The sequence below is a fragment of the Streptomyces sp. NPDC048419 genome (assembly GCF_043200415.1).
GTDB lineage: Bacteria > Actinomycetota > Actinomycetes > Streptomycetales > Streptomycetaceae > Streptomyces.
Genome location: NZ_JBICXT010000002.1, coordinates 383,552 through 441,222 on the forward strand (window position 1 = coordinate 383,552; position 57,671 = coordinate 441,222).

45 protein-coding genes and 1 pseudogene (2 of these 46 running past the window's edge) are annotated in these 57,671 nt (G+C 71.3%); 24 read left to right on the forward strand and 22 right to left on the reverse strand.

The genetic code is table 11. The features are described 5' to 3' along the window. Positions 1 to 249, reverse strand: partial view of an endonuclease I family protein gene (locus ACGFYN_RS05725; protein WP_393864477.1) — the beginning only. The gene continues 555 nt to the left of window position 1, outside the view; the window shows 249 of its 804 coding nt (coding positions 1-249); the start codon lies at positions 247 to 249; its stop codon lies off the left edge, out of view. 139 nt (positions 250 to 388) lie between these two features. After that, complete coding sequence (locus ACGFYN_RS05730; protein ID WP_393864478.1) at positions 389 to 2,575, reverse strand: glycosyltransferase family 39 protein; 2,187 nt, start codon at positions 2,573 to 2,575, stop codon at positions 389 to 391. 156 nt (positions 2,576 to 2,731) lie between these two features. On the opposite strand from ACGFYN_RS05730, the gene ACGFYN_RS05735 reads away from it, so the two are divergent. The 5 genes from ACGFYN_RS05735 (at position 2,732) to ACGFYN_RS05755 (ending at position 10,513) form a co-directional block, all read left to right on the forward strand. Then, positions 2,732 to 3,583 carry a serine hydrolase gene (locus ACGFYN_RS05735; RefSeq protein WP_393864479.1) on the forward strand — a complete coding sequence of 284 codons (852 nt, stop codon included), beginning with the start codon at positions 2,732 to 2,734 and terminating at the stop codon, positions 3,581 to 3,583. Between the two features lie 53 nt (positions 3,584 to 3,636). After that, complete coding sequence (locus tag ACGFYN_RS05740; RefSeq protein ID WP_393864480.1) at positions 3,637 to 4,674, forward strand: esterase-like activity of phytase family protein; 1,038 nt, start codon at positions 3,637 to 3,639, stop codon at positions 4,672 to 4,674. A 98-nt stretch (positions 4,675 to 4,772) separates the two neighbouring features. Further along, positions 4,773 to 8,504 carry an ABC transporter ATP-binding protein gene (locus tag ACGFYN_RS05745; RefSeq protein ID WP_393864481.1) on the forward strand — a complete coding sequence of 1,244 codons (3,732 nt, stop codon included), beginning with the start codon at positions 4,773 to 4,775 and terminating at the stop codon, positions 8,502 to 8,504. 128 nt (positions 8,505 to 8,632) lie between these two features. Next, complete coding sequence (locus ACGFYN_RS05750) at positions 8,633 to 8,998, forward strand: hypothetical protein (RefSeq protein ID WP_393864482.1); 366 nt, start codon at positions 8,633 to 8,635, stop codon at positions 8,996 to 8,998. 75 nt (positions 8,999 to 9,073) lie between these two features. Beyond that, complete coding sequence (locus ACGFYN_RS05755) at positions 9,074 to 10,513, forward strand: S28 family serine protease (RefSeq protein ID WP_393864483.1); 1,440 nt, start codon at positions 9,074 to 9,076, stop codon at positions 10,511 to 10,513. Positions 10,514 to 10,549: 36 nt separating this feature from the next. Here the strand turns inward: ACGFYN_RS05755 and ACGFYN_RS05760 are convergent, their stop codons facing one another. Beyond that, positions 10,550 to 11,191, reverse strand: coding sequence for a hypothetical protein (locus ACGFYN_RS05760; RefSeq protein WP_393864484.1), 642 nt, complete (start codon positions 11,189 to 11,191; stop codon positions 10,550 to 10,552). A 128-nt stretch (positions 11,192 to 11,319) separates the two neighbouring features. Next, positions 11,320 to 13,113, reverse strand: a complete 1,794-nt coding sequence (locus ACGFYN_RS05765; protein ID WP_393864485.1) for a glycoside hydrolase family 3 protein — start codon at positions 13,111 to 13,113, stop codon at positions 11,320 to 11,322. A gap of 471 nt (positions 13,114 to 13,584) precedes the next feature. Here ACGFYN_RS05765 and aroA point away from each other — a divergent pair, with 471 nt between their 5' ends. Beyond that, positions 13,585 to 14,829, forward strand: coding sequence for a 3-phosphoshikimate 1-carboxyvinyltransferase (gene aroA / locus ACGFYN_RS05770; protein WP_393864486.1), 1,245 nt, complete (start codon positions 13,585 to 13,587; stop codon positions 14,827 to 14,829). Positions 14,830 to 14,869: 40 nt separating this feature from the next. Continuing rightward, positions 14,870 to 15,511: a GNAT family N-acetyltransferase gene (locus ACGFYN_RS05775; protein ID WP_393864487.1), complete on the forward strand. Its 642-nt coding sequence runs from the start codon at positions 14,870 to 14,872 to the stop codon at positions 15,509 to 15,511. A 12-nt stretch (positions 15,512 to 15,523) separates the two neighbouring features. Here the strand turns inward: ACGFYN_RS05775 and ACGFYN_RS05780 are convergent, their stop codons facing one another. The 4 genes from ACGFYN_RS05780 to ACGFYN_RS05795 form a co-directional block, all read right to left on the reverse strand. Further along, on the reverse strand, positions 15,524 to 16,324 hold the full coding sequence (locus ACGFYN_RS05780) for a sugar phosphate isomerase/epimerase family protein (protein WP_393864488.1): 801 nt from the start codon (positions 16,322 to 16,324) through the stop codon (positions 15,524 to 15,526). Between the two features lie 11 nt (positions 16,325 to 16,335). Then, positions 16,336 to 17,268 carry a GNAT family N-acetyltransferase gene (locus ACGFYN_RS05785; RefSeq protein ID WP_393864489.1) on the reverse strand — a complete coding sequence of 311 codons (933 nt, stop codon included), beginning with the start codon at positions 17,266 to 17,268 and terminating at the stop codon, positions 16,336 to 16,338. Between the two features lie 76 nt (positions 17,269 to 17,344). Beyond that, positions 17,345 to 17,944, reverse strand: coding sequence for a dihydrofolate reductase family protein (locus ACGFYN_RS05790; protein ID WP_393864490.1), 600 nt, complete (start codon positions 17,942 to 17,944; stop codon positions 17,345 to 17,347). 129 nt (positions 17,945 to 18,073) lie between these two features. After that, positions 18,074 to 19,138, reverse strand: a complete 1,065-nt coding sequence (locus ACGFYN_RS05795; RefSeq protein WP_393864491.1) for a LacI family DNA-binding transcriptional regulator — start codon at positions 19,136 to 19,138, stop codon at positions 18,074 to 18,076. A gap of 287 nt (positions 19,139 to 19,425) precedes the next feature. On the opposite strand from ACGFYN_RS05795, the gene ACGFYN_RS05800 reads away from it, so the two are divergent. The 3 genes from ACGFYN_RS05800 to ACGFYN_RS05810 are packed head-to-tail and all read left to right on the forward strand — an operon-like array spanning position 19,426 to position 22,573. Next, positions 19,426 to 20,577: a Gfo/Idh/MocA family protein gene (locus tag ACGFYN_RS05800; RefSeq protein WP_393864492.1), complete on the forward strand. Its 1,152-nt coding sequence runs from the start codon at positions 19,426 to 19,428 to the stop codon at positions 20,575 to 20,577. Next, positions 20,574 to 21,740 (forward strand): dihydrodipicolinate synthase family protein, encoded by a 1,167-nt coding sequence (locus ACGFYN_RS05805; protein WP_393864493.1) that lies wholly within the window; start codon positions 20,574 to 20,576, stop codon positions 21,738 to 21,740. Before ACGFYN_RS05800 ends, ACGFYN_RS05805 begins: the two co-directional genes overlap by 4 nt. A gap of 38 nt (positions 21,741 to 21,778) precedes the next feature. After that, positions 21,779 to 22,573: a sugar phosphate isomerase/epimerase family protein gene (locus ACGFYN_RS05810; protein ID WP_393864862.1), complete on the forward strand. Its 795-nt coding sequence runs from the start codon at positions 21,779 to 21,781 to the stop codon at positions 22,571 to 22,573. Positions 22,574 to 22,785: 212 nt separating this feature from the next. On the opposite strand, the gene rbsD is transcribed toward ACGFYN_RS05810, so the two are convergent. From rbsD to ACGFYN_RS05840, 6 genes are all read right to left on the reverse strand, one after another. After that, positions 22,786 to 23,175: a D-ribose pyranase gene (gene rbsD, locus ACGFYN_RS05815; RefSeq protein WP_393864494.1), complete on the reverse strand. Its 390-nt coding sequence runs from the start codon at positions 23,173 to 23,175 to the stop codon at positions 22,786 to 22,788. Further along, positions 23,172 to 24,167 (reverse strand): ribokinase, encoded by a 996-nt coding sequence (locus ACGFYN_RS05820; RefSeq protein ID WP_393864495.1) that lies wholly within the window; start codon positions 24,165 to 24,167, stop codon positions 23,172 to 23,174. The genes rbsD and ACGFYN_RS05820 overlap by 4 nt, the downstream gene beginning before the upstream one ends. Before the next feature lie 88 nt (positions 24,168 to 24,255). Further along, entirely contained in the window at positions 24,256 to 26,202 is a 1,947-nt protein-coding gene (locus ACGFYN_RS05825) for a substrate-binding domain-containing protein (protein ID WP_393864496.1), read from the reverse strand. Next, positions 26,192 to 27,712, reverse strand: a complete 1,521-nt coding sequence (locus ACGFYN_RS05830) for a sugar ABC transporter ATP-binding protein (protein WP_393864497.1) — start codon at positions 27,710 to 27,712, stop codon at positions 26,192 to 26,194. The genes ACGFYN_RS05825 and ACGFYN_RS05830 overlap by 11 nt, the downstream gene beginning before the upstream one ends. Then, positions 27,709 to 28,737: a LacI family DNA-binding transcriptional regulator gene (locus tag ACGFYN_RS05835; RefSeq protein ID WP_393864498.1), complete on the reverse strand. Its 1,029-nt coding sequence runs from the start codon at positions 28,735 to 28,737 to the stop codon at positions 27,709 to 27,711. The genes ACGFYN_RS05830 and ACGFYN_RS05835 overlap by 4 nt, the downstream gene beginning before the upstream one ends. Positions 28,738 to 28,878: 141 nt before the next feature. Then, a complete protein-coding gene (locus ACGFYN_RS05840; RefSeq protein WP_393864499.1) occupies positions 28,879 to 29,082 on the reverse strand; it encodes a hypothetical protein in 204 nt (67 codons plus the stop codon). Positions 29,083 to 29,172: 90 nt separating this feature from the next. Here ACGFYN_RS05840 and ACGFYN_RS05845 point away from each other — a divergent pair, with 90 nt between their 5' ends. Then, entirely contained in the window at positions 29,173 to 31,437 is a 2,265-nt protein-coding gene (locus tag ACGFYN_RS05845) for an ATP-dependent RecD-like DNA helicase (protein ID WP_393864500.1), read from the forward strand. 251 nt (positions 31,438 to 31,688) lie between these two features. After that, positions 31,689 to 32,978: a citrate synthase gene (locus ACGFYN_RS05850; protein WP_393864501.1), complete on the forward strand. Its 1,290-nt coding sequence runs from the start codon at positions 31,689 to 31,691 to the stop codon at positions 32,976 to 32,978. A 584-nt stretch (positions 32,979 to 33,562) separates the two neighbouring features. Here the strand turns inward: ACGFYN_RS05850 and ACGFYN_RS05855 are convergent. The 3 genes from ACGFYN_RS05855 to ACGFYN_RS05865 form a co-directional block, all read right to left on the reverse strand. Next, positions 33,563 to 35,824: a heavy metal translocating P-type ATPase gene (locus ACGFYN_RS05855; RefSeq protein WP_393864502.1), complete on the reverse strand. Its 2,262-nt coding sequence runs from the start codon at positions 35,822 to 35,824 to the stop codon at positions 33,563 to 33,565. A gap of 20 nt (positions 35,825 to 35,844) precedes the next feature. Next, positions 35,845 to 36,084, reverse strand: a complete 240-nt coding sequence (locus ACGFYN_RS05860; RefSeq protein ID WP_393864503.1) for a heavy-metal-associated domain-containing protein — start codon at positions 36,082 to 36,084, stop codon at positions 35,845 to 35,847. 137 nt (positions 36,085 to 36,221) lie between these two features. Continuing rightward, a complete protein-coding gene (locus tag ACGFYN_RS05865; RefSeq protein ID WP_393864504.1) occupies positions 36,222 to 36,908 on the reverse strand; it encodes a TetR/AcrR family transcriptional regulator in 687 nt (228 codons plus the stop codon). A gap of 125 nt (positions 36,909 to 37,033) precedes the next feature. Between ACGFYN_RS05865 and ACGFYN_RS05870 the strand changes: the two genes are divergently transcribed. Both ACGFYN_RS05870 and ACGFYN_RS05875 read left to right on the forward strand, forming a co-directional pair. Then, a complete protein-coding gene (locus ACGFYN_RS05870; protein ID WP_393864505.1) occupies positions 37,034 to 39,328 on the forward strand; it encodes an MMPL family transporter in 2,295 nt (764 codons plus the stop codon). Continuing rightward, positions 39,279 to 40,322 (forward strand): zinc-dependent alcohol dehydrogenase family protein, encoded by a 1,044-nt coding sequence (locus tag ACGFYN_RS05875; RefSeq protein ID WP_393864506.1) that lies wholly within the window; start codon positions 39,279 to 39,281, stop codon positions 40,320 to 40,322. The genes ACGFYN_RS05870 and ACGFYN_RS05875 overlap by 50 nt, the downstream gene beginning before the upstream one ends. Here ACGFYN_RS05875 and ACGFYN_RS05880 read toward each other — a convergent pair. The 4 genes from ACGFYN_RS05880 to ACGFYN_RS05895 form a co-directional block, all read right to left on the reverse strand. Continuing rightward, a complete protein-coding gene (locus tag ACGFYN_RS05880; RefSeq protein WP_393864507.1) occupies positions 40,303 to 40,866 on the reverse strand; it encodes a GNAT family N-acetyltransferase in 564 nt (187 codons plus the stop codon). The two genes, ACGFYN_RS05875 and ACGFYN_RS05880, sit on opposite strands and share 20 nt — an antisense overlap. Before the next feature lie 83 nt (positions 40,867 to 40,949). Continuing rightward, positions 40,950 to 41,159, reverse strand: a complete 210-nt coding sequence (locus tag ACGFYN_RS05885; protein ID WP_393864508.1) for a helix-turn-helix transcriptional regulator — start codon at positions 41,157 to 41,159, stop codon at positions 40,950 to 40,952. 425 nt (positions 41,160 to 41,584) lie between these two features. Next, complete coding sequence (locus ACGFYN_RS05890) at positions 41,585 to 42,556, reverse strand: helix-turn-helix domain-containing protein (RefSeq protein WP_393864509.1); 972 nt, start codon at positions 42,554 to 42,556, stop codon at positions 41,585 to 41,587. Positions 42,557 to 42,697: 141 nt separating this feature from the next. Continuing rightward, positions 42,698 to 43,618 carry a sugar phosphate isomerase/epimerase family protein gene (locus ACGFYN_RS05895; protein ID WP_393864510.1) on the reverse strand — a complete coding sequence of 307 codons (921 nt, stop codon included), beginning with the start codon at positions 43,616 to 43,618 and terminating at the stop codon, positions 42,698 to 42,700. Positions 43,619 to 43,743: 125 nt separating this feature from the next. Between ACGFYN_RS05895 and iolC the strand changes: the two genes are divergently transcribed. The 5 genes and pseudogenes from iolC (at position 43,744) to mmsA (ending at position 49,438) form a co-directional block, all read left to right on the forward strand. After that, complete coding sequence (gene iolC / locus ACGFYN_RS05900; protein ID WP_393864511.1) at positions 43,744 to 44,694, forward strand: 5-dehydro-2-deoxygluconokinase; 951 nt, start codon at positions 43,744 to 43,746, stop codon at positions 44,692 to 44,694. A 71-nt stretch (positions 44,695 to 44,765) separates the two neighbouring features. Continuing rightward, positions 44,766 to 45,641: a deoxyribose-phosphate aldolase gene (locus ACGFYN_RS05905; protein ID WP_393864863.1), complete on the forward strand. Its 876-nt coding sequence runs from the start codon at positions 44,766 to 44,768 to the stop codon at positions 45,639 to 45,641. Positions 45,642 to 45,669: 28 nt separating this feature from the next. Further along, positions 45,670 to 45,984 (forward strand): annotated as a pseudogene (locus ACGFYN_RS05910) (5-deoxy-glucuronate isomerase); the annotation flags it as partial. A gap of 44 nt (positions 45,985 to 46,028) precedes the next feature. After that, positions 46,029 to 47,921 carry a 3D-(3,5/4)-trihydroxycyclohexane-1,2-dione acylhydrolase (decyclizing) gene (gene iolD, locus ACGFYN_RS05915; RefSeq protein ID WP_393864512.1) on the forward strand — a complete coding sequence of 631 codons (1,893 nt, stop codon included), beginning with the start codon at positions 46,029 to 46,031 and terminating at the stop codon, positions 47,919 to 47,921. 14 nt (positions 47,922 to 47,935) lie between these two features. Then, positions 47,936 to 49,438, forward strand: coding sequence for a CoA-acylating methylmalonate-semialdehyde dehydrogenase (gene mmsA, locus ACGFYN_RS05920; RefSeq protein WP_393864513.1), 1,503 nt, complete (start codon positions 47,936 to 47,938; stop codon positions 49,436 to 49,438). A 52-nt stretch (positions 49,439 to 49,490) separates the two neighbouring features. Here the strand turns inward: mmsA and ACGFYN_RS05925 are convergent, their stop codons facing one another. Then, positions 49,491 to 50,330 (reverse strand): hypothetical protein, encoded by an 840-nt coding sequence (locus ACGFYN_RS05925; RefSeq protein WP_393864514.1) that lies wholly within the window; start codon positions 50,328 to 50,330, stop codon positions 49,491 to 49,493. A 299-nt stretch (positions 50,331 to 50,629) separates the two neighbouring features. On the opposite strand from ACGFYN_RS05925, the gene ACGFYN_RS05930 reads away from it, so the two are divergent. The 5 genes from ACGFYN_RS05930 to ACGFYN_RS05950 form a co-directional block, all read left to right on the forward strand. Then, entirely contained in the window at positions 50,630 to 52,033 is a 1,404-nt protein-coding gene (locus ACGFYN_RS05930) for an APC family permease (RefSeq protein ID WP_393864515.1), read from the forward strand. A 139-nt stretch (positions 52,034 to 52,172) separates the two neighbouring features. Then, positions 52,173 to 54,926, forward strand: a complete 2,754-nt coding sequence (locus ACGFYN_RS05935; protein WP_393864516.1) for an alpha/beta fold hydrolase — start codon at positions 52,173 to 52,175, stop codon at positions 54,924 to 54,926. Then, positions 54,923 to 55,786, forward strand: coding sequence for an ABC transporter permease (locus ACGFYN_RS05940; protein ID WP_393864517.1), 864 nt, complete (start codon positions 54,923 to 54,925; stop codon positions 55,784 to 55,786). The genes ACGFYN_RS05935 and ACGFYN_RS05940 overlap by 4 nt, the downstream gene beginning before the upstream one ends. Positions 55,787 to 55,933: 147 nt before the next feature. Continuing rightward, positions 55,934 to 57,535, forward strand: a complete 1,602-nt coding sequence (locus tag ACGFYN_RS05945; protein WP_393864518.1) for a von Willebrand factor type A domain-containing protein — start codon at positions 55,934 to 55,936, stop codon at positions 57,533 to 57,535. Positions 57,536 to 57,621: 86 nt separating this feature from the next. Further along, positions 57,622 to 57,671, forward strand: the start of a protein-coding gene (locus tag ACGFYN_RS05950) for an AMP-dependent synthetase/ligase (protein ID WP_393864519.1). It continues 1,870 nt past the right edge of the window; 50 of the gene's 1,920 nt are visible here — the first part of the coding sequence; the start codon lies at positions 57,622 to 57,624; its stop codon lies off the right edge, out of view.

A 57,671-nucleotide genomic window follows, 5' to 3' on the forward strand; every position in this document is an offset into this window, starting at 1 on the left:
GTCGGTGACCTTCAGCGCGTTCCAGACCGCGGAGTACGAGATCTTGGTCTGGCTGCTGATGATCGTGTGCAGGGACGACTTCAGGCTCGCGCCCGTCTTGCCGATCGCGTTCTTGTAGTAGGTCGAGTCGTAGTCGGTCGTCGTGGCCGCGGCGGGGCTCGCGGTCAGGGCCGGAGCGGTGACGCCGGCCAGGACGGCGGCGGTGGCCAGCGCGATCGACTTCCAGCGCCGGGTGCGTGTCGCCAGCATAAAGAGTGTCCCATCTACGCGGGTTGCATGGAGGCGGCAAACCGGAGCGTGACATGGACATGAGGCCGTGTCGATTAACGGGACGTGAAGAAACGGCCCCCGACCGTGCGGTCGGGGGCCGTTGGAGTACCGCGGTCCGTCAGCTGACGTCGGACGGATCCAGCCGGTAGAGAGACGAGGAGGACGTGGAGGACGTGGAGGAGGTCTTGCTGTAGGCGCTCTCCTTCACCGACGTGCCGTGCTTCTGCACCCAGGTGGTGAGTTCCTGGTTCGCGTTGCTGCCGCCACCGGGGCCGCCGCCCATGCCGCCGCCGAGCTGGATGTAGTGCAACTCGCCCTTATGCACCAGCTCCTTGAGCTTGGCGAGGGTCATCGCCTTGTCGGAGCCCGTGAAGCCGAACATCGAGATGACGGGCTTACCCGAGCTGAGGATCATCTGGCCGGCGCTCTGCGAGTTGGACACCGCGATCAGCCACTCGGCGCCGTCCTGGTGCTTCTCCAGGTACGAGATCAGCTCGCTGTCGGCACCGGCCATGCCCCTGCGGGGCCCCGAAGTCCCGCCGGGAGCGGCGCTGTTGGCGCCACCGCCCGGAAACTCTCCGTTCATGCCGTCCTGTTGGCCGCTCTGGCCGTCGGGTGCCCCGCTGGGCGCGCCGCCGCCCTGCGGGAGTTCACCCGCGCCGCCGGGGAGTTCGCCACCGCCCGGCAGCTGGCGGTTGCCGCCGCCGGGGAACTCGCCACCCTGCTGAGCGCCGCCCGGCATCCGGCCGCCGCCGAACCCGCCACCCGGCCCGCCCATCCCGCCGGTCGACGGTCCCGCCGTGGGGTTCGTGCCGCCCATCATGCCGCCGCCGGAGGAGCCGAAGGCGGGTGAGGCGGCGTAGGCCGTCGGGCCGGCGAGGGACGCGACGACCGCCGCGGCGGCGGACACGGCGAGCAGCCGTACGCGGTTGCCCGACCGGAAGACGAACAGGCCCACGATCGCCAGGACCATGACGACGGCGACGGCCGGCCAGAGCCAGGTGTGCCAGCCGGTGGCCCGGCGCAGCAGCACGATCGCCCAGATGCCTGTGACGGCGAGCCCGGCGGGCAGCACCCAGGACCAGCGGGCGTCACCGCTGCGGAAGGCGCGCCACAGCAGGACGCCGCCCGCGCCGGAGAGCGCCGCGATGCCGGGGGCGAGCGCGGTCGTGTAGTACGGGTGCATGGTGCCTTCGGCCATCGCGAAGGTCAGGTAGTGCAGCACGAGCCAGCCGCCCCACAGCACCAGCGCGGCGCGGGTGAGGTCGGTGCGCGGTGCGCGGCCGCGGAGCACCAGGCCGGCGACGAGCGCGATGAACGCGAAGGGGATGAGCCAGGAGATCTGGCCGCCGAGGACGTCGTTGAACATCCGGCCGAGGCCCGCGGTCCCGGCGAAGGTGCCGCCTCCTCCGCCGCCTCCACCGCCTGCGCCGTTGCCCTCGCCGCCGAGCACCCGGCCCAGACCGTTGTAGCCCATGATCAGGTTCCAGGCGGAGCCATCGGTCGAACCGCCGATGTACGGGCGGTCGTCGGCGGGGACGAGCGAGACCGCCGTGGCCCACCAGAAGCTGGAGACGGCCAACGCCACAGCCGCCAGCGCCAGGTTGACGACCTTCCTCTTCCAGCCGAGGCGGGACGCGAAGACGTACACGGCGAAGACGGCCGGCAGCGCGATGTAGCCCTGGAGCATCTTCGTGTTGAAGGCGAGCCCGAAGCAGACCGCGGAGCCGATGAGCGGCAGCAGCCGGTCGGTGCGCACGGAGCGCAGGGCGAGGGCGGCGCCCCCGACCATCAGCAGGACCAGGATCGTGTCGGGGTTGTTGTCCCGGTCGATGGCGACCGTGATGGGCGTGAGCGCGAGCACCAGCGCCGCGATCGCGGCCGCCGCATGCCCGAAGTACCGCTTCACGGAGGCGTGCAGGATCCAGATGGCGCCGAGCGCGGCCGCGATCTCGGGCGCCATCATCTGCCAGGTGCCGAAGCCGAACAGGCGGCAGGACAGGCCCATCACCATGAGCGCGAACGGCGGCTTGTCGACGGTCATGAAGTTGCCGGCGTCGAGCGAGCCGAAGAACCACGCCTTCCAGCTCTGGGTGCCGCTGTAGACGGCCGCGCTGTAGAAGCTGTTGAGGCTGCTGCCGGACAGGTTCCAGGCGTACAGGACCGCCGCCAGCACCAGGATCGCGATCAGGGCGGGCAGCGACCAGCGCGGGGCGATGTCCGGAGGTGCCGAAGGCGGGGCCGGCGGCGGCCGGTCGGCGGACACGGTCGGGGTGTGGGGGAGTGGATCGGTGGCAGATGTCACCCGCGCATCGTGCAGAGGCGGGGTGGGTGCGCGCTGTGCTGAACCTGGCCGCCGCCTGTGAATACGCAAAGGGAGCGGTAACGCCTTGTGCGGCCTTTGCCCAACGAGTCGGCAGAGGCGTACAACCTTTCACGTGAAGCTGTGCGTCAACACGGCATGACTCACGGCAGATTCACCGGACGCGCCAGAGCGCTCGCCATCGGACTCGGTGTCCTCATACCCGGCGTGGCCGCCGCCGCGCCCGCCGCCGCGGCCACGACTCCCACCGTCAGCTGCACTTCGGCCAAGGCGGGCCTGGCCACCAAGCTCCAGAAGGACATCAACGCCGCCCTCACCAACCGCAAGGGCACGATCGCGGTCGGCCTCTACGACCGCTCCACCAGCACCACCTGCTCGCTCCGCGCGACCAGCTCGTACGACTCCGCGAGCGTCGTCAAGGTCACCGTCCTCGCCACGCTGCTGTGGGACGCGAAGAAGCACAACCGCTACCTGACCGACACCGAGGCCTCGCTCACCAAGTCCATGATCACCAAGTCGGACAACGACGCGACCACCAAGCTGTGGAAGCAGCTCGGCATGACGAAGATCAAGGGCTTCCTGACCGCCGCCGGGATGACGAAGACCGTGCCGGGCGCGAACGGCTACTGGGGTCTGACCCAGATCAACGTCACCGACGAGCAGAAGCTGCTCAAGCTGGTCACCGCCAAGAACACGGTGCTGAGCGACAACTCCCGTGCGTACATCCTGAAGTTGATGGGCCAGGTCATCTCCTCGCAGCGCTGGGGCACGCCCTACGGCCGCCCGTCCGGGGTCACCTGGCACGTGAAGAACGGCTGGCTGCAGCGCTCCACGCACGGCTGGCGGGTGCACAGCGTCGGCACCTTCACCGGCGGCGGCCACGACTACATGATGACCGTGCTCACCTGGGGCAACAGCGACATGAACTACGGCATCAACACCATCCAGGGCGTCGCGAAGGCCATCCACAAGGACCTGGCGGCGAGCTGACGCTTCATGAGCGGGTCTCCCGCCCGTCACCGACCCGTCCTACGGTGGCGCCCATGCGCCTGAGAACCGTACTCGCGACCGTCACCGCGGCCCTGGCGGCGGTCACCACCCTGACCGCCGCCGGGCCCGCCTCGGCCACAGCCGCGACGACCCGCACGACGACCCACGCCTGCTCCCCGGCCGTCTCCATCGACCGCTTCTCCGACGCGCTCGACAAGACGACGTACGAGGGAACCTTCGTCGGCAACTTCTCCGCCCTCGCCGTGGACCGGGACGGCTCGCTCGCCGCCCTGGAGGACCGCTCCTCGCTCTTCGGCCTCGACGCGAAAACGCTCCGGCCCAAGGACGTGGTCCAGCTCGCCGACGAGAAGGGCGCAGCGCTGGACAGCGAGGGTCTCGTCGTCGATCGCGACGGCACCCGCCTGATCACCTCCGAGACCGAGCCGTCGATCCGCCGCTACTCGCGCGCCGGGAAGATCCTCGACCGTCTCCCGGTCCCCTCCTCACTCCTCGTCGCCCCGGCCGGGCGCGCCACGTCCAACCAGACCTTCGAGGGCCTGACCCTCCTGCCCGGCGGCCGCACCCTCGTCGCCTCCATGGAGAACGCGATCTCCGGCGACTCCACGGACCTCGTCCGCTTCCAGACCTGGACCCGGACCTCGGGCGGCCACTTCCGGCTCGGCGCGCAGTACGCGTACCGCATCGACGCCGGCCTCGGCGTCCCCGAGGTCCAGGCCACCCCCGACGGCCGGCTGCTCGTCCTGGAACGCGGCTTCACCTCGGGCGTCGGCAACACCGTCCGCCTCTACCTGGCCGACCCGCGGCACGCGACGGACACGAGCGGCGTCGAGAACCTCACCGGCCAGGCAGGCGTCCGTGTGATCAGGAAGACGCTGCTGGCCGACATCGCCGACTGCCCCTCCCTCGGCGCCACCGCCAAGCAGCCCCAGCCCAACCCCCTGCTCGACAACATCGAGGGCATGACGATCACGGGCCGTGACCAGGGCCGTCTGAAGGTCCTCCTGGTCAGCGACGACAACCAGGGCGCGACACAGACCACGCGGTTCTACTACCTGCGGGTCCGAATCTGACCCCCGTCCCCTCCTGGATTGTTGCGGAGGGATGAAATCCGCTTCATTTCGCGTTGGTGCCTTCCGGTAGATCAGGACCGCTGACGGAGGGCACCCGCGTGAGTATGCAACGGGGATGGGTACGACGACTGGCGGGGTACGCATGGCGTCACCCCAAGGACGTCGTGCTGGCCCTGGGCTCCTCACTCGGCGGCATGGCCGTCATGGCGCTGGTCCCGCTGGTCACCAAGGTGATCATCGACGACGTGGTCGGCGACCACAGCCGCGCCATGGCCCCGTGGGCCGGCGTCCTCATAGGCGCCGCCGTCGTCGTCTACGTCCTCACCTTCGTACGCCGCTACTACGGCGGCCGCCTCGCCCTCGACGTCCAGCACGACCTGCGGACCGAGATGTTCGAGACGATCACCCGGCTCGACGGCCGCAGACAGGACGAGCTGTCCACCGGCCAGGTCGTCGGCCGCGCCACCAGCGACCTCCAGCTGATCCAGGGCCTGCTCTTCATGCTCCCGATGACCATCGGGAACCTGCTGCTCTTCCTGGTCTCCCTCGTGATCATGGCGTGGCTGTCGCTGCCGCTCACCCTGGTCGCCCTCGCCGTGGCCCCCGCCCTGTGGTTCATCGCCAGGCGCAGCCGCTCCAAGCTGCACCCGGCCACCTGGTACGCCCAGGCCCAGGCCGCCGCCGTCGCCGGCGTGGTCGACGGCGCCGTCAGCGGCGTACGCGTGGTGAAGGGCTTCGGGCAGGAGGACCAGGAGACGGGGAAGCTCCGGGAGGTCGGGCGCCGGCTGTACGCCGGACGGCTGCGCACCATACGCCTGAACAGCAAGTACACCCCGGCCCTCCAGGCCGTGCCCGCGCTCGGCCAGGTGGCCATGCTCGCGCTCGGCGGCTGGCTGGCGGTGCGCGGGCACATCACCCTCGGCACCTTCGTCGCCTTCTCCTCCTACCTCGCCCAGCTGGTCGGACCGGTCCGGATGCTCGCCGTGGTGCTCACGGTCGGGCAGCAGGCGCGGGCCGGCACCGAGCGCGTCCTGGAGCTGATCGACACCGAGCCGTCGATGAAGGACGGCACCAAGACGCTGCCCGCCGACGCGCCCGCCACGGTCGAGTTCGACGACGTGTCCTTCGGCTACGACCGCGCCTCCGGCACAACCAGCCCGGTCCTCGACGGGCTCAGCTTCGAGATCCACCCCGGCGAGACCCTCGCCGTCGTCGGCTCGTCCGGCTCCGGCAAGTCGACGGTCTCACTCCTGCTCCCGCGCTTCTACGACGTCACCCACGGCGCCGTCCTGATCGGCGGCCACGACGTCCGCGAGCTGACCCTCGACTCGCTGCGGTCCGCGATCGGCCTGGTCCCCGAGGACTCCTTCCTCTTCTCCGACACGGTCCGCTCCAACATCGCCTACGGCCGCCCCGACGCGACCGACGAGCAGATCCAGACCGCGGCCCGCGCCGCCCAGGCGGACCGTTTCATCCGGGAGCTCCCGGCGGGCTACGACACCACCGTCGGCGAGCACGGCCTCACCCTCTCCGGCGGCCAGCGCCAACGCGTCGCACTCGCCCGCGCGATCCTCGCCGACCCGCGGCTGCTCGTCCTCGACGACGCCACCTCCGCCGTGGACGCCCGTGTCGAGCACGAGATCCACGAGGCGCTGAAGCAGGTCATGCAGGGCCGCACCACCCTGCTCATCGCGCACCGCCGCTCCACGCTGGGCCTCGCCGACCGGATCGCCGTGCTCGACGCGGGCCGGCTCGCCGACGTCGGCACGCACGAGGAGCTCCAGGCGCGGTCCGCGCTCTACCGGCGGCTGCTCACCGACCCGGACGAGCTCGGCGGCGTCTCGCCCGGCCACGCCCAGCCGGCGTGCCCGACGGAGAACACCTCGGTCCGCGCCGAGCTGGACGCCGAGTTCGACGCCGAGCGCGGGGTCACCCCGCGGCTGTGGTCCGGCGACCGTGAGCCCAGGGACACCGCGCTGGAGGGCATGCCGGCCACGCCCGAACTCCTCGCCCAGGTGGACGCGTTGCCCCCGGCGGCCGACGTCCCGGACATCGACGAGGCGCGGGCGGTGCGGCCGGAGGACTCGTACGGACTGCGGCGTCTGCTGCGTGGCTTCGGGCTTCCCCTGCTCGTCAGCCTGGGGCTGGTCGCCGTGGACGCGGGCATGGGGCTCGCGCTGCCCGTCCTGATCCGGCACGGCATCGACCAGGGCGTCACCAGGATGGCTCTCGGCGCGGTCTGGTCGGCCGCGCTGCTGGGGCTGCTCGCGGTGCTGGTGCAGTGGGCGGCGCAGCGGGGCGAGACCCGGATGACCGGGCGCACCGGCGAGCGTGTCCTGTACTCCCTGCGCCTGAAGATCTTCGCCCAGCTCCAGCGGCTCGGACTCGACTACTACGAGCGGGAGTTGACCGGCCGGATCATGACCCGCATGACGACGGACGTGGACGCGCTGTCCACGTTCCTGCAGACGGGGCTGGTCACCGCCTTCGTCTCGGTCGTCACCTTCTTCGGCATCATGGTCGCCCTGCTGGTCATCGACGTACAGCTCGCGCTCGTCGTCTTCGCCACGCTGCCGCCGCTGTTCGTGGCGACGTTCTTCTTCCGGCGGGCGAGCGTGAAGGCGTACGAACTCGCCCGTGAGCGGGTGTCGGTGGTCAACGCCGACCTCCAGGAGTCGGTGTCCGGGCTGCGGATCGTGCAGGCGTTCCGGCGCGAGGGCGACGGGGGGCGGCGGTTCGCGGAGCGCAGCGCAAGTTATCGGCAGGCGCGGATCCGGGGTCAGTTCCTGATCTCCATCTACTTCCCCTTCGTGCAGCTGCTGTCGTCCGTGGCCGCCGCGGCCGTGCTCGTCTCGGGCGCGGGACGGATCGACGACGCGACGCTGACGACGGGTGCGCTGGTCGCGTACCTGCTCTACATCGACCTGTTCTTCGCACCGGTCCAGCAGCTCTCCCAGGTCTTCGACGGCTACCAGCAGGCCACGGTCTCGCTGGGCCGCATCCAGGAGCTGCTCCGGGAGAAGACCTCCACCCAGGCCGCCGGCGACCCGCGGGAGGTGCCCGCCCTGCGCGGCGAAGTCGCCTTCGAGGACGTGCACTTCGCGTACGGCGATGACGAAGAGGCGCTCGTCGGCATCGAGTTGCGGATACCGGCGGGGCAGACTGTCGCGTTCGTCGGCGAGACCGGCGCGGGCAAGTCGACCCTCGTCAAGCTCGTGGCACGGTTCTACGACCCCACCGGCGGCCGCGTGACGGTAGACGGCCAGGACCTGCGGGCGCTGGACATCACCGCGTACCGCCACCGGCTCGGCGTGGTCCCGCAGGAGGCGTACCTCTTCCAGGGCACCGTCCGCGACGCCATCGCCTACGGCCGCCCGGGCGCCACCGACGCCGAGGTCGAGGCGGCGGCCCGGGCGGTCGGCGCGCACGAGATGATCGCCACGCTCGACGGCGGCTACCTCCACGAGGTCGCCGAACGCGGCCGCAACCTCTCCGCCGGGCAGCGCCAGCTGATCGCGCTGGCCCGAGCGGAACTGGTCGACCCGGACGTCCTCCTCCTCGACGAGGCGACGGCCGCCCTCGACCTGGCCACGGAGGCCCAGGTCAACCAGGCCACGGACCGCCTCGCAGGCCGCCGTACCACCCTCGTGGTGGCCCACCGCCTCACCACCGCGGCCCGCGCCGACCGTGTGGTGGTCATGGATCACGGCCGCGTGGTGGAGGACGGCACCCACGAGGAACTGCTGCAACTGGGCGGCACATACGCGGAGTTGTGGCGGACGTTCATCGGGGAGGGTGAACCCGAGGAGCCGGTGGGGGTCTCCCGGTAGGGGGCGGGGGTGTCTCGCTGACGCTCGTGCAACCATCCGACATACGTCGTGCGTCCGTACACCAGTACGCTCAATGCCGGGGTGCGGGAGGGACGACAGTGGACTGTGGTGCGATACGGCGGCGTGGCGTGACGCTTCTTGCCGTGCTGGCCGCCTCCGGGCTGCTCGCCGTCCTCGGGCCGGCGGCCGAGGCACAGGCCGCCTCGTCGTCCTGCGCGGGCCGCAACATCAGGACGTTCACCTTCTCCACCGGCTCCGTGAAGGTGTACCGGAGCGGCAACTACCTCTGCGCCCTCACCGTCCCCAAGAACCCCGGCGCCCGCCGCCAGATGATGGTCAGCCTCCAGGTGCGCGGCTTCGAACCCGTCGTGGACAAGGGGCGGTTCGCCCGCCACGCCGGGCCGGTGCGGTCGTACGTCGGCCACCGCGCGGTCTGGATCAAGGGCTCGGTGGGCCGCGGCTCGTACGACTCCCGCGGCTGGAAGCGCTTCTGACCCTCACGGCCCCTGGTGCGCACCGGAGTTGCTCCGTAGGCTCCGCACGCACATCTGTCTCACAGGGGAGGGTGCATGCGAAAGGCGCTCAGATGGCTGATGGCGCTCACGGTGTGCATAGGCACGGTGAGCACGGCAGGCGCGGCCACCGCCGCGGAGCCGACGGCCACGACCACCAAAGCGACCACCGACATCAAGGATCAGCTGCTCGCGATACCGGGCATGAGCCTGATCGAGGAGAAGCCGTATCCCGGCTACCGCTTCTTCGTCCTCAACTACACCCAGCCGATCGACCACCGCCACCCGTCCAAGGGCACGTTCCAGCAGCGGATCACCGTGCTGCACAAGGACGTCAGCCGCCCGACGGTCTTCTACACCGGCGGCTACAACGTCTCCACCACGCCCAGCCGCCGCGAACCGACCCAGATCGTGGACGGCAACCAGGTCTCCATGGAGTACCGCTTCTTCACCCCGTCCCGGCCCGACCCGGCCGACTGGTCCAAGCTGGACATCTGGCAGGCGGCCGGCGACCAGCACCGCATCTTCAAGGCCCTGAAGAAGATCTACAGCAGGAACTGGGTCTCCACCGGCGGCTCCAAGGGCGGCATGACCGCCACGTACTACGAGCGTTTCTACCCGCGCGACATGGACGGCGTCGTCGCGTACGTCGCCCCCAACGACGTGGTGAACAACGAGGATTCGGCCTACGACCGCTTCTTCACCAAGGTCGGCACCAAGGAGTGCCGCGACCGGCTCGACGCGGTGCAGCGCGAGGCCCTGGTGCGCCGCGGGCCGCTGGAGAAGAAGTACGCGGCCTACGCCGCCGGCAACGGCTACACCTTCTCCACCATCGGCAGCCTGGACCGCGCCTACGAGGCCGTCGTCCTCGACTACGTCTGGGGCTTCTGGCAGTACAACCTGCTCGCCAACTGCGGTGACGACACCCTGATCCCGCCGGACGCGAAGACCGCGACCGACGACCAGATCTGGAACTCGATCGACACGATCTCCGGGTTCTCGTTCTACACGGACCAGGGCCTGGAGCCGTACACGCCGTACTACTACCAGGCGGGCACGCAGCTGGGCGCGCCGACGATCCACTTCCCGTACATCGAGAAGAAGTACGTCCGCTACGGCTACCAGCCGCCGCGCAACTTCGTGCCGCGCGACATCGCGATGAAGTTCCAGCCGAACGCGATGCGCGACGTCGACTCCTGGGTGCGGCACAACGCCCACCACATGCTCTTCGTCTACGGCTCGAACGACCCGTGGGGCGCCGAGCGGTTCGGCGTCGGCAAGGGATCGAAGGACGCGTACGTCTTCACGGCCCCGGGGATGAACCACGGCGCCAACGTCGCCGGCCTGGCCGCCGACCAGAAGGCGCTGGCCACCGCCCGCATCCTGGACTGGGCCGGTGTCCCGGCCGCCACCGCGGCGCAGGCGAAGCCGCTGGCGAGGTTCGACAGGAAGCTGGACGTGCGCGACGCGGAGCGCGATCCGGCGCTGCGGCCGTAAGGCTCCGGCAACTCCCGTGCTGTGCCCGGCCGTTGTTCACACCGGCCGGGCGCAGCCCACCGGCTCCTGGCCGTCCAGCCGTACGTACAGCGCCGTCGCCGTCGGGCACTGGGTGCGCTTGGCGACCGCCCTGACCACCTTGTACTGCGGCTTCCGCCGGCCGCTGCCGTCGCAGGCGGTCTCGCGGACCTGCCCGCTGCCGGAGCCGTAGACGCAGTCCCCGACGATGGTGCGGGGACCGCCCCCGCCGCCCGGGTCGCCGGGATGCGGTAGCTCCAGATTGCGCATGCAGGCGTACCCCTGCGGCACCGAGCCGTCCTCGCCGGACGAGGACTTCTGCGCGCTGATGTGCAGGACGAAGTCCGTGGTCGCCGGGCACAGCGGGCCCCGGCCCACCGAGCCGTCGAAGCGCGCCACGACCCGGGCCGCCGCCCGCTCGCTCGTGCACGGCACCTCGGTGAAGCTCGTCGTGCCGAACGAACTGCACTCGTCGACGGCGAGGAACACCGCGCCGTACCCCGACGGCTGCGTCGAACTCGTCCCGCCGGCGGCCGTCGGCCGCCCGCCGGTCGCGTCCCCGCCCGTACCGGACGACGACAGCATCTGGCAGCCGGTCAGCAGCGCCACGGCCAGAACCAGCAGTGCGCAGACCACCCCCACGGAACTTCTCTCACGCATCGCCAACCCCCCGGATACCCCACATCCAGCGTGACCCGCAGCAGCGGGTGCACGCCAGACGTGCGGGAGGCTTTGGGCCGGTTGACGGGTGCACGCCGGGTGTGCGGCGTATGTGCCCTACGTCCGGTCTAGTACGACAGCCCGTGCCCGATGGGGTACAGCACCTGCGCCGGGTCGTCGGCCCGCTGCACCGGCACCGGCAGGCGCCCGCGCGGCCCTACCTGCCCGGCGATCACCCGCGCCGCCGCCCGCAATTCGACGTCGGTCCAGGAGTAGCCGGCCAGGTAGGCCCGGACGGAGGGGAGCTGGGCCACGTCGTAGGGGTTGCGGACGGCGATCGCCACCACCGGCCGCCCGGTCGCCACCAGCTGCTCGACCAGTGTCTTCTGCGAGTTGCCCGCGGTGACGTTGTAGGTGCCGACGACCACCGCGTCCGCGTCCTGCGCCGCCGCGACCGCCTTCGCGATCGTCGCGGCGGAGGGGGCGGTGCCCGTGGACAGGGCCGTGGCGGTGAAGCCCAGTTCGGTGAAGGCGGCCGCCAGAACGCCGGTGGGCGGGCCCGTGGTGCCGGACGGGGAGGCCGGGTCGGCGCCCACGACGAGGAGCTTCCTGTGCGCGGCCCGCGACAGCGGCAGCAGCCGGCCGTCGTTGACGAGCAGGGTCGTCGTGCGCTCGGCGATGCGGTCGGCCGCCGCGAGGTGGGCGCGGGTGCCGACCGTGCGGTCCACGCCGTGACCGCTGACGTACGGCTGCTGGAACAGCTTCAGGCGTGCCTTCAGGCGCAGGATGCGCAGGATCGACTCGTCGAGGCGTGCCTCGGTCAACTCGCCGCCCTGCACGGCCTTCAGGACGGCGTTCCAGGCGACGGGGAGGTCGGGCGGGTTGAGGAGCTGGTCGACGCCGGCCTTGAGCGCGAGCACGGGGACGCGGTCGTCGCCGTACTTCGTGCGCACGCCCTCCATGCCCAGCGAGTCGGTCACCACGACGCCGTCGTAGCCGAGTTCCCCGCGCAGGATGCCGGTCAGGATCGGGTGGGAGAGGGTGGCCGGGTCGCCGGAGTCGTCCAGGGCCGGGAACTGGATGTGCGCGGTCATGATCGCGTCGATGCCCGCCTTGACGGCCGCCCGGAAGGGCACGGCGTCCAGCTTCTCCCACAGCTCCCGGCTGTGGGTGATGACCGGGAAGCCGTAGTGGCTGTCGACGGCCGTGTCGCCGTGGCCCGGGAAGTGCTTGGCGGTCGCGGCGACCGAGGAGCGCTGGTACCCGCCGACCTCGGCGGCCACCATCGCGGCCACCGCGTCCGGGTCGGCGCCGAACGAGCGCACGCCGATGACCGGGTTGGCCGGGTTGATGTTGACGTCGGCGTCCGGCGAGTAGTCCTGGTTGATGCCGATCGCGCGCAGTTCGGCGCCGGAGATACGGCCGAGGGTGCGGGCGTCCTCGCGGGAGCCGCCGGCCCCCATGGCCATCGCGCCGGGGAAGAGCGTCGCGGGCGCGCCGACGCGGCAGACGATGCCGTGCTCCTGGTCGGTGGTGACGAGCACGGGCAGACCGCGGGGCTGGGCGAGCGAGGCGCGCTGGATGCCGTTGGACAGGTCGGCGATCTGGTGCGGGTCACGGGTGTTGTGCGCCCAGGTGAAGTAGATGATGCCGCCCACCCGGTACCTGGCGATCAGCTCGGCCGCCGTGCGCACGCCGATCTCGCTGAGATTGGCGTCGATGTCGGCCTGGTCGGGGTCGGTGGCGGAATGGCCGTAGACCCGCATGACGAAGAGCTGGCCGACCTTCTCCTCCAGCGTCATGCGGGAGATGAGGGAGCGGAGCTTCTTGTCGTCCACCGCGGCGGCGTGTGCGGGGGTGCCGACGGCCAGGGCGGCGGTGACGCCCGCGGTGGCGGCGAGAACGGTACGTCTGGTGGGCACGTGCGCTCCTTCCGGAGGATCCACTGAAGGAAACTTCCAAGGAGTCACCAATAACCGGGAAGTTTCTGCCAGTCAAGGGAACGCACAGGACGCGCGGGGGACGAAAAGGGGCCGCCATCGGCGCTGTTGGAGGGGGGCGCGCCGATGGCGGCGTGCTGCCGGCCGCAGTACGGCGGAGAGGGTAAGTCAGCGATCGCAGCCAGCAGCGAGGGCCGACACCGCACGGCGGAGACTCATCCAGCAGCTTGCGGGTTGGACGAACCGTAAAGGGGCCGGGTTCCCTCGTTCCGGGCGATTGCGGGAAGTCGGGGGCCGAGGGGCGGGCGGGACGACTGTGACGCGATGTACGGCCCCGGCTCCTGCAGCGTGCGTATCGTCTCTGCGATCGTCCGACGACGCACGGGCGACGGGAAGTGGTCCATCCCGTGGACGCACCGGCATCGCCGGTGAGGGGCGGCCGATCATGAAGGCATGCCCGTAGTCGACATCCCCGGTTCCAAGTCCATCACCGCCCGCGCGCTCTTCCTCGCGGCGGCGGCCGACGGCGTCACCACCCTGCTGCGCCCCCTGCGTTCGGACGACACGGAGGGCTTCGCCGAGGGGCTGACGGCTCTCGGCCACCGCGTCGGCCGGACCGCGGACGCCTGGCAGGTGGACGGCCGCCCGCAGGGCCCCCCGGCGCGCGAGGCGGACGTGTTCTGCCGTGACGGCGCCACCACCGCCCGCTTCCTGCCGGCCCTCGCGGCGGCCGGCCACGGCACCTACCGCTTCGACGCCTCGCCCCAGATGCGGCGCCGCCCCCTGCTGCCCCTGACCCGCGCCCTGCGCGACCTCGGTGTGGACCTGCGGCACGAGGAGGCGGAGGGACACCATCCGCTGACTGTGCGGGCGGCGGGCGTCGAGGGCGGTGAAGTGGTCCTGGACGCGGGCCGGTCGTCGCAGTACCTGACGGCGCTGCTCCTGCTCGGCCCGCTCACCCGCAAGGGCCTGCGCATCCGGGTCACGGACCTGGTGTCGGTGCCCTACGTGGAGATCACGATCGCGATGATGCGGGCGTTCGGCGTGGAGGTGGCACGGGAGGGCGACGTCTTCGCCGTCCCGCCGGGCGGCTACCGCGCCACCACGTACGCCGTCGAACCGGACGCCTCCACGGCGAGTTACTTCTTCGCGGCGGCGGCGGTGACGCCCGGCGGAGAGGTCACGGTGCCGGGACTGGGCGCGGGCGCGCTCCAGGGCGACCTGGGCTTCGTCGACGTCCTGCGACGGATGGGCGCGGAGGTGTCGGTACGCCCCGACGGCACGACGGTCCGCGGCACGGGGTCGCTGAGCGGCCTCACCGTCAACATGCGGGACATCTCGGACACCATGCCGACCCTGGCGGCGATCGCCCCGTTCGCCTCCGGTCCGGTGCGGATCGAGGACGTGGCCAACACCCGCGTGAAGGAGTGCGACCGCCTGGACGCCTGCGCGGAGAACCTGCGGCGCCTGGGCGCCGACGCCCGCACGGGCCCCGACTGGATCGAGATCCACCCCGGCGCGCCCGCCACGGAGGGCGCGGAGATCAAGTCCTGCGGCGACCACCGCATCGTGATGTCCTTCGCGGTCGCCGGGCTGCGGGTACCGGGCATCTCCTTCGACGACCCGGGCTGCGTACGGAAGACGTTCCCGGGGTTCCATGAGGCGTTCGCGGCGGTCCGGTCCGGTCTGCCCGGTTAATCGTTCGACGGAGCCGGGCGGGCCCGGCAGACTCGCGGGGGTGACGTTCACATGTGAAGCACCCTTGCTGCAGGGCTGGTTGGTGCGGCTGGAGCCGCTGTCCCACCGGCACGCGGCCGACCTCGCGGTGGCGGCGGAGGAGAACCGGGGCACGTACGAGTTCACCTGGGTGCCGCGGGCCGACGAGGTCGGGCGCTACGTCGACGAGCAGCTCGCCCGGGCGGAGACAGGCCGTCTGCTGCCCTACGCCCAGGTGTCGCTCGCGACGGGACGTGCGGTCGGCGCCACCTCGTACTGGGAACCCCGGTGCTGGCGGGCCGACGGTCGACTCGACGCCGTGGAGGTCGGGTTCACCTGGCTCGGCGCCTCCGCACAGGGCACGGGCATCAACGCCGAGGCCAAGCTGCTGCTGTTCCGGCACGCGTTCGAGGAATGGGCCGTGTCACGGGTCGACCTCAAGACCGACGCCCGCAACGCCCGCTCCCGCGCGGCGATCCAGGGCGTGGGCGCCCGCTTCGAGGGCGTGCTGCGCAACTGGTCCCGCTCGTGGGCGCCGGGTGAGGACGGGCGCCTGCGCGACTCGGCGATCTACTCGATCACGGCCGGCGAATGGCCCGACTGCCGGGCCCGCCTGGAGGACCGGGTGGCCCGCTCACTCGCGCGGGCCACGGCACAAGGCTGACCGGACGGCCGGCTACGCGCACTCGTTCAGCAACCGCCCCAGATGCTCCCGCCCCGCCGCCAGCAGATCCTGCAGCGGCGCGGCGTCCTCGTACCACCGCTTCTCGTACTCCCAGCACAGCCAGCCGTCCCAGCCGTGGCGCGAGAGAACCTCGACGCACTCGGTGAGGGGCAGCACACCCGCGCCGAGCGCGAGCGGCGTCGTGTCGTCGGCGGAGGCGATGTCCTTGACCTGGACGTAGCCGAGGTACGGCGACAGGGCCGCGTACGACTCCGAGGGCTGCTCGCCGCCCAGCCAGGTGTGCATGACGTCCCACAGGGCGCCGACATGACGGTGGCCGACCAGACCGAGGACACGGATCGCGTCGGCGCCGGTGCGGTGCGAGTCATGGGTCTCGAGCAGGATGCGTACGCCCAGGTCGGCGGCGTACTCCGCGGCCGTGCCGAGCCGCCGGGCGGCCGCCGCGTCGGCGCGCTCGCGGGTCTGCTCGGAGCCGGCGCCGGGGAAGACCCGGACGTAGGGGGCGCCGAGGTCGCGGGCCAGGTCGAGCAGGTCGCGGATCTCGTCGATCACCGGCCCGTCGTCCCCGGGCGCCGCCACGCGTGTGTACCCCGCGAGCCCCAGGAGCTCGATGCCGCCCGCCTTGAACTCTGCGGCCACATCCGCCCGTTGGTTCATGTCGAGGCCGGGGTGGACCGGCTCCTCCGGGTGCGCGCGCAGCTCGACGCCGTGGTAGCCGTGGGTGGCCGCGAGGTCGATCACGTCCGTGACGGGCAGGCCGGGGACACCGAGGGTGGAGAACGCCAGTCTCATGGTCCCTACTCTCACCCCGGGGCGCCGTGCAGGTCCAGCCGCCAGTCCTGGCCGTTCAGGTCCTTTCCGAAAGATCGGTGCGGTTTCTCCCCGACGAGCACGAAACCGTGACGCTGGTAGACACGGCGGGCGGAGGCGAGCACGTCGTTGGTCCACAGGACGAGCTCGCGGTAGCCGACGCCGCGCGCGAAGTCGATCACCGCGCGCACCAGCCGGTCCCCGATGCCGAGGCCGCGCGCGTCGGACTCCACCAGCAGCAGCCGCAGCCGGGCGGTGGCCGGGGCGTCGTCCCGTACGCACATCACGCAGCCCACCGGCCGGCCGTCCAGCTCGGCGATCCACACCCGCTCCAGATGCGGGTCGTGGTCCTCGGCGAAGTCGGCGACGATGCGGGCGACCAGCCCCTCGTAGTCGGCGTTCCAGCCGAACTCGGAGGCGTACAGGGCCGCGTTGCGCTGGACGATCCAGCCGAGGTCGCCGGGGGAGGGGTCGCGCAGCACGACGTCCTCGCGGCGGGGCGAGCGGCCGTCGGAGAGGATCTCGCGGACCGTGCGCAGCGCCTCGGCCAGCCGGGGGCGGTCGGCGGACGGCACGGTGGCGAGCAGCGCGCCGACCGACTCGTTGGCCCGCTCGGCGAGCAGCGCGGCGGTCTCGCGGCCGCGGGCCGTGAGCGTGACGCGGCGGCGCCGGGGGTCACGCGCCGACGGCGTCCGCTCGACCAGCCCGTCCTCCTCGAACTTGTTCAGGATCCGGCTCAAGTACCCGGCGTCGAGGGAGAGTTCGGTCCGCAGGTCGGCGGCGTCCGTGCGCGGTGAGTGCGCGAGTTCGTAGAGCACACGGGACTCCGTCAGGGTGTACGGGGCGTACAGCTGGCGGCTGTAGTCGAGGGCGCCTATGACGTTCGTGTAGAAGCGGTTGAAGGTGCGGATGTCCTGGACGGTCATGAGGATCGAACCCCCGGATACTTGACTCAGTCAGAGATACCGTCGGTTCGAGACTAGGACACCCGCACCGCGCGGGCTACCCCTCGTCGGTCACCGGCCGGTAGACGCTCACCTGCACACCGGTCTTGCCCCTCGCCGTGGAGACCAGCTCGAAGCCCCGCTTGGTGCCGTCCTCGGGGAAGATGGACTTACCGCCGCCGAGGACCACCGGCATGTGGATGAGCTGGAGTTCGTCGACCAGCCCCTCGCCGATCAGCGTCCGCACGAGGGTGGGGCTGCCCATCATCGCCAGGTCGCCGCCGGGGGCGGCGCGCAGCTCCCGGATCCGCGCGACGGCCTCGCCGCCCGCGATCCGCTCGGTGTTGTTCCAGGTCAGCTCGGCGTCGGAGAGGGTGTCGGTCACGACGTACTTCTTCAGTGCGTTCAGCCGGTCCGCGAAGGGGTCCCCGGCCCGCTCGGGCCAGGCACCCGCCATCGTCAGATACGTCCGCCGCCCGTACAGCAGCGCCTCGGCGTTCTCCAGCCCCGCGGCGAAGGCACCGCCCACCACCTCGGGATCGAAGTACGGGTGCGACCATCCACCGTGTGCGAAACCCCCGTCCGTGTCCTCCTGAGGCCCGCCGGGCGCCTGCACGACCCCGTCGAGGCTGATGAACTCACTCACCACGATGCGCATGGAACCGTCTCCTGTCGCTCTTGCCGTTGGTTCGCTCGGTCGGTGACGACGCTTACAGCGATTACGGCAAGAAAGACCGGGGCGCAACAGGAAAGTCATCGGGTCCGGGGGCGCGGCCCCCGGCCGGGGTCACGCGGACGCGGACGCGGTCTGCCGCGGCACCCCGGACGACCCCCGCACCATCAGCTCCCCGCGGACCGTCGCGATACCTCCGGGCGGCGCGTCCTCCCGCCCCATGGCGATCCGCCCGGCCCGGGCCCCCGCCTCCGCCAGCGGCAGCCGCACGGTCGTCAGCGAGGGCACCGCGTCGATGCTGAACGGCAGATCGTCGAACCCGGCGACGGACACGTCCTCCGGGATCCGCAGCCCCGACTCCCGCAGCGCCGCACAAGCCCCCAGCGCGACGGAGTCGTTGGCCGCGACCACGGCGGTCAGCGACGGGTCCCGCCGCAGCAGCTCCAGCGTCGCCTCGTACCCGGAGGTGCGGTCGTACCGTCCGTGCACGGTCCACCCCGGGTCCTCGGAGATGCCCGCCGCCGCCAGCGCGGCGCGGTGCCCCTCCAGCCGGTGCCGTGTCGTCGTCCGCTCCTCCGGTCCCGCGATGTAGCCGAGCCGCCGGTGCCCGAGCCCGATCAGGTGCTCGGTCAGCCGCTGCCCGCCGCCGCGGTTGTCGAAGGCGAGGGCGATCGCCCCGGTGCCGGGCGCCGGCGGCCGGCCGCACAGCACCACGCGCGTGCCCGCCTCCGTCAGCTTGCGCAGCTTGGAGGCGACCGCCGCGGCGTGCGGCGCGTCCTCCATGGCACCGCCGGTCAGCACGACCGCCGCCGCCCGCTGGCGCTGGAGCAGGGTCAGATACGTCAGTTCGCGCTCCGGCGAACCGCCGGTGTTGCAGACGACCGCCAGCCGCTCGCCGCCGGCCCGCCCGCCCGGCCCGCCGATCTCCGCCTGGATCGCGCTCGCCATGATCCCGAAGAAGGGGTCGGCGATGTCGTTGACCAGAATCCCGACCAGGTCGGAGGTGGCGGCGGCCAGCGAACTCGCGGGACCGTTCAGCACGTAGTCCAGCTCGTCGACCGCCTTCAGCACCCGCTCCCGGGTGGAGGCGGCCACGGGGTAGTTCCCGTTCAGCACGCGCGACACCGTCGCGGGGGAGACCTGGGCGCGGGCCGCCACGTCCGCCAGGGTCACCGTCATCTCGTCGTCCTCCGGTCGCGCATCTCGTCGTACCTCGTCGTACGCCCTCGTAGACAGGCGCCAGGGGCCCACGGTTCCGAGTACGTCGAGCAGACCTTACGGCCAGAAGCCCCCACTGTTCGTCCCCTCGAACAACTCGAAGCGGTCACGGTCTTGTCTGGACCGGTGGTCAGAGGCTAGCTTCTCATAGGAGATAGAAAGCGCTTGCTGTGACGCTCAACAGTAGGGCCATCGCGGCGCGCACACCCGCGAACGACGCTGAGTACGACGCCTGCGAAGGGAATGACGTGACACGCAAGACGGTGCGTATCGCCATGAACGGCGTGACCGGGCGCATGGGCTACCGCCAGCACCTGGTCCGCTCCATCCTGGCCATCCGCGAACAGGGCGGCCTGGACCTCGGTGACGGCGAGGTGCTGTGGCCGGAACCGGTCCTCGTCGGCCGCCGCGAGCACGCGCTGCGCGCGCTCGCCGAGCGGCACGGCCTGGAGCACTTCTCGACCGACGTGGACGCCGTCCTCGCCGACCCGTCCGTGGACATCTACTTCGACGCCCAGGTGACCTCGGCCCGCGAGGAGGCCCTCACCAAGGCGATCGCCGCGGGCAAGCACATCTACACCGAGAAGCCGACCGCCACCGGGCTGGCGGGTGCCCTCGAACTCGCCCGGCTCGCGCACGAGAAGGGCATCAAGCACGGCGTCGTCCAGGACAAGCTCTTCCTGCCGGGCCTGCTCAAGCTCAAGCGCCTCATCGACGGCGGCTTCTTCGGCCGGATCCTGTCGGTCCGGGGCGAGTTCGGCTACTGGGTCTTCGAGGGCGACTGGCAGTCCTCCCAGCGCCCCTCCTGGAACTACCGCGCCGAGGACGGCGGCGGCATCGTCGTCGACATGTTCCCGCACTGGGAGTACGTCCTGCACGAGCTGTTCGGCCGGGTGAAGTCCGTCCAGGCGATCGCCACCACCCATGTCCCGCAGCGCTGGGACGAGGACGACAAGCCCTACGACGCCACGGCCGACGACGCCGCGTACGGCATCTTCGAACTCGACGGCGGCGCCATCGCCCAGATCAACTCCTCCTGGGCCGTGCGCGTCAACCGCGACGAACTCGTCGAGTTCCAGGTCGACGGCACGGAGGGCTCGGCGGTCGCGGGCCTGCGCAACTGCCGTGTCCAGCACCGCAGCATGACCCCGAAGCCGGTGTGGAACCCGGACATCCCGGCCGGCTACTCCTTCCGCGACCAGTGGCAGGAGATCCCGGACAACGAGGAGTTCGACAACGGCTTCAAGGCCCAGTGGGAGCTGTTCCTGCGGCACGTGTACGCCGACGCCCCCTACCGCTGGGACCTGCTCGCCGGCGCCCGCGGCGTTCAGCTCGCCGAACTGGGCCTGAGGTCCTCGGCCGAGGGCGCCCGCCTCGACGTACCGGAGATCCAGCTGTGACCATCCGACTCCCGAACTTCCAGGGCGGGATCTTCCAGGGCGGATTCAGGGCCTACGAGCCCCGCAGCGAGCCCCTGGTGGTGAGCCCCGGGACGCCCTTCACCTCCCGTACGGTCTTCTCGGCGGCGCACGTCGTCGCCGACCCGTACGCGGACGTGTCGCCCGGCGCGCCCGCCGCCGTCGACTGGGACGCCACCCTCGCCTTCCGCCGGCACCTGTGGTCCCACGGGCTCGGCGTCGCCGAGGCCATGGACACCGCCCAGCGCGGGATGGGCCTGGACTGGGCGTGCGCGGCCGAGCTGATCCGGCGTTCGGCCGCCGAGGCCAGGGCGGTCGGCGGCCGTATCGCCTGCGGCGTCGGCACCGACCAGATCACCGCCGGGTCTCTCGCCGAGGTCCGCGCGGCCTACGAGGAACAGCTCGCCGTCGTCGAGGAGTCCGGCGCGCAGGCCATCCTCATGGCGTCCCGGGCACTGGCCGCGGCGGCCTCCGGCCCCGAGGACTACCTGGAGGTCTACGGCCATCTGCTCCGCCAGGCCGCCGAGCCGGTGATCCTGCACTGGCTGGGCCCGATGTTCGACCCGGCGCTGGAGGGCTACTGGGGTTCGTCCGACCTGGATGCGGCCACCGGCACCTTCCTGGAGGTCATCGCCGCCCACCCCGACAAGGTGGAGGGCATCAAGGTCTCCCTGCTGGACGCCGGGCGCGAGATCGACATCCGCCGCCGGCTCCCGCAGGGCGTGCGCTGCTACACCGGCGACGATTTCAACTACCCCGAGCTGATCGCCGGCGACGAGCAGGGTTTCAGCCACGCCCTGCTCGGCATCTTCGACCCGTTGGGCCCGCTGGCGGCCGAGGCGGTGCGCGTCCTCGACACGGGGAACGCGGCCGGCTTCCGCGAACTGCTCGACCCGACGGTCGAACTCTCCCGGCACCTCTTCCAGGCCCCGACCCGCTTCTACAAGACCGGGGTCGTCCTCCTCGCCTGGCTGGCCGGCCACCAGTCGCACTTCACCATGGTCGGCGGCCTCCAGTCGGCCCGCTCCCTGCCGCACTTCGTCCGTGCCTACGAACTCGCCGACGGCCTGGGCCTGTTCCCGGACCCCAAGCTGGCCGAGGAACGGATGAAGAACCTGCTGTCCCTGTACGGAGTGAACCAGTGAACGCTCTCGGTGACCTGTCCCGCTTCTCCATCAACCAGATGACGGTGAAGCAGCTGTCGATGCCCGAACTGGTGGCAGCCTGCGTCGAGTTGGGTGTCCCGGGCGTCGGCGTGTGGCGCGAGCCGGTCCAGTCGTACGGCCTGGAGGCGACCGCGAAACTGGTCCGCGACGCGGGCCTGGCCGTCACGACCCTGTGCCGCGGCGGCTTCTTCACGGCGATCGACCCGGAGGAGCGTTCCAGGGCGCTGGAGGACAACCGGCGCGCCGTCGACGAGGCGGCGGCGCTCGGCACGGACACCCTCGTCCTGGTCTCGGGCGGTCTCCCGGCGGGCTCCAAGGACCTGCACGGCGCGCGGGAGCGCATCGCCGACGCGCTGGGGGAGCTGGGTCCGTACGCGCAGGAGCGCGGCGTCCGTCTCGCGATCGAGCCGCTCCACCCCATGTACGCCGCCGACCGCTGCGTGGTCTCGACGCTCACCCAGGCCCTCGACCTCGCCGAACGCTTCCCGGCCCAGCAGGTCGGCGTCACCGTCGACACGTACCACATCTGGTGGGACGACAACGCGCCCGCGCAGATCGCCCGCGCGGGCGCCGGCGACCGCATCCACATCTTCCAGCTCGCCGACTGGACCACCCCGCTGCCGGAGGGCGTCCTCAACGGCCGCGGCCAGATCGGCGACGGCTCGATCGACATGCGCGAGTGGAAGGGTTACGTGGAGGCCGCCGGCTACACCGGCCCCATCGAGGTCGAACTGTTCAACGACGCCCTGTGGGCACGGGACGGGCGGGAGGTTCTGGGGGAGACGGCCCGGCGGTTCGTGGAGCACACATGAGCGGACGGGGGACCGCGAAAAAATTCTGAAGAAGTCGTGCAACCCTTCCCCCACCTCGCGGGTCGTACTTGGCATCAGGACTTCTCGGAGGGGGATCTGGGGGGATCGCGGGGGGTTCTGGTGTTGGAGGGGAATAGCCGAGGGGGCCCGGTCGACGGATCGGGCCCCCTCGAATTTGTCCGCCGCCGTCCGGCGGCCGTCGTCCGGCGGCGTCAGAAGAAGACGCCGCACCGCAGGAGCACGTTGGCGTACGGCCGGGCCTCTCCCGTCCGGACGATCAGGTGCGCGCCGGCCGACAACTTCTTGAGCCGCTCGTGCGGCACCAGGTCGAGCTTGGGGAAGTGGTCGTCCAGCAGGGCCGCGGCCGGCGGGTTGGCGTCGTGGATCTCCGCCGCCGCCGTGGCGCCCTCCACCACCAGCTCGGCCAGCAGGCCGTCGAGGACCTCGGCGAAGGACGGCACCCCGGCGCGGAAGGCGAGGTCGACCACGCGTGGGCCCTTCGGTATCGGCATGCCCGCGTCGCAGACCAGGACGCCGTCGCCGTGGCCCAGCTCGGCCAGCGCGCCGGCGAGATGACGGTTCAGAATTCCCGCCCGCTTCACTGCACGTCACCCCGCTGAGGAGTTCCGGATGCGCTGCCCGACTCGCTTTTCCTGCCGGGGGTCCGGGGGTTGTCCCCCGGGATGGCACTGCACAGCGCGCCGACCTCCCCGGCCGTCGGGAAGGACACCTGCGCGCCCTCCTTGGTGACGGCGGCCGCGCCGACGCGCGCGGCGTACCCGGCCGCCTCCGCCAGGGTCGAACCCGCCCCGAGCCGGTACGCCAGCGCCGCCGTGAACGCGTCGCCCGCACCCGTCGTGTCCACCACGTCGACCTTCACCGAGGACACCCGCGCGACCCCGTCCGCGGAGGCCACCAGCGCGCCCTCCGCGCCCAGGGTGACCACCACCGAACGCGGGCCCTTGGCCAGCAGCAGCCGCGCCCAGTCCTCCGGGCGGTCCGAGACGCACGCGTCGCCCAGGACCACCTTCGCCTCGTGCTCGTTGACGATCAGCGGGTCGCAGGCCGCCAGCACCTCCGGCGGCAGGGGGCGCGGCGGGGACGGGTTCAGCACGAAGCGGCTGCCGGGCGAGAGGGCGCGGACCACCTCCACGACCGTCTCCAGCGGGATCTCCAGCTGCGCCGAGACCACGTGCGAGGCCTGGAACAGGCACGCGGCGGCCCGCACGTCGGCCGGCGTGAGCCTGCCGTTCGCGCCCGGCGACACCACGATGCTGTTGTCCCCGGACGGGTCGACGGTGATCAGCGCGACGCCCGTCGGCGCCCCGCCCACCAGCACACCCACCGTGTCGACACCGGCCTCGCGCTGCGAGTCGAGCAGCAGCCTGCCGTACGCGTCGTCGCCGACCCGGGCCAGCAGGACCGTACGGGCGCCGAGCCGGGCGGCCGCGACCGCCTGGTTCGCGCCCTTGCCGCCCGGGTGGACGGCCAGGTCGGAGCCGAGCACGGTCTCACCGGCGCCCGGCCGGCGCTCGACTCCGATCACCAGGTCGGCGTTGGCCGACCCCACGACCAGCAGGTCGTAGTCGTTCATCAGAAGGACTCCCCGTACATCAACAAGACTCCCTGAGAGATCACCCGGGGCGGGCGGCCCCCCTGACCGCCCGCCCGTTTCCCCGTCGTCAGCCGCTGAAGCCGGCCACGTTGGCCTTCGTCACCACCTTCACCGGCACCTTCACCGTCTCCTCGACCTTCTTGCCCTGCAGGGCCTTCAGCGCGTTGTCCACGGCGATCCTGCCCAGCTGCGAGGGCTGTTGTGCCACAGATGCGTACAGAATGCCCCCTTCGACCGCCTTGAGCCCGTCCGGGGTGCCGTCGAACCCGACCACCTGGACCGACTTGCCGGCCTTGGAACCGAGCGCCTTGATCGCGCCGAGGGCCATCTCGTCGTTGGCGGCGATGACGCCCTGGACGTCCGGGTGCGCCTGGAGCAGGTTCGACATCACGTCGAGGCCCTTGGTGCGGTCGAAGTCGGCCGGCTGCTGGGCGACGACCTTCAGGTCCGGGTAGGCCTTGAGGCCGGCCGCGAAGCCCGCCGCGCGTTCGCGGGCCGCGGACGTGCCCGCCTGGCCCTGCAGGATCACGATCTTGCCCTTGCCGCCCAGCTTCGAGGCGATCGTCTTCGCCGCCAGCTCGCCGCCCTTGACGTTGTCGGAGGCCACGAGGGCGTCCACGGCCGCCTTGTTGACGCCGCGGTCGACCGCGATGACCGGGATCTTCGCCTTGTCGGCGGCCTTCACGGAGTTGCTCGCCGCGTCCGAGTCCACCGGGTTGACGATGATCGCGCCGAGGCCCGAACTGGTGAAGTTCTGCAGCTGGTTGGCCTGCTGCGAGGCGTCGTTCTGGGCGTCGGTGACGGTCAGGTCCACGCCCAGCTTCCTCGCCTCGGCCTGGGCGCCCGCCCGGATCTGCACGAAGAAGGGGTTGTTGAGGGTGGACAGCGACAGGCCCATCTTCGGGTCGGTGGAGTTCGAGCCGCCGTGCAGGAAGGAGGTCGCGCCCACCAGCGCGACGGTCACGACCGCCGCGAGTGCGTACGTCCCCGCCTGCCTGCCCCTGTTGCCGCCCGCGCCCGCGGCCACCGGGGTCGCCCCGGCCTTGCGCCGCAGGGTGTCCAGGAGCACCGCCAGCGCGATGACGACACCGATGACGACCTGCTGCCAGAAGGCGGAGACGTTCAGCAGGTTGAGGCCGTTGCGCAGTACCGCAAGGATCAGCGCGCCGATCAAAGTGCCGGACGCCTTGCCGGTGCCGCCCGCGAGCGAGGCGCCGCCGATGACGACCGCGGCGATCGCGTCCAGCTCGTAGCCGTCGGCGGCCTGCGGCTGCGCCGAGGACAGGCGCGCGGCGAGCACGATCCCCGCGACCGCGGCGAACAGACCGGAGAAGGCGTAGATCGCGAGCTTCTGCTTCTTCACGCGGAGGCCGGAGAGGCGGGCCGCCTCCTCGTTGCCGCCGATGGCGTACATGGAGCGGCCGATGTAGGTCCGGCCGAGCACGAAGGCCGCGATCAGCCCCATCACGATCATGACCAGCACCGGCACGGGCAGCCAGCCGCCGAGGGTGTCGCCGAGGTGCGAGACCGAGTCCGGAAGGGGGATCGGTGAGCCCTCCGAGATCACCAGCGACAGACCGCGGGCCACCGACAGCATGGCGAGCGTCGCGATGAACGGCGGCAGCTTGCCGTACGCGATCAGGAAGCCGTTGACGAGACCGGCCGCGATGCCGGTGACGACGGAGAGCACGACGGCCAGGACGACCGGTATGCCGTGCGAAGTGGCGCTCCAGGCCAGGACGGTGGCCGACAGGGCCGCCACCGAGCCGACCGACAGGTCGATGCCGGCCGAGACGATCACGAAGGTGACGCCGAAGGCGAGCACGGCCGTCACGGCCGCCTGCACGCCCACGTTGAGCAGGTTGTCCGTCGTCAGGAAGTCCCCGGACAGCGCCGACAGGGCGATGAGGAGGACGATCAGCGCGGTGAGCGCGCCGTTGTCGAGCAGCAGGCGGCGCAGGCCGCTCGTGGCGCCACCGGCGCCCGCCCTGCTCTTGAGCGTGTCAGTGGCCACGGCTGGCCTCCGTTCCGGTCGTGGGGTTGCTTACGGCGAGTGCCATCACGGAGTCCTGCGTGGCCTCGCCGGCCGCGAGTTCGCCCGCGATGCGGCCCTGGGCCATCACCAGCACCCGGTCGCTCATGCCGAGCACCTCGGGCAGATCGCTCGAGATCATGAGGACGGCCGCACCCTGGGCGGTGAGTTCGTTGACGAGCTGGTAGATCTCGACCTTGGCGCCGACGTCGATGCCGCGCGTCGGCTCGTCGAGGATCAGCACCTTGGTGTCGGCGAGGAGCCACTTGCCGATGACGACCTTCTGCTGGTTGCCGCCGGACAACGTCCGTACGTGCTGGCCGAGTCCGGCCATCCGCACACCGAGCTGCCGCGCGATCCGTTCGGCCGCTCCGTGCTGCGCCCTGCGGTCGACGAGCCCCGCGCGCGTGGCGGCCCGCATCGTCACCAGGCCGAGGTTCTCCTCCACCGAGGCGTCCAGCACCAGCCCCTGGCCCTTGCGGTCCTCGGGCACCAGCCCGATGCCGGCCGCCATCGCGGCGTTGACGTCCCCGCGCCGCACCGCCGACCCGGAGACCTTCACGGCCCCCTTGTCGTACGGGTCCGCGCCGAACACGGCCCGGACGACCTCGGTACGGCCCGCCCCGACGAGTCCCGCGATCCCGACGACCTCTCCGGCGTGCACCTCGAAGCTGACGTCGTGGAAGACGCCGTCGCGGGTCAGGCCCTCGACGGTGAGCAACGCGGCGCCGGTGTCGGCCCGTTCACGCGGATACTGCTGCTCGATCGAACGGCCCACCATGAGGCGCACGAGCTCGTCCTCCGGGGTGGCGGCGGGCACCTGCCCGACGGACTTCCCGTCCCGGATGACCGTGACCCGGTCGCCCAGGGCGGCGATCTCGTCCAGGTGGTGGGTGATGAAGACGACGCCCACACCGTCCTCGCGCAGCGTGCGCACGATCGCGAAGAGCTTCTCGACCTCCTCGGAGGTGAGCACGGCGGTCGGCTCGTCCATGATGAGCACGCGCGCGTTCAGGCTGAGCGCCTTCGCGATCTCGACCATCTGCAGGCGCGCGATGCCGAGTTCACGCACACGCGCGCGTGGCGAGACCTGGACACCGACCCGCTTCAGCAGGACCTCGGCGTCCGCCTCCATCCTCTTGCGGTCGATCATCCCGAAGCGGCGCGGCTGGCGCCCCAGGAAGATGTTCTCGGCGACCGTGAGATCCGGTACGAGGTTGAACTCCTGGTAGATGGTGGCGATCCCGAGGCGCTCGGAGTCCTGCGCACCATGGATGCGCACCTCCTCGCCGCCGGCGAGGATCCGGCCGGCGTCGGGTGTGTACGCACCCGAGAGCATCTTGATGAGCGTGCTCTTGCCCGCGCCGTTCTCACCGAGGAGCACATGCACCTCGCCGCGGCGCAGATCGAAGTCGACGCCGTCGAGCGCGACCACTCCGGGGAAGCTCTTCCGTATGCCCTCGATGCGCAGCAACTCGTCCGCGTTGCTCACGACTGGCTCCTGTTCCTTGCGGGGTTCTCGGCGGGGTCCTCGCCGCAGGAGCGGCGTACGACGAGACGGGCGGGGAGGGTGACGGACCGCGGGGTCCGTCCCTCGATGCGGTCGACCAGGGCCCTTACGGCGGCCCGGCCCAGCTCGCCCGTGGGCTGGGCGACCGCGGTGATCGGCGGATCGGTGTGCACGAACCAGCGGATGTCGTCGAAGGCGGCCAGTGCCATGTCGTGCGGCACCCGCAGCCCACGCGCGCGGATCGCGTCCAGCGCGCCGAGCGCCATCAGGTTGTCGGCGGCGAAGACGACCTCGGGCGGCTCGGGCAGGTCGAGGAAGCCCTCGGTGACCCGCCGTCCGCTCGCGGCCTGGAAGTCGCCCTGCCCGATGTAGGCGTCGGGCAGTTCGAGGCCGTGGGCGCCGAGCGCCTCCCGGAAGGCGTCCACCCGCTCCCGGCCGGTCGTGGTGGCGGCGGGGCCCGCGATGATCGCGAGCCGCCGGTGCCCGAGCCGGTGCAGATGCGCGACGAGGTCGCGTACGGCGGCCCGTCCGTCCGACCGCACGACCGGTACGTCGACGCCCGGGATCCAACGGTCGACGAAGACCATCGGCGTCCCCGCGCGCGCGGCGTCCAGCATCAGCGGCGAGCCGCCGTCGGTGGGGGAGACGAGCAGGCCGTCGATCCGGCGGTCCAGCAGGTTCCGTACGTGGTGGTCCTGGAGGTCGGGCCGCTCGTCGGCGTTGCCGATGATGACGCTGTAGCCGAGTGCACGGGCCTCCTCCTCGACGGAGCGGGCCAGTTCGGTGAAGTAGGGGTTCAGCACGTCGCTGATGACCAGGCCGAGGGTGTGGGTCTGGTCGGTGCGCAGCGAACGGGCGACGGCGTTCGGGCGGTAGCCCAGCGCCTCGACGGCGGCCAGCACGCGCTCGCGTGCCGCCGCGCTCACCGACGGATGGTCGTTCAGAACGCGCGAGACCGTCGCGACGGACACACCCGCCTCGGCGGCGACATCCTTGATACCCGCCATCGCCGCCCCACCTCCTTGTGGAACTCATGGAATCGATTACACCGATGGTGCACGAGAGATTGGAATCGATTACACGACGGGGCACAACCCCCCGAGACCGGATCGTGATGAAGGCCGGGGCGACGGGCGAAGGGGTGGGGGTCACCGGGCCGGCGGGACGGGAGCGTCGGTCCGGGAGGCGTCACTCGCGGGTACGTGGGCCCCCGTACCGTGGACGGCTCCGTCCTGCGTGCGGATCCGGGCCATCTCCTCGTGGAGCCGGTGCAGGGCCTCGACGCGCTGCTCGCGCGGGAGCAGGGCCACCCCGTCCACGCGGTCGACCACACCCAGCGGGCTCGCCCGCATGCTGCGGTGCCGGTGCCGGCGCCGGCGGAGGGGCAACCGCCTTGCCGGCGACCGGGACCCGCTGTCGGACCCGGCCGGTACCGTCGGATCATGTCCAATCAGGCGGGGAACTCCGGGCAGCCGGGCGAGCGGCGGCTCGCCGTGCTCGAGGGTGTTCTCGAGCGCATCACCTACGCCAACGAGGAGAACGGGTACACGGTCGCCCGGGTCGACACCGGCCGCGGCGCCGCCGACCTGCTGACCGTCGTCGGCGCGCTGCTCGGGGCGCAGGTCGGCGAGTCCCTGCGCATGGAAGGGCGCTGGGGCTCCCACCCGCAGTACGGCAAGCAGTTCACCGTCGAGAACTACACGACCCTGCTCCCGGCCACCGTCCAGGGCATCCGGCGCTATCTCGGCTCCGGCCTGGTCAAGGGCATCGGCCCGGTCTTCGCCGACCGCATCACCCAGCACTTCGGCCTGGACACCCTGCAGATCATCGAGGAGGAGCCGAAGCGCCTCGTCGAGGTCCCCGGGCTCGGCCCCAAGCGCACCAAGAAGATCGCCGACGCCTGGGAGGAACAGAAGGCGATCAAGGAGGTCATGCTCTTCCTGCAGACCGTCGAGGTGTCCACCTCCATCGCCGTGCGCATCTACAAGAAGTACGGCGACGCCTCGATCTCCGTGGTGAAGAACCAGCCGTACCGCCTCGCGGCCGACGTCTGGGGCATCGGCTTCCTGACCGCCGACAAGATCGCCCAGTCCGTCGGCATCCCGCACGACAGCCCGGAGCGCGTGAAGGCGGGCCTGCAGTACGCGCTGTCGCAGGCCACCGACCAGGGCAACTGCTACCTCCCCGAGGAGAGGTTGATCGCCGACGCGGTGAAGCTGCTCCAGGTCGACACCGGCCTGGTCATCGAGTGCCTCGGCGAGCTCGCGAGTGAGCCCGAACCGGGCGAGGACCCCGGGGTCGTACGGGAGAAGGTGCCGGGCCCGGACGGCGGCGACCCGGTCACGGCCGTCTACCTCGTGCCCTTCCACCGCGCCGAACTCTCCCTCTCCGCCCAGCTGTTGCGCCTCCTGCGCACGGACGAGGACCGGATGCCCGGCTTCCATGACGTGACCTGGGACAAGGCGCTGGGCTGGCTGAAGGGCCGCACGGGCGCGGACCTCGCCCCTGAGCAGGAGGCCGCCGTCAAGCTCGCGTTGACCAAGAAGGTCGCCGTGCTGACCGGCGGCCCCGGCTGCGGCAAGTCCTTCACCGTCCGCTCGGTCGTGGAGCTGGCCCGCGCCAAGAAGGCGAGGGTCGTCCTCGCGGCCCCCACCGGCCGCGCCGCCAAGCGCCTGTCCGAACTCACCGGCGCCGAGGCCTCGACGGTCCACCGCCTGCTGGAGCTGAAGCCCGGCGGCGACGCGGCGTACGACAAGGACCGCCCGCTCCAGGCCGACCTGGTGGTCGTCGACGAGGCCTCCATGCTGGACCTGCTGCTCGCGAACAAGCTGGTCAAGGCGGTCCCGCCGGGCGCCCACCTGCTCTTCGTCGGGGACGTCGACCAACTGCCCAGCGTGGGCGCCGGCGAGGTCCTGCGCGACCTGCTGGCCGACGGCAGCCCGATCCCCTCCGTGCGCCTCACGCGCGTGTTCCGCCAGGCCCAGCAGTCCGGCGTGGTGACGAACGCGCACCGGATCAACTCCGGTCACCACCCCGTCACCGACGGCATGAAGGACTTCTTCCTTTTCGTCGAGGACGACACCGAGGAGGCCGGTCGGCTCACCGTCGACGTGGCCTCCCGCCGTATCCCGGCGAGATTCGGCCTCGACCCGCGCCGTGACGTCCAGGTCCTCGCCCCCATGCACCGCGGCCCCGCCGGCGCCGGCACGCTCAACGGCCTGCTCCAGCAGGCGATCACCCCTGGCCGCCCCGACCTTGCGGAGAAGCGGTTCGGCGGCCGGGTCTTCCGCGTCGGCGACAAGGTCACCCAGATTCGCAACAATTACGAGAAGGGCAAGAACGGTGTCTTCAACGGCACCGTCGGCGTTGTCACCTCGCTCGACCCGGTCGACCAGCGCCTGACGGTGCTGACGGACGAGGACGAGGAGGTTCCGTACGAATTCGACGAACTGGACGAGCTGGCTCACGCGTACGCGGTGACCATTCACCGCTCGCAGGGGAGTGAATATCCGGCAGTGGTGATCCCGGTCACCACGGGTGCCTGGATGATGCTTCAGCGCAATCTGCTCTACACGGCGGTCACCCGGGCCAAGAAGCTTGTCGTCCTCGTCGGTTCACGCAAGGCGATCGGCCAGGCGGTGCGTACGGTGTCCGCGGGACGGCGCTGTACGGCGCTCGACTTCCGGCTTTCCCCCGGACCCCTGTGAGAGCGCTTGCGACCCCCGTGGTGCCTCCGCGAGGCAGGCATCACAAAAAATGATCGATCAAATGAGTCGCGAAGGTCACAGAGCACTTCCGGATGGGGAAACAAGGGGGCAGGATGTGCAAGTTGGCGGCACTCAGTGCCGCCGATAGGCCCGATGGTCGACCCCGAGTGCACTCTCCTGAGCCAATTGGGGGATGGTAGAGACAGTCAGGGCAACCTCGAAGATGAGGCACTACGTCGGTGAGGGAAGACGTGAGCGACAACTCTGTAGTACTGCGGTACGGCGACGGCGAGTACACCTACCCGGTGATCGACAGCACCGTCGGCGACATGGGCTTCGACATCGGGAAGCTCCGCGCCCAGACCGGTCTGGTGACGCTGGACAGCGGTTACGGCAACACCGCCGCCTATAAATCCGCCGTCACCTACCTCGACGGCGAGGCGGGCATTCTCCGGTACCGCGGCTACCCGATCGAGCAGCTGGCGGAGCGCTCCACCTTCCTGGAGGTCGCCTACCTGCTGATCAACGGTGAGCTTCCGACCGTGGACGAGCTCACCTCGTTCCAGAACGAGATCACGCAGCACACCCTGCTGCACGAGGACGTCAAGAACTTCTACAAGGGCTTCCCGCGCGACGCCCACCCGATGGCCATGCTGTCCTCGGTGGTCTCGGCGCTGTCCACGTTCTACCAGGACAGCCACAACCCCTTCGACGAGCGGCAGCGCAACCTCTCCACGATCCGCCTGCTCGCCAAGCTTCCGACGATCGCGGCGTACGCGTACAAGAAGTCGATCGGCCACCCGTTCGTCTACCCGCGCAACGACCTCGGCTACGTCGAGAACTTCCTGCGCATGACCTTCTCGGTGCCGGCCCAGGAGTACGACCTGGACCCGGTCGTGGTCTCCGCCCTCGACAAGCTCCTCATCCTGCACGCCGACCACGAGCAGAACTGCTCCACGTCGACGGTCCGCCTGGTGGGCTCGTCGCAGGCCAACATGTTCGCCTCGATCTCCGCCGGCATCAACGCCCTGTGGGGCCCGCTGCACGGCGGTGCCAACCAGTCCGTGCTGGAGATGCTCGAGGGCATCCAGACCAGCGGCGGCGACGTCGACTCCTTCATCCGCAAGGTGAAGAACAAGGAGGACGGCGTCCGGCTGATGGGCTTCGGCCACCGGGTCTACAAGAACTTCGACCCGCGCGCGAAGATCATCAAGGCCGCGGCGCACGACGTCCTGTCCGCGCTCGGCAAGTCCGACGAGCTGCTGGACATCGCGCTGAAGCTGGAGGAGCACGCGCTCTCCGACGACTACTTCGTCTCGCGCAGCCTCTACCCGAACGTCGACTTCTACACCGGCCTGATCTACCGCGCCATGGGCTTCCCGACCGAGATGTTCACGGTCCTGTTCGCCCTCGGCCGCCTGCCCGGCTGGATCGCCCAGTGGCACGAGATGATCAAGGAGCCCGGCTCCCGCATCGGCCGCCCCCGCCAGATCTACACGGGCGTCGTCGAGCGCGACTTCGTCCCGGTCGAGGAGCGCTGACACCTGCCGTCGTGGGGCGCCGGTCCGCCGGTGCCCCGTCGCCGCCGAGGTGTTCCCTCCGCAGTGCCGCCCGCCGGCGGCGAACAGGCAAACAGAAGGCGCCCTGGCGCCGGTCCCCCCACGGGCCGACGGTCCAGGGCGCCTTCCCATGTCCCGGTGCGGATTCCCCCCACGGGATCCGGCCGGGCGTATGTGAGGACAGCGCCTGAATCGCTGTTGTGTGCGGTCTGCCGGGACAAGCACGCTCGGGAGGGCCGCTCAAAGCTCCCCGGTGTACGTGCCCCGGCAACGCGCCTCTGAGGAAGTCCCCCAAGACATCCCCAGATGCCAGGAAACGCCCCCCAAGACGCTGCCTGACATCGTCAACTTAGACCTTCGTACCCCTTCAATGGTTACGTTCACATCACTGTGATCTGCGTCTCTTGCATATGTCCGTTAGATGCGCAAGAGCCCCGATACGCCGATCGGGACCCAAGCGTAAGGATGATGCGCGAGCCTTGTGAAGAGCTTATGTGAGCCTGGCCCCGGACTCCAGAGGTGCTCTTGCTCCGAGTTCGCCTAACCGCCGGTAACTTTGCCGCAGTTCAGTAGAACGTCCGCAGGCGGAGGCTGTTCGTCACCACGAACACCGACGAGAAGGCCATCGCGGCCCCCGCGATCATCGGGTTCAGCAGCCCGGCGGCGGCCAGCGGCAGCGCCGCCACGTTGTACCCGAAGGCCCATACGAGATTGCCCCTGATCGTGGACAGCGTCCTGCGGGAGAGCCGGATCGCGTCCGCGGCCACCCGCAGATCCCCGCGTACCAGCGTCAGATCGCCGGCCTCGATCGCCGCGTCCGTCCCCGTCCCCATCGCCAGCCCCAGATCGGCGGTGGCCAGCGCGGCCGCGTCGTTGACGCCGTCGCCGACCATCGCGACCCGACGGCCCTCGGCCCGCAGCCGCCGTACGGCCTCGACCTTCTCCTCGGGCAGCACCTCGGCGATCACCTGCTCGATGCCGACCGAGTGGGCCACCGCCTCGGCCACCGCCCGGTTGTCCCCGGTCAGCAGCACCGGCGTGAGCCCCAGCGCGCGCAGCGCGCGCACCGCCTCGGCGCTGGTCTCCTTGACCGCGTCGGCGACGGCGACGACACCGCGTGCCACGCCGTCCCAGCCGACCACCACGGCCGTACGTCCGCCCCGCTCGGCCTCGGCCTTCACGTGGGCCAGTTCCGCGGACAGCTCCCCGGCGTACTCGGCGAGCCGCCCCACGGACACCTCGCGGCCCTCCACACGCCCGCGTACGCCCCGACCGGGCACGTTCTCGAACTCCTCGACCTCCGGGAGCCGTCCGGCACGCTCGGCGGCGCCCACGGCGATCGCGCGGGCCACGGGATGCTCGGAGGCGTGCTCGACGGCGCCCGCGAACCGCAGCACCTCCCTCTCATCGGTGCCTTCGGCGGCGTACACCTCGTGGAGGGTCATCCGGCCGGTGGTGACCGTGCCGGTCTTGTCGAGCACGACCGTGTCGACGCGGCGCGTGGACTCCAGGACCTCGGGACCCTTGATGAGGATGCCGAGTTGGGCGCCGCGCCCCGTGCCCACCATCAGCGCGGTGGGCGTCGCAAGGCCCAGCGCGCACGGGCAGGCGATGATCAGGACCGCGACGGCGGCGGTGAACGCGGCCACCGCGTCGCCGGTGGCGCCGAGCCAGCCGCCGAACGTCGCGACCGCGACGAGCATGACGACCGGGACGAAGACCGCCGAGATCCGGTCGGCGAGCCGCTGCACCTCGGCCTTGCCGTTCTGCGCGTCCTCCACCAGCTTCGCCATCCGCGCGAGCTGTGTGTCGGTACCCACGCGCGTGGCCTCGACGACGAGCCGGCCCCCGGCGTTCACCGTGGCCCCGGTGACGGTGTCGCCCGTGGTCACGTCCACCGGCACCGACTCACCGGTCAGCATCGAGGCGTCCACGGCGGACGTGCCCTCCACGACGGTGCCGTCGGTCGCGATCTTCTCCCCGGGCCGTACGACGAAACGGTCCCCGACGACCAGCCCGGACACGGGGACACGGATCTCACGGCCGTCGCGCAGTACGGCCACGTCCTTGGCGCCCAGCTCCATCAGCGCCCGCAGCGCCGCTCCGGCCCGCCGCTTGGAGCGCGCCTCCAGATAGCGGCCGAGCAGGATGAAGGCGACGACTCCGGCGGCGACCTCGAGGTAGATCGTGGAGGCCCCGTCCGTTCGGGAGACGGTGAAGCTGAACTCGTCGCGCATACCGGGCATGCCCGCGTCGCCGAGGAACAGCGCCCACAGCGACCAGCCGAACGCCGCCAGCGTGCCGACGGAGACCAGCGTGTCCATGGTGGCCGCGCCGTGCCGGGCGTTCGTCCAGGCCGCCCGGTGGAAGGGCAGCCCGCCCCAGACGACGACCGGCGCGGCGAGGGTGAGCGCAAGCCACTGCCAGTCGTCGAACTGGAAGGCGGGGACCATCGACAGCAGCACCACGGGCAGCGCGAGCAGGGCGGAGACCGTGAACCGCCTGCGGGAGGAGGCCAGTTCGGGGTCTTCCGGGGTCTCCTGCTCGGCGGCGGGCTCCGGCCGCGGCGGGGGCGGCTCCTCGGCCGTGTACCCCGTCTTGACCACGGTGGCGATCAGGTCTTGGACCTCGGTGCCCGCGGGGAAGGTGATCCGCGCCTTCTCCGTCGCGTAGTTCACCGTGGCGGTGACGCCGTCCATGCGGTTGAGCTTCTTCTCGACGCGGGCCGCGCAGGAGGCGCAGGTCATCCCGCCGATGAGCAGCTCGACCTCGGAGGCGTCCGCGGTCGTGCGTATCGGTGCCGGTGTCTCTGCGGTGGTGCTGGTCATCTGGGGTACCCGGCTTGCGGTCAGACCTGGCCGGTGAGTTCGAAGCCGGCCTCGTCGACCGCCGCGCGTACGGCGGCCTCGTCGAGCGGGGCCGCGGAGACGACGGTGACCTCGCCGGACGCGGCGACGGCCGTCACGGAGGTGACACCGGGGAGTTCGGAGATCTCGCCGGAGACGGCGCCCTCGCAGTGGCCGCAGCTCATCCCGCTCACCTTGTAGACGGCGGTGACGGTACCCGGGGTGTCGGTCTGGGCGGTCATGTCGTTCTCCTCGTCGAGGCTTGTGCGGCTTTGCGGGACGTACGGGGGCTCACGGGGGGCCCACTACTGCGAGAGTATACCCCTAGGGGGTACTTTTCCATCGTGACGCCCGTGCGTCGGGGCGGGCGGGTGAGGGGTCAGACGGTCCGGGCGGTCGCGGTCTCCGTGGTGCCGAGCCGGTCGCCGACCAGGGGGCCGAGGTAGCCGATCAGGACCTTCTTGATCTCCTCGATGTATGCGTCGCGCTCGGCGCCCTCATGGGCGAGGACCAGCTCCAGGCCCGCCTTGTACATCCCGAGGCAGACGTGCGCGGTCCGCGTGACGTCGGCCGGCCGGGCGTCCGGCAGCAGCGAGAGGAGCAGGTCCTCGACCCGGGAGATCAGCGTCGCGTGCAGGGCGTCGTGCTCCTCGGCGATCCGGCCCGGGATGTCGGGGCCGTGCATCAGCGCGAAGAACACCGGGTGGTCGCAGTTGAAGGCGATGAACCGGTCGACGGCGGCGCCGACCGCCTGCTCCAGCGGGGTCGCGGGGTCGACCGGTGCGAGCGCTTCCCCGTACGCCTCGCGCATCTCGTGCATCAGCCGGTCGCCCAGCTCGATCGCGATCGCTTCCTTGTTCGGGAAGAACTGGTAGAGCGTGCCGGGTGAGACGCCCGCCTCGCGGGCGATCGCGTTGGTGCTGGCGGCCGTGTAGCCCGTGGTGCAGAAGACCGAGGCCGCGGCCTCGAGGAGCTGGACGATGCGGCGCTCGCCCCGGGCCTGGCGGCGGCGCGGCTGCTGCGGGCCGTCCTTCTGCGCGTTGTCCTTCGGTGAGTTGTCGGGCACGCGTTATCCCCAGATCTCCGTACGCCGTTGACAAACGCGAGCGGTCGCTCGCATTCTGGAGAAACGCGAGTGATCTCTCGTGTTTTCAGTCTAAGGTTTTTCCTCGGTGAAGGGGACACCGCACGATGACCGAAGTCAACAAGCCACCACACCTGGGCGGCTGGACCCGCTTCGTCACCGCCCGCCCGCGGTTGTCGCTGCTCGTCGCCCTGGTGATCACCGCTCTGGCCGTGCTGGCCGGCAGCGGGGTCGCCGACCGCCTGGGCAGCGGCGGCTGGGAGGACCCGGACGCCCAGTCGACGTATGCGACCAAGGCGCTGGAGCGGGAGTTCCCCGCCTCGCAGCCCAACCTCATGCTGCTCCTCGACTCCGGCCGCTCGTCGGTGGACGACCCGGCGGTGGCCGCCGAGGCCCGGCGCCTCACCGAGCGCCTGGCGGGTGAGAAGGGCGTCATAGGCATCGGCTCCTACTGGCAGGCGGACGCCTCGACGGCACCGTCCCTGCGCTCCAAGGACGGCCACGAAGCGCTGATCGCCGCGCACATCACGGGCGACGAGAACGCGATGGGCAAGACCCTGGACCGCATCGCGCCCTCCTTCCGCGGCGCCCACGGCCCGGTCGAGGTCAAGGTCGGCGGCATCGTGGCGGTGCGGCACGAGATGCAGACGACCATCAAGGAGGACCTGACCCGCGCCGAGCTGATCGCCCTGCCGGTGACGCTCGTGCTGCTGGTCATGGTCTTCGGCAGCGCCGTCGCCGCCCTGCTGCCGCTGGGCATCGGCATCGTCGCGATCCTGGGGACGAACGCGGTGCTGCGCGGGCTGACGGAGTTCACCGACGTCTCCGTCTTCGCGCTGAACCTCACGACGGCCCTCGGCCTCGGACTCGCCATCGACTACGCCCTGTTCATCGTCCGGCGCTTCCGTGAGGAGCTGTCCACCGGCGCCGAACCGCTGCCGGCCGTGGCGACCACCCTGCGCACCGCCGGGCGCACGGTCCTCTTCTCGGCGCTCACGGTGGCCGTCTCCCTTGCCGCGATGCTGCTCTTCCCGCAGTACTTCCTGCGGTCCTTCGCCTACGCCGGCATCGCCGTGGTGCTGCTGGCCGCCGCGGCCGCGCTGATCCTGCTCCCGGCGGCCCTGGTCCTGCTGGGACACCGGGTCAACGCCTTGGACCTGCGGCGTGTGCTGCGGCGTGGGCGCCCGGCGCGGACCTCCGGCGAGGAGGGCACGGCCTGGGCGCGGGCGGCGACGCTGGTCATGCGCCGGGCCCCGCTCTTCGCCGTGGCGACCACCGCCGTCCTCATCGTCCTCGGACTGCCGTTCCTGGGCGTGAAGTTCGGCACCGCGGACGACCGCCAGCTGCCCTCGGGCGCCGAGTCCCACGTCGTGCAGCAGCACATCCGCGACGGCTTCCCGGGCAGCCCCGGCGGCGCACTGGAGGTGCTCGCGCAGGGGACGGCGACACCGGCCCAGTACGCGGCCTACAAGGAGCGCCTGGCGGGCCTGCCCGGTGCGCTGCGGGTCGACGGCCCGCTGGTGAAGGGGCGCTCGGCGTACTTCACCGTGCAGCCGAAGGGCGAGGCCGTCGACGACACGGCCCAGCGCCTGGTGGGCGAACTGCGCACCGCCGACGCCCCCTTCGACACCAAGGTGACCGGCACGGCGGCCGTCCTGGTCGACTCCAAGCACGCGATAGCCGAGCGCCTGCCCTGGGCGGCCGTCTTCATCGCCGTGGTCACCCTGCTCCTGGTCTTCCTGCTGACGGGCAGCGTGCTGATCCCGGTCCAGGCGGTGCTGCTCAACGCCCTCAGCCTGAGCGCCATGTTCGGCGCGGTGGTCTGGGTCTTCCAGGACGGCCATCTCTCCGGCCTGCTCGGCTTCACCAGCCCCGGCTCCATCGAGACCACACTGCCGGTCCTGATGTTCTGCGTGGCCTTCGGCCTCTCCATGGACTACGGCGTCTTCCTGCTCTCCCGCATCAAGGAGGAGTACGACAGGACGGGCGACCACAACACCTCGGTCCGGCACGGTCTCCAGCGCACGGGCGGGCTGATCACGGCTGCGGCGGTGATCCTGGCCGTGGTGATGGTCGCGATAGGCACCTCGCGCGTGACCAACACCAAGATGCTCGGGCTGGGCATCGCCCTGGCGGTCCTGATGGACGCGATGATCGTACGGAGCCTGCTGGTCCCGGCCGTGATGAAGCTGACGGGCAGGGCCACCTGGTGGGCGCCCGGACCGTTGCGGAGACTGCACGAACGGTTCGGTCTCAGCGAATCAGGCGATGAACGCAACTCCCCCAGGGGCGCGGGGGACAACGCGACCAGCCACGATGGACCCGCAGACGAAGGCGGCGACGGGAGTGCAGATGCGGGCAGTGGTGTTCGAGCAGTACGGGAGCCGGCTCGACGTACGTGAGGTGCCCGACCCTCGGCCGGCCCACCACGGAGTGGTCGTACGCGTAGAAGCCACCGGCCTGTGCCGCAGCGACTGGCACGGCTGGCAGGGCCACGACCCCGACATCACGCTCCCTCACGTACCCGGGCATGAACTGGCCGGTGTGGTGGAGGCGGTCGGCGCCGGCGTGCGTAACTGGCGACCCGGTGAGCGCGTCACCGTCCCCTTCGTCTGCGCCTGTGGATCCTGCGGGGCATGCGCCGCAGGGGACCAGCAGGTGTGCGAGCGGCAGACGCAGCCCGGGTTCACCCACTGGGGCTCGTTCGCGCAGTACGTGGCGCTGGACCACGCCGACGTCAACCTGGTGGCGATCCCGGAGGGCCTGTCGTTCGCCACGGCGGCGGCGCTGGGCTGCCGGTTCGCCACCGCGTTCCGGGCGGTGGTGCAGCAGGGCCGGGTGGCGGCGGGGGAGTGGGTCGCGGTGCACGGCTGCGGGGGAGTGGGCCTGTCCGCCGTGATGATCGCGGCGGCCTCGGGGGCGCGGGTGGTCGCGGCGGACGTGTCGCCGCAGGCCCTGGACCTGGCGCGGAAGTTCGGCGCGGCGGAGTGCGTGGACGGGGCGGCGACGCCGGACACGGCCGCCGCGATCCGCGAACTGACGGGCGGCGGCGCCCTGTTGTCCCTCGACGCCCTGGGCTCGCCCGTCACCTGTGCCGCGTCCGTGAACGGCCTGCGCCGCCGGGGCCACCACGTCCAGGTGGGTCTGCTCCCGTCGCCGTCCGGTACGACCCCCGTCCCGATGGCCCGCGCGATCGCCCTGGAGCTCGAACTCCTCGGCAGCCACGGGATGGCCGCGCACACCTACCCGCCGATGCTGGAGCTGGTGCGGGCGGGTGTGCTCCGCCCCGATCTGCTGGTGACCTCGGCCATCACCCTGGACGCGACGCCCGCGGCGCTGGCGGCGATGGGGACGGCGCCGGGAGCGGGGGTGACGGTCATCGAGCCGTGGAGTTGAGGGCGGCCCAGTCCCGGTCGAGGATGCCCATGATCACCTCGTCGACCCACTCGCCGTCCCGCAACTCGGCTTCACGACGGACCCCTTCGACGGTGAATCCGGCCTTCTCGTACACGCGCAGGGCCCGGTGGTTGTGGCCGTAGGCCTCCAGCTGGATGCGGTGCAGGCCGAGTTGCTCGAAGGCGTGGCCGACGATGAGCCGGGTGGCCTCGGTACCGAGGCCGCGGTCGCGGCCACGCGGGCCGATCAGGGTGCGGAAGGTGCAGCTGAGGGCCTCCGGATCCCATTCGTACAGGACGACCTCGCCGACGAGTTCGCCGGTGGCACGGTCGGTGACGGCGAGGTCGAGGCGGTCGGGCTGTGCGGTCCGGGAGCCGTACCAGGACCGGACGTGCTCCACGGTGAGCTCGCGCGAGGGTTCGCCGGTGAAGCGGACGACGTCGGGGTCCTCGATGATCTTCCACATGGTGTCGGCGTCGGCTTCCGTGAACGGCCGCAGTACGGTCTTGGCGCCGGTGAGAACGGGCTTGACGGAGAAACTCATGGAACAACCGTGCCCCACGCGCAGGGTGGGGCACAGGTGCTTTTCCGGAAGGCCGGAGGGGCAGGCGGGCAGAGAGCCAGGTTTCAGGACGTCTCGTCCTCTCTGCGGCCCCGGTTGCCGGGCCTTGAGGCGACCCAGGCGCGGACCGTGTCGGCGAACCAGAACGGCTTTCCGCTCTCGACGTGGTCGGGCGGGGGCAGCAGCCCGTGCTTGCGGTAGGACCGCACGGTGTCCGGCTGCACCTTGATGTGCGCGGCGATCTCCTTGTACGACCAGAGCCTTCGGTCGGTCATGGGTAGCACCTCCCTGCGCGCGCCGCGGGGTCGGCCGGGGGCGGCCGTCGGGGGAGCCGGGCGCTGCGCTGGCGATCACAAAGCCTGTGCCTCGTCAACGAGGTGCGTGGAGGCAGGGCAGGGCCTGTGGGGCGGGTGTGACGCAGGACCCGCGTACACGGGACATGTGTGACACGAGGGGGGCGTTTGTGACACGAGTGCTGCAAAGGCGTGCGCGGGCTCGAAGGCGCGGCACGTTGACAACGGCGGCCTGGCAATGACGCGTTGACGCCGCCGGGTGCTCAGGCAGGGTGGGCCGGACCCGCTGCGCCGGGCCCGGCCCACCGGCTCCCCCGGTTTCCGTTCCCGAGGACGTGCCGTCGCCCCCGGGGACGGGCGGTCGGTGACCTCCCCCCGGGATCACCGGCCGGAAGATCAGCGTGCATTCAGCGGACCCTGCCGGTCTTGGAAAAAAGCGCACTTCGTGCGGATGTGAGCAACAGGCTCGTCGCCTCGCCGGTCATCCGGTCGGCGGCCGGCACCACGGGCTGCGTCACGGGCGGGACCACCCGCGCCATGGTGAACTCGCGGGGCGTGCACCCCGTCATCGCCCTGAACTCCCCGCTCAGATGGGCTTGGTCGTAGAAACCGCAGATCGCCGCGGTCTCCGCCTGCCCGTGTCCCTGCGCCAGCAGCCGCCGGGCCCGCTGCAGCCGCAGCACCCGGGCGGCGACCTTCGGTCCGAGCCCGATCTGCTCCCGGAAGCGGTTCTCCAGGTGCCGTACGCTCCAGCCGACCTCGTCGGCCAGCAGCCGTACCGGCACCGAGCCCCAGGTCCGCACCAGTTCCGACCAGGCCCGTACGACCTTTGCGGAACTCGGCGTCCCGGCCTGCGACCAGCGCGTCAACTCGTCGTCCAGCAGCCCGAAACGGGCCTGCCAGGTGGGCAGCGCGGCCAGTGCGGCGGACAGCTCGCCGATGCTGCGCCGCCGACCGCCGTCCTTGCCGGTGCCGAGGACGTGCGGCAGCTCGTCGGGGTCGACGGTGCGGTCGGCGAGCTCGTACTGCGGGGTGCCGAACAGCGTGAACGCCGCCCACGGCATGAGCAGCACCTCGACTCCGGACAGCCGCCCGCCGTGCTCGCCGACGGCCGGTGTGGTCGTCGGCCCGGAGAACACCGAGACGAGCGTCGCCGGGGGCCGCCCCGCGCGTGTGATGCGGATCGGTTCCTCGAAGCCGAGCAGCAGCGTCGCCGCCCCGATCGGTGCCTCCAGCCGCCGCCGCGGCCGGTCCAGCGCCAGCCGCACCCCGCGATAACTGATCACCCCGGGCCGCAGCCGAGGATGCGGCCGCGCCGGCACGGTCTCCCAGGAACCCCAGGGCCCGGACCCGGTCCGGACCAACACTCCAGCCGCCATCGGCACATGGTCCTACGTCGCCTGCAGTGCCGCCAGGGGCGCGGGGAACCGCGCGATCGGCCACAGACGACCCGCACTCGCGCACGCACGGAACCCGGCAGACGAGCAGACGAGCAGGCGCCCGGCCCTCCTCCCGGAGGGCTACGCCCCGCAGGACCGCAGAAACGCCCGGGTCCGCTGAGCGATGGGCAGCGGAGCCCCCGGCTCACACGGATACATGTCCTGCTCGACGATCGCGAACAACTCCACCCCCAGGGCCTGCGCGGCATCGAGCACCGGCCCCAGCTCGGGCACCCCCGCAGGGGGCTCGCACATGACGCCCTGCGCGACAGCCGGCCCGAACGGTGTCCCCTTGGCCCGCACGTCCGCCAGGATCTCCGGGTCCACCTGCTTGAGATGCAGGTACCCGATCCGCTCGCCGTACGTCTCGATCAGCTTGACGCTGTCGCCGCCGCAGTACGCGTAGTGCCCCGTGTCCAGGCACAGCGAGACCACGTCGGAGTCGGTCCCGTCGAGGAACCGTACGACGTTCTCCTCGCTGTCGATGTGCGTGTCGGCGTGCGGATGCACCACGATCCGCAGCCCGTACTCCTCCCGCACCTGGCGTCCCAGTCGCTCCGTCAGGGAGTTGAGATTGCGCCACTGCCCCGGCGTCAGCGTGTCCGGCTCCAGCACCTCGCCGGTCTTGTCGTCCCGCCAGAAGGACGGGATGACCACCAGGTGGGACGCTCCCATCGCCTGCGCGAGGGCCGCGTTGTCCGCGACGTGCGCCCAGGTCTTCTCCCACACCGCCTCGCCGTGGTGCAGGCCCGTGAACACCGTGCCGGCCGACACCCTCAGGCCGCGGCGGGCCGTCTCCTCGGTGAGGACGGCCGGATCGGTCGGCAGGTACCCGTACGGCCCCAGCTCGATCCACTCGTAGCCCGAGTCCGCGACCTCGTCGAGGAAGCGCTGCCAGGGCACTTGGCGAGGATCGTCCGGGAACCAGACGCCCCAGGAGTCGGGCGCCGAACCGACGCGGATACGGGAAAGACCGGAAGATTGAGGTGACAACGACGTCATGGCCGCCAGAGTGCGGGTCCCGACAGGGGGTGTCAAGGTCTGGTCCGAATGTCTGGACAAAACATTGACAGGGCTCCGTGTACCCGGCTAGAAACCGGGGGAGGAGTTGCAACGAAGGGAAGCCGATGGCGTACGACCTGATCACCATGGGGCGGATCGGGGTGGACCTCTATCCGCTCCAGACCGGCGTGCCGCTGCCGCAGGTGACGAGCTTCGGCAAGTTCCTCGGCGGCTCGGCGAGCAACGTCGCGGTGGCCGCCGCCCGTCTCGGGCACCGCACCGCGGTGATCACGCGCACCGGCGACGACCCCTTCGGCACCTATCTGCACGAGGCCCTGCGCGGCTTCGGCGTCGACGACCGCTGGGTCACCCCGGTCCCGGGCCTGCCCACCTCGGTCACCTTCTGCGAGATCTTCCCGCCCGACGACTTCCCGCTGTACTTCTACCGGCAGCCCAAGGCCCCCGACCTGGAGATCGACGCCCACGAGCTCGACCTGGACGCCGTCCGCGACACCCGCATCTTCTGGGTCACCGGCACCGGACTGAGCGAGGAGCCCAGCCGTACGGCGACGCTGGCGGCCCTCGCCCACCGGGCCAAGGCCGGCACCACGGTCTTCGACCTCGACTGGCGCCCCATGTTCTGGAAGGACCCCGCCTCGGCCCGCCCCTTCTACGCGGAGGCCCTGCGCCACACCACCGTCGCGGTCGGCAACCTCGACGAGGTGGAGGTCGCCACCGGAGTGCGCGAACCGAAGGCCGCCGCCCAGGCGTTGCTGGACGCGGGCTGCGAGCTCGCCGTCGTCAAACAGGGGCCCAAGGGCGTCCTCGCCGTCAACAGCAAGGGCGAGTCGGCCGAGGTCCCACCGCTGCCCGTCAGCGTCCTCAACGGCCTCGGGGCCGGCGACGCCTTCGGCGGCTCCCTCTGCGACGGCCTGCTGGCGGGCCGGGACCTGGAGGCGATCATGCGGCACGCCAACGCGGCCGGCGCGATCGTCGCCTCCCGCCTGGAGTGCTCCTCCGCCATGCCGACCGCCGACGAGATCGAGGCCGCCCTCGCAGCCGGAGCGGTGCTGTGAGGGCGGGCCGGGTCTCGGGTGCCCACCACGACGGCACCCATGACGGCGGCGACGGCGTCGCGCACGCGCGCGTGGACGTCTCCGAACTCGTCCGCCTCCGTACGCACCACCCCGAAGCCGTGGCGGAGGCCGCCGCCCGCCGCGCCCGCCGCCCGCTCATGGGCGACTCCGGCCGGCTGATGATCGTGGCCGCCGACCACCCGGCCCGCGGCGCGCTCGGCGTCGGCGACCGCAGGTTCGCCATGGCCAACCGCGCCGACCTGCTCGAACGCCTCTGCCTCGCGCTCTCCCGCCCCGGCGTCGACGGCGTCCTCGCCACCGCCGACATCCTCGACGACCTGCTGCTGCTCGGCGCCCTGGAGAACAAGGTCGTCATGGGCTCGATGAACCGCGGCGGCCTCCAGGGCGCGAGCTTCGAACTCGACGACCGCTTCACCGGCCATCGCGCCGAGGACATCGAGCGGCTCGGCTTCGACGCGGGCAAGCTGCTGCTGCGCATCGACTACGCCGACCCGGGCTCGCTGACCACGCTGGAGTCCACGGCCCGCGCCATCGACGACATGGCCGCGCGCCGCCTCCCGGTGTTCGTCGAGCCCTTCCTCAGCCACCGCACGGACGAGGGGAGGCTGAAGAACGACCTGTCCGCCGAAGCGGTCACCAAGTCCATCGCGATCGCCTCGGGCCTCGGCGGCACCTCGGCCTACACCTGGCTCAAGCTGCCCGTCACCGAGAACCCGGACGACATGGCGGAGGTCATGGAGACCTCCACGCTGCCCGCCGTGCTGCTCGGCGGAGAGGTGGGGGACGATCAGGACGGGGCGTACGAGAAGTGGCGCGGCGCGCTCCAACTCCCCACCGTGCGGGGCCTGGTGGTCGGCCGCTCGCTGCTGTATCCACCGGACGGCGACGTGGCCGCCGCCGTCGACACCGCCGTAGGACTGCTGTGAGGAGCTGATGGTCGCGGCCGGGCTGTACACCGAGAGGACCGTGCTTCCGCCGCCGAGCGGATGTACGGTACGGCCGGCCGGTGACATGACGGACGAAGAGTTTCAACTCCCGGGCGGGGCAAGCGCATTCGCGTCGGTCTTCGACTTCGCGTACGTTCCCCGTGACGCCCGGACCCAGATCGCCTCCGGCGCGGGAGGCCGCTTCGCCCTGGCAGGAGCGAAGTGCGAGCGACGACTCCCCGCCCGCTACGGCCCCGCGCCGGAGGTCTCGAACGGTTTCGGCCGTCAGCGCGTATCTCCCTCCCGTGAGGGCGGATCCGGCGGCCGCAGACGGGACCGGCGGCTCCGCCTCCGTCCGGCCCACGCAACTGGCACTGGGGGTTACCGATGACTCCGACCACCTCGACGACGCGGCTGACGGTCGCACAGGCGCTGGTGCGCTTCCTGTCCGTCCAGTACACCGAGCGGGACGAAGTACGGCGGCGGCTGATCGGCGCGACCTGGGGCATCTTCGGCCACGGCAACGTGGCGGGAATCGGCCAGGCGCTCGTCGAGTACGCGGACGACATGCCGTACCGCCAGGGCCGCAACGAACAGGCCATGGTGCACGCGGCCGTCGGCTACGCCCGGCAGTCGGGCCGCCTGTCCACGCACGCCGTGACGACGTCCGTCGGGCCGGGCGCGACCAACCTCGTGACGGGCGCCGCCCTCGCCACGATCAACCACCTGCCGGTCCTGCTCCTGCCGGGCGACGTCTTCGCCACCCGCCCCGCCGACCCGGTCCTCCAGCAGCTCGAAGTCCCCTACGCGGGCGACGTGTCGGTCAACGACAGCCTGCGCCCGGTGTCCAGGTACTTCGACCGGATCTCCCGCCCCGAACAGCTCGTTCCGGCCGCCCTCCAGGCCATGCGGGTCCTCACCGACCCCGTGGAGACCGGCGCCGTGACGCTCGCCCTCCCGCAGGACGTCCAGGCGGAGGCGTACGACTGGCCCGAGGAGTTCTTCGCCGAGCGCACCTGGGTGATCCGCCGCCCGGGTGCCGACCCGACCGAACTCGCCGAGGCCGTCAGGGCGATCAGGGACGCGCGCCGGCCGCTGGTCGTCGCGGGCGGCGGTGTTCACCACAGCCGAGCCGAGGAGGCCCTCGCCGAGTTCGCGGCGGCCACCGGCATACCGGTCGCCTCCACCCAGGCCGGCAAGGGCTCGCTGCGCTGGGACCATCCCCAGGACGTCGGCGGCATCGGGCACACCGGCACGGCGACGGCCGACGAACTCGCCCGCACCGCCGACCTGGTGATCGGCGTCGGCACCCGCTGGACCGACTTCACCACCGCCTCCGGCACCCTCTTCACCGGCGAGGGCGTCCGCTTCCTCAATCTCAACATCGCGCCCTACGACGGCCACAAGCTCGCCGGCCTGCCCCTGATCGCGGACGCCCGCAGCGGGCTCCAGGAGCTGACGGCGGGTCTGGACACGCACGCGTACCGGGTCGCGGCCTCCTACGTCACCGAGTACACCGAGGACAAGGAGCGCTGGGAGCAGCGCGTCGACGCCTGCTACGAGGCCGACGAGCCGGACGTACGCCCGACGCAGCCGCAGGTCCTGGGCGCGCTCGACGCGCTGGTGGACGAGACGGACGTGATCGTCAACGCGGCCGGCTCCCTCCCGGGCGACCTGCACAAACTGTGGCGGGCACGCTCGCGGGACCAGTACCACCTGGAGTACGGCTACTCCTGCATGGGCTACGAGATCCCGGCCTCGATCGGCGTGAAGCTGGCCGCGCCCGACCGGCCCGTGTGGGCGCTGGTCGGCGACGGCACGTATCTGATGATGCCGACGGAGATCGTGACCGCCGTGCAGGAGGGCATCGCGATCAAGGTCCTGCTGATCCAGAACCACGGGTACGCGTCCATCGGCGGTCTGTCGGAGTCGGTGGGCGGCGAGCGGTTCGGCACCGCGTACCGGTTCCCGTCCAAGGACGGCGGGTACACGGGGGCGCCGCTGCCCGTGGATCTCGCCGCCAACGCGGCCAGCCTGGGCATGCGCGTGCTGCGCGCCAAGACCGTCGGCGATCTGCACGAGGCGCTCGCCGAGGCCCGTGCCGCGGACACTCCCACATGTGTCTACGTCGAGACCGAAACGGCCGACACTGTGTCGGGCCCGCCGCCCGCCCAGGCCTGGTGGGATGTACCTGTGGCCGAGACCGCGACCCGACCGTCGGCGGTCAAGGCCCGAGAGCTGTACGAACGGCACGTCTCCACCCGACGCCGCCATCTGTGAAGGAGAAACCGGGCATGACGAAGATCGTCAACCACTGGATCGGCGGCAAGACCGTCGAAGGCGCGTCGGGTACGTACGGGCCGGTCACCGACCCCGCGACCGGCGCGGTCACCACGAAGGTCGCCTTCGCGACGGTCGACGAGGTGGACGCGGCGGTCGCCGCCGCGAAGGACGCCTTCGCCACCTGGGGCCAGTCCTCGCTGGCCAGGCGCACCGAGATCCTGTTCCGCTTCCGCGCGCTGCTGGACGCCAACCGGGACGCGATCGCCGAGCTGATCACCGCCGAGCACGGCAAGGTCCACTCCGACGCGCTCGGCGAGGTGGCCCGCGGTCTGGAGATCGTCGACCTGGCCTGCGGCATCAACGTCCAGCTCAAGGGCGAGCTGTCCACCCAGGTCGCCAGCCGTGTGGACGTCTCCTCGATCCGCCAGCCGCTCGGCGTGGTCGCGGGCATCACCCCGTTCAACTTCCCGGCCATGGTGCCGATGTGGATGTTCCCGATCGCCATCGCGACCGGCAACACCTTCGTGCTGAAGCCCTCCGAGAAGGACCCGTCGGCCTGTCTCAAGATCGCCGAGCTGCTGTCCGAGGCCGGCCTGCCGGACGGCGTCTTCAACGTCGTGCACGGCGACAAGGTGGCCGTGGACCGGCTGCTGGAGCACCCCGACGTCAAGGCCGTCTCCTTCGTCGGCTCCACCCCGATCGCCCGCTACATCCACACCACCGCCGCCGCGAACGGCAAGCGGGTGCAGGCGCTGGGCGGCGCCAAGAACCACATGCTGGTGCTGCCCGACGCCGACCTGGACGCGGCCGCCGACGCGGCGGTGAGTGCGGCCTACGGCTCCGCGGGTGAGCGCTGCATGGCCATCTCCGCCGTCGTCGCCGTCGGCGCGGTCGGTGACACGCTGGTGGAGAAGATCCGCGAGCGCGCCGAGAAGATCAAGATCGGTCCGGGCAACGACCCGGCGTCCGAGATGGGCCCGCTGATCACGAAGGTGCACCGCGACAAGGTCGCCTCCTACGTGAACGGCGCCGCCGCCGAGGGCTGCGAGGTGGTCCTGGACGGCACCGGCTACACCGTGGAGGGCTTCGAGGACGGCCACTGGATCGGCCTGTCCCTGCTCGACAAGGTGCCCACGTCGGCCAAGGCCTACCAGGACGAGATCTTCGGCCCGGTGCTGTGCGTGCTGCGCGTGGACACCTACGAGGAGGGTGTCGCGCTGATCAACAACTCGCCGTTCGGCAACGGCACCGCGATCTTCACCCGGGACGGCGGCGCCGCCCGCCGCTTCCAGCTGGAGATCGAGGCCGGCATGGTCGGCGTCAACGTGCCCATCCCGGTCCCGGTCGGCTACCACAGCTTCGGCGGCTGGAAGGACTCGCTCTTCGGGGACCACCACATCTACGGCAACGACGGCACGCACTTCTACACCCGCGGCAAGGTCGTCACCACTCGCTGGCCCGACCCCGCCGACGCCCCCGCCGGCGTCGACCTCGGCTTCCCCCGCAACCACTGAAGCCGCACGGTGCCCCGTTCCCGAGGGAGCGGGGCACCGCCGTGTCCGGGGCTCAGCCCTGCTGCTCCTGGGCCTTCTTGACCTGCTCGGTGAGGTCGCCGGTCTGCGCGGCCGGCGGAGCCTTCACCGGTGCGGTGGCACCGAACTTCTGGAAGTCCATGGTGACCTTGACCGTGCCGATCGCCTGCTTCAGACGGACCGGGAGGTCCTTGGAGCCGACCCAGATGTCCATGGTCATCGAGTCGGCGCCGCCGGTCACCGAGCCCATCAGGTTGTCACCGCCGTAGGCGTCCTTGAACTTGCCCATGTGCGCCTTGTCGACGACGGCGCGGTAGTGGGTCGTGCTCTGCCCGTCGACGGACTCCTTGCCCAGGTCCTTGACGTTGCTCGCGTACTTCAGGCCGCGCATCGCGGCCGCCGGGTTGCCGCTCCCGCTGCTGCCGCTGAAGGCCTGCGAGCCCTTGTCGCCGAAGACAGCCGAGGAGTCGATCTTCATCCACTCCTTGCCCGCGAGGGGGCCGGAGGCCTGCGGGTCGATGTCGTAGTAGTAGGCGCCGTCGACGAACAGCACCCGGGTCTTCGGGCTGTCCTGCAACTGCTGCATCTGCGCGGCCGCCGTGTCCATCTCGGCGTCGAAGGCCAGCCCGTCGCCCCAGGAGTACGTCCCGTCCATGGCGATCGGGGTGCCCGTGCCCAGGTCGGTGCTGACCTTGACCTGGGCCGAGCCGAGCTGCTCGGTGCGGTCGGTCGCCCGTGACAGGACGGCCATGATCTTGTCCGCGCTGTCCACGGCCTTGGCCGCCGTCTTCGCACCGTCGGCGCCGCACGCGGACACCGCGAGTGTCGCCGCCGCCGTGATCCCCACCCAGGCAGCGGTGTGCTTCAGCTTCATGAGTCCCCACCCATTGCTGTGATTCGGTTGTGAAGTTCTGTGGTCGATGACTCTAGCGGGACACTCTGACAGGTCCGGATACCGGACGTCCTCACGTTTTTTCGACGCCCGCCCTGCGGTTCCCGCACGGCCCAAGGACCCCGAACGGGCTGCGCGGAACTGCTGTTTACGCATCCGTAAGGGCCTTCTTGCTACTGATTTCGTAGCCAGACACCTATTGACGCGTCGGTTTTCGTCGGGGTTCTATGCATCCCACCCAGCCGCCGGAGGCATCCGCACCAGTCGATCGGAACCGCTGCATGACCGATACGCTCCGCCCCGTCGACACCGCCGTCCCCGAGGCGGCGGACACCGCCGGTCCCACGACGCTCAAGCGCTCCATCGGAGTCGTCGGCGGCACCCTGCTCACGCTCTCCTGCGTGACCCCCGCCTCCACGCTGTTCGTGGTCGTGCCGGACCTGTTCGGCTCCCTCGGCACCGCCACCGCCCTGACGATCGCCATCGGCTCCCTGCTGTGCATCGCCGTGGCGTTCTGCTACTCGGAGCTGGGCACCCTCATCCCGAGCGCGGGCGGCGAGTACGCCATGGTCTCGACGATGGCCGGACGCCTCGCGGGCTGGCTCGTGTTCGTCCTCTCCCTGCTGGTCGTCATGATCGTGCCGCCGGTGATCGCGATGGGCACGGCGGACTACCTGACGCCGATCGTGCACCTCGACCCGGCGGTCGCCGGTGCCGGCGTGATGCTGCTCGCCACCCTGGCCGGCCTGCTCGACCTGCGCGCCAACGCCTGGATCACCGGCGTCTTCCTGGTCCTGGAGGTCATCGCGGCGGCCGTGGTCGCCCTCCTCGGCTTCGCGCACAGCGAGCGGGGCGTGAGCAGCCTGGTGTCGATGAAGGTGGCCGGCACCCACGGTCACACGGACACGGTGACGGCGATGCTGGTGGTCTCGGGCCTCGCGATCGCCCTCTTCGTCACCCAGGGCTTCTCGACCGCCGTCTACCTCTCCGAGGAACTGGAGAACCCGCGCCGCAACGTCGCCCGCACGGTTCTGGTCACCCTCGCCATCTCCACGGTGATCATCCTCGTCCCGGTGGCGGCGATCACCATGGGCGCCTCCGACATCTCCCAGCTGACCGGCGGAAACATCAGCGGCATGGTCACCGCCTGGTCCAACTCCGCGGTCGGCACCTTCGTCAGCCTCTGCGTGGCCCTCGCGATCATCAACGCGGGCATCGTGATGGTCATCCAGAACTCCCGCGTCCTGTTCGCCTCGGCCCGCGACAAGGCCTGGCCCGGGCCGGTCAACAACGTCTTCGCCAAGCTCGGCCGCTTCGGCTCCCCCTGGGTCGCGACCCTCGCCGTCGGTGTCCCCGGCGCCCTCCTGTGCTTCGTGAACCTGGACACCCTCTACGGCGTCACGGGCGTCTCGGTGACCGGCATGTACCTCCTCGTCGCCGTCGCCGCCCTCCTGGCCCGCCGCGGCTCCCACCGGCACACGCCCGCCTGGCGCATGCCGCTGTGGCCCGCGATGCCGGTCCTCCTGATCGCGGTCCTGGCCTACATCCTGAGTCAGCAGGAGACGAGCTACCTCCTGTGGACGGGCGGCATCACCGCCGTGGCCACCCTCTACTGGGCGCTCTACCTCCGCCCCCGCAAGGAAACCCGCTGGCTGGTCACGATCCCGGAGGACGCCCAGGCCTGAACGGGCCGCAGGCCGATCAGGGGCGCGGGGACGTACCACGACCGCGGTACGCCGATACGACTCCGTACGCCCGGAGGAGGTGCACCTGCTCACCCTCCGGGCTGCTCCAACTGTCGGTGACGCCCCGTACCGTTGGAGCATGGATCTTCGACCGTCCCGCCTGCGAGGGCTGCTGCGAACCCCCCGGAGGGCACTCGCCGCCGGTGCCGCCGTCGTGGTGCTCGCGGGCGCGGGCACCTGGACGGCCGTCGCCTCGGACGAGAAGCCTCCCGTGCACCGGAGCGACCGCCTCATGTCGATGGACGGCGTGAAGATCGACACCTCGTACTTCACACCCCCCTCGACCGGCGGACGCCACCCCGCCGTGCTGCTCGCCCACGGCTTCGGCGGCAGCAAGCAGGACGTGCGCCGGCAGGCGGAAGACCTCGCAAGGGACGGCTACGCGGTCCTGACCTGGTCCGCACGCAGCTTCGGCAGGTCCACCGGAAAGATCGGGCTGAACGACCCGAAGGGCGAGGTCGCCGACGTCTCCCGGCTGATCGACTGGCTGGCGAAACAGCCCCAGGTCCAGCTCGACAAGCCCGGCGACCCGCGCGTGGGCGTCGCCGGCGCCTCGTACGGCGGCGCGATCTCACTGCTGGCCGCGGGATACGACCACCGGGTGGACGCCATCGCCCCGGCGATCACGTACTGGAACCTCGCGGACGCCCTGTTCCCGGACGGCGTGTTCAAGAAGCTGTGGGCCGGGATCTTCGTCAACTCCGGCGGCGGGTGCGCGAAGTTCGAGCCCCAGCTGTGCCGGATGTACGAGCGGGTCGCGGAGTCGGGCAAGCCCGACGCACAGGCGCGCAAGCTGCTGGAGGCCCGCTCCCCGTCCGCCGTCGCCGGCCGCATCAAGGTGCCGACGCTCCTGGTGCAGGGCCAGACGGACTCCCTCTTCCCGCTCGGCCAGGCCGACGCGGCGGCGAAGGCCATCCGCGCCAACGGCGCCCCGGTCGACGTCGACTGGCTCGCTGGCGGACACGACGGCGGCGACATGGAGTCGAGCCGCGTCCAGGCACGCGTGCGTACGTGGTTCGACCGCTACCTCAAGAACGACAAAGCCACGGACACCGGCCCGGCCTTCCGCGTCAGCCGCAGCGGCGGCGTCGACTCCACGAGCGGCGCGGCGGTGCTGCGGGGCGCGAGCGCCGACGCCTACCCCGGCCTGGAGAGCGGCCGGCGCTCGCTGCGGCTGCGGGGCACCGAGCAGAGCTTCGCCAACCCGGCCGGCGCCGGCCCGCCCGGCGTCTCCGCCCTGCCCGGCCTCGGCGGTTCCGGCGGACTCGCCCGGCTGTCCACGCTCGGCGTCGGGGTGTCACTGGACTTCCCCGGCCAGTACGCGCAGTTCGAGTCGGCGCCGCTCACCGGCGGCCTGCGGATCACCGGATCGCCGACGGTCACCGTCCATGTGAAGTCGACGAGCGAGGACGCCGTGCTCTTCGGGAAGGTGTACGACGTCTCACCCGGCGGCGGCACACCCCAGCTGCCCGCGCAGCTGGTGACCCCCGTCCGCGTCGAGGGCGCCAAGGCCGGCAAGGACGTCACGATCACGCTCCCGGCCGTCGACCACCAGGTCGAGCAGGGCCACCGGCTGCGCCTGGTCCTCGCCTCCACCGACCTGGGCTACGCCTCCCCGGTGAACCCGGCGACGTACACCGTCTCCCTGAAGGGCGACCTGAAGGTGCCGACGGCGCCCGGCGTGAGCACCGCGGCCGCCCCGCTGCCGTCCTGGGTGTGGTGGCTCCCGGTGGCCGGTGCGGTGATCGCCCTGGCCCTGCTGCTGACCGGCCGCCGCCGTACGACCGCGGCGCCCCCGGATGCGGCGCTCGCCGAAGTCCCGCTCCAGATCACGGACCTGAGCAAGCGGTACGCCAGGTCGGCGGACCGTTACGCGGTGCGGGACCTGTCCTTCCGTGTGGAGAAGGGCCAGGTCCTCGGCCTCCTCGGGCCGAACGGCGCGGGCAAGACCACCACCCTGCGCATGCTGATGGGCCTGATCAAGCCGGACGCCGGCGAGGTCCGGGTCTTCGGCCACGCGATCCGCCCCGGCGCCCCCGTCCTGTCCCGGGTCGGCGCGTTCGTGGAGGGCTCGGGCTTCCTGCCGCACCTGTCCGGCCGCGAGAACCTGGAGCTGTACTGGCGGGCGACGGGCCGCCCGGCCGAGGACGCCCATCTGGACGAGGCCCTGGAGATCGCCGGTCTCGGCGACGCGCTCGCCCGCGCGGTGCGCACCTACTCCCAGGGCATGCGCCAGCGCCTCGCGATCGCCCAGGCCATGCTCGGTCTCCCGGACCTGCTCATCCTCGACGAGCCGACCAACGGCCTCGACCCGCCGCAGATCCGCGAGATGCGCGAGGTGCTCATCCGGTACGCGGCGGCCGGCCGCACGGTGATCGTCTCCAGCCACCTCCTGGCCGAGGTCGAGCAGTCCTGCACCCACCTCGTCGTCATGGACCGCGGCCGCCTCGTCCAGACGGGCCCGGTGGCCGAGATCATCGGCTCCGGCGACACCCTCCTGGTCGGCCTGGCGACCGACATCCCGGACCCGCTGGTCGAGAAGGTGGCGGCGCTGCCAGATGTGGAGTCTGCCGTACGGGCGGATGGGGGCTTGATGGTCCGGCTGACCGCCCCGGGTCCGGCGGCGCCCCAAAGGGGCGCGGGGAACGGCGCGACCAGCCACGACGGAGTCGCGGACGAACGACGGCACATCGCGGCACCCTCCTCCGAACCAGCTCCGGCCGCCGCGAGGCTGCTCGTGGACCTCGTACGCCTGGAGGTCCCCGTCTCCTCCTTCGGCGCCCACCGCCGGCTCGAAGACGCCTTCCTCACCCTGATCGGAGGTTCCGCATGAGCACGCTCGTCGAGCGCGCCGAGACCGCCTCCGGGTACAAGGCGGGCCGCACGCTGCCCCTGAGGGTCGAGCTGGTCCGCCAGCTCAAACGGCGCCGGACACTGATCATGGGCGGGATCCTCGCGCTGCTGCCGTTCGTGCTGCTGATCGCGTTCGCGATCGGCGGCGACCCGGACGGCCGCAACGGCACGGTGACGCTGATGGACACGGCCACCGCGTCGGGAGCCAACTTCGCCGCCGTCAACCTCTTCGTCTCCGCCGGCTTCCTGCTCGTCATCCCCGTCGCCCTGTTCTGCGGGGACACGGTCGCCTCGGAGGCCGGCTGGTCCTCCCTGCGCTATCTGCTGGCCGCACCCGTGCCGCGGGCCCGCCTGCTGTGGTCCAAGCTCCTCGTCGCCCTGGGCCTCAGCCTGGCCGCGATGATCCTGCTGCCGGTGGTGGCGCTCGCCGTCGGCACGGCCGCCTACGGCTGGGGACCGCTCCAGATCCCCACCGGCGGCGCGCTGGACACGGGCACGGCGACGCAGCGCCTGCTGGTGGTCGTGGCGTACGTCTTCGTGTCCCAACTGGTCACCGCGGGCCTCGCGTTCTGGCTCTCGACGAAGACCGACGCACCCCTCGGCGCGGTCGGCGGCGCGGTCGGCCTGACGATCGTCGGCAACGTCCTGGACGCCGTCACCGCCCTCGGGCACTGGCGCGACTTCCTGCCCGCGCACTGGCAGTTCGCCTGGGCGGACGCCGTCCAGCCGCATCCCGTGTGGTCCGGCATGATCCAGGGCACGGCGATTTCGATAACGTACGCCCTCGTCCTGTTCGCCCTGGCCTTCCGGGGTTTCGCCCGCAAGGACATCGTCTCCTAGGTCAACGGAGGGTCACCCACCGGTCTCGGCGGGCCATGATCGTGGCCGTCTTGAGATCCTTCCGCAACGCCCCGTGCCGCACGTTCCGCCCCCCTGTGCCGTCACAGTCACAGACATCGGCGTCAACTCACCAAGGGGGCACGGAAGATGGAGCGGTACCGAACACCCCGGCCGGGCACGCCACACCGCCGCACCGGCCGGCGGCGCACCAGCCGCCCGCGCGCCGCCCGCCGGCTGCGCACCGCCGTCCTCGCGCTCACGGCGGCGGGCGGCCTGCTGCTCACGGCCTGCAGCGCGGGCGGCGGCTCCGACGGCAGCAGCAAGGCATCGGACGGCTCACACCGCAACGGCTTCCCGGCACCGGCGCCCGCCGCCCCGACGGCCGGTGACCAGCAGGGCCAGGACAGGTTCGCGAGCCCCTCCCCGTCCCCCGACCACCTCTCCACGTTCGCCCTCGACGTCGACACCGCCTCCTACGAGTACGCCCGCCGCACCCTCGCGGAGGGAGGGCGCCCGGACCCCGCCACCATCCGCCCCGAGGAGTTCGTCAACAGCTTCCGCCAGGACTACGAACGCCCCGACGGCAACGGCTTCTCGGTGACCGTCGACGGCGCCCGCACGAACGAGAAGAACTGGTCCCTCGTCCGCGTCGGCCTCGCCACCCGTCCCGCCGGCGATTCCGGCGAACGCCCGCCCGCCGCCCTCACCTTCGTCATCGACATCTCCGGCTCCATGTCCGAGCCCGGCCGGCTCGACCTCGCCCAGAAGTCCCTGGACACGATGACGAACCGGCTGCGTGACGACGACTCGGTCGCCCTGGTCACCTTCAGCGAGAAGGCGGAGACCGTGCTGCCGATGACCCGCCTCGGCGGCCACCGCGGCGAGATCCACCACGCGATCGACAGCCTGGAGCCGACGTACTCCACCAACCTCGGCGCGGGCGTCGAGACCGGCTACGCCACGGCCGTCGAGGGCCGCCGCGCGCACGCCACCAACCGCGTCGTCCTGATCTCCGACGCCCTCGCCAACGACGGCGACACCGACCCGGACTCCATCCTCGACCGCATCTCCACGGCCCGCCGCGAGTACGGCATCACCCTCTTCGGCGTGGGTGTCGGCAGCGACTACGGCGACGCGCTCATGGAGCGCCTCGCCGACAAGGGCGACGGCCACACCGTGTACGTGTCGGGGGAGGACGACGCCCGCAAGGTCTTCTGCGACCAGCTCCCGCAGAACATCGATCTGACCGCCCGCGACGCCAAGGCCCAGGTCGCGTTCGACCCGAGCACGGTCGCCGACTTCCGCCTGGTCGGCTACGACGACCGCCAGGTCGCCGACGACGACTTCCGCGACGACCGCGTCGACGGCGGCGAGGTCGGCCCCGGCCACACGGTCACCGCCCTCTACGCCGTGCGCACCCGGCCCGGCGCCGAAGGCCACCTCGCCACGGCGACCGTCCGCTGGCTCGACCCCGACACCCGCGCGCCGCACGAGCGGTCCGGGGAGGTGGAGACCACCGGCCTGTGGGACTCCGTCTGGGAGGCGGCCCCCCGCTTCCAGGTGACCGCCGTCGCCGCCTACTTCGCCGACGCCCTGCGCCAGGGCGACGACCGCTGGGCCACCCTCCCCGGCGACCCAGGCCTCGGCGAACTGAAGGACCGCGCCGACGACTTGGCGAAGCGGACCGAGGACCGGGACGTACGCCGTCTCGCGGACGCGATCGGGGAGGCCCGCCGAGGTCAGGGCTAGGACACCAGTTCAGTCACGGTGCACCATTGACCTTTTCTTACTTGCGAGTAAGTTGACCCCCCAGTCAGAGCCGACCGGGAGCCGTCATGGGTGTACGCAGGGATCTGAAGAGGGCAAAACAGCGCACCGACCTCGC

What these genes read in the sequence shown, in the direction of transcription:
- ACGFYN_RS05735 (WP_393864479.1), top strand. Translation starts at nt 2,732, where the DNA reads ATGACTCACGGCAGATTCACCGGACGCGCCAGAGCGCTCGCCATCGGA.
- ACGFYN_RS05740 (WP_393864480.1), top strand. Translation starts at nt 3,637, where the DNA reads ATGCGCCTGAGAACCGTACTCGCGACCGTCACCGCGGCCCTGGCGGCG.
- ACGFYN_RS05755 (WP_393864483.1), top strand. Translation starts at nt 9,074, where the DNA reads ATGCGAAAGGCGCTCAGATGGCTGATGGCGCTCACGGTGTGCATAGGC.
- ACGFYN_RS05760 (WP_393864484.1), bottom strand. Translation starts at nt 11,191, where the DNA reads ATGCGTGAGAGAAGTTCCGTGGGGGTGGTCTGCGCACTGCTGGTTCTG.
- aroA (WP_393864486.1), top strand. Translation starts at nt 13,585, where the DNA reads ATGCCCGTAGTCGACATCCCCGGTTCCAAGTCCATCACCGCCCGCGCG.
- ACGFYN_RS05780 (WP_393864488.1), bottom strand. Translation starts at nt 16,324, where the DNA reads ATGAGACTGGCGTTCTCCACCCTCGGTGTCCCCGGCCTGCCCGTCACG.
- ACGFYN_RS05785 (WP_393864489.1), bottom strand. Translation starts at nt 17,268, where the DNA reads ATGACCGTCCAGGACATCCGCACCTTCAACCGCTTCTACACGAACGTC.
- ACGFYN_RS05790 (WP_393864490.1), bottom strand. Translation starts at nt 17,944, where the DNA reads ATGCGCATCGTGGTGAGTGAGTTCATCAGCCTCGACGGGGTCGTGCAG.
- ACGFYN_RS05795 (WP_393864491.1), bottom strand. Translation starts at nt 19,138, where the DNA reads ATGACGGTGACCCTGGCGGACGTGGCGGCCCGCGCCCAGGTCTCCCCC.
- ACGFYN_RS05810 (WP_393864862.1), top strand. Translation starts at nt 21,779, where the DNA reads ATGACGGTGAAGCAGCTGTCGATGCCCGAACTGGTGGCAGCCTGCGTC.
- ACGFYN_RS05820 (WP_393864495.1), bottom strand. Translation starts at nt 24,167, where the DNA reads ATGAACGACTACGACCTGCTGGTCGTGGGGTCGGCCAACGCCGACCTG.
- ACGFYN_RS05835 (WP_393864498.1), bottom strand. Translation starts at nt 28,737, where the DNA reads ATGGCGGGTATCAAGGATGTCGCCGCCGAGGCGGGTGTGTCCGTCGCG.
- ACGFYN_RS05840 (WP_393864499.1), bottom strand. Translation starts at nt 29,082, where the DNA reads ATGCGGGCGAGCCCGCTGGGTGTGGTCGACCGCGTGGACGGGGTGGCC.
- ACGFYN_RS05845 (WP_393864500.1), top strand. Translation starts at nt 29,173, where the DNA reads ATGTCCAATCAGGCGGGGAACTCCGGGCAGCCGGGCGAGCGGCGGCTC.
- ACGFYN_RS05855 (WP_393864502.1), bottom strand. Translation starts at nt 35,824, where the DNA reads ATGACCAGCACCACCGCAGAGACACCGGCACCGATACGCACGACCGCG.
- ACGFYN_RS05860 (WP_393864503.1), bottom strand. Translation starts at nt 36,084, where the DNA reads ATGACCGCCCAGACCGACACCCCGGGTACCGTCACCGCCGTCTACAAG.
- ACGFYN_RS05870 (WP_393864505.1), top strand. Translation starts at nt 37,034, where the DNA reads ATGACCGAAGTCAACAAGCCACCACACCTGGGCGGCTGGACCCGCTTC.
- ACGFYN_RS05875 (WP_393864506.1), top strand. Translation starts at nt 39,279, where the DNA reads ATGCGGGCAGTGGTGTTCGAGCAGTACGGGAGCCGGCTCGACGTACGT.
- ACGFYN_RS05880 (WP_393864507.1), bottom strand. Translation starts at nt 40,866, where the DNA reads ATGAGTTTCTCCGTCAAGCCCGTTCTCACCGGCGCCAAGACCGTACTG.
- ACGFYN_RS05885 (WP_393864508.1), bottom strand. Translation starts at nt 41,159, where the DNA reads ATGACCGACCGAAGGCTCTGGTCGTACAAGGAGATCGCCGCGCACATC.
- ACGFYN_RS05890 (WP_393864509.1), bottom strand. Translation starts at nt 42,556, where the DNA reads ATGGCGGCTGGAGTGTTGGTCCGGACCGGGTCCGGGCCCTGGGGTTCC.
- ACGFYN_RS05895 (WP_393864510.1), bottom strand. Translation starts at nt 43,618, where the DNA reads ATGACGTCGTTGTCACCTCAATCTTCCGGTCTTTCCCGTATCCGCGTC.
- iolC (WP_393864511.1), top strand. Translation starts at nt 43,744, where the DNA reads ATGGCGTACGACCTGATCACCATGGGGCGGATCGGGGTGGACCTCTAT.
- iolD (WP_393864512.1), top strand. Translation starts at nt 46,029, where the DNA reads ATGACTCCGACCACCTCGACGACGCGGCTGACGGTCGCACAGGCGCTG.
- mmsA (WP_393864513.1), top strand. Translation starts at nt 47,936, where the DNA reads ATGACGAAGATCGTCAACCACTGGATCGGCGGCAAGACCGTCGAAGGC.
- ACGFYN_RS05925 (WP_393864514.1), bottom strand. Translation starts at nt 50,330, where the DNA reads ATGAAGCTGAAGCACACCGCTGCCTGGGTGGGGATCACGGCGGCGGCG.
- ACGFYN_RS05930 (WP_393864515.1), top strand. Translation starts at nt 50,630, where the DNA reads ATGACCGATACGCTCCGCCCCGTCGACACCGCCGTCCCCGAGGCGGCG.
- ACGFYN_RS05935 (WP_393864516.1), top strand. Translation starts at nt 52,173, where the DNA reads ATGGATCTTCGACCGTCCCGCCTGCGAGGGCTGCTGCGAACCCCCCGG.
- ACGFYN_RS05940 (WP_393864517.1), top strand. Translation starts at nt 54,923, where the DNA reads ATGAGCACGCTCGTCGAGCGCGCCGAGACCGCCTCCGGGTACAAGGCG.
- ACGFYN_RS05945 (WP_393864518.1), top strand. Translation starts at nt 55,934, where the DNA reads ATGGAGCGGTACCGAACACCCCGGCCGGGCACGCCACACCGCCGCACC.